Here is a 56,696-nt window from a genome sequence, read left to right on the forward strand (position 1 = left end):
GTGCGGGCGAGCGCGGCAACGTCGAGCGGCCGGGAGAGGACGATCGCACCCGGCCGCTCGACGTTGCCGCGCTCGCCCGCACTGCCGACGTTGGCCAGCACGACGGCGAAGTAGGGCAGGACCACGGCGCCGATGGCGAAGAACAGCAGCCACCAGCCGTGGGCGAAGAGCAGGCAGATGACGCAGAGCATCCTGATGCCCATGGCGATCGAGTACTTGATCGCGCGGGAGCGCCGCTCGGCGCTCGGCGACGGCGGTAGGGAGGTGAGTGTCTCGCGTGGTTTCACAGCCCTGCAAGCCTACGTCGCGGCGGGCGGGTGCAGGCCGGGAGGGCCTCATCCCGGAATCTGTTGCGCGACGCGCCTCTAGGATGTACGGGTCGCCCGGCGCCGCACGAGCGCCGGCAGGAGGGACACCATGACCACGCCGCGCACCGTCCTCGTCACCGGGGGCAACCGGGGGATCGGCTTCGCCATCGCCCAGGAGTTCGTGGCCGCCGGTCACCGGGTCGCCGTGACCGCGCGCTCGGGCTCCGGTCCGGAGGGCTCCCTCACCGTCGTCGCGGACGTGACCGACGCCGCCTCCATCGACGCCGCGTTCACGCAGGTCGAGGCCGAGCTGGGCCCGGTCGAGATCCTGGTGGCGAACGCGGGCATCACCCGCGACACCCTGCTGCTGCGCATGACGGAGGAGGACTTCACGTCCGTCGTCGACACGAACCTCACCGGGGCGTTCCGCGTCGTCAAGCGCGCATCGAAGGGGATGCTCAAGCAGCGCTTCGGCCGCGTCGTCCTCATCTCCAGCGTGGTCGGCCTCTACGGGTCGCCGGGCCAGATCAACTACTCCTCGTCGAAGGCCGCCCTCGTGGGCTTCGCCCGCTCGCTGACCCGCGAGCTCGGCGCCCGCAACATCACCGCCAATGTCGTCGCTCCCGGCTTCATCGAGACCGACATGACCGCGGAGCTCTCGCCGGAGCAGCAGGCGGAGTACCGGAAGAGCATCCCGCTCGCCCGCTACGGCACCGCTGCCGAGGTCGCGAAGGTCACGCGCTGGCTGGCCGGCGACGAGGCGGCGTACATCTCGGGTGCCGTGATCCCGGTCGACGGCGGCCTCGGGATGGGCCACTGACCGATAAGCCCTGGGCTTATATCCAACGGATATAAGCTCTAGGCTTATGCGATGACCTCCTCCGATGTCGTCGCCGTGCTCCTGGACCTGGTGACCTCCCGCTCCCTCGTCGACCGGGCGGGTGCTCAGCGCGAGATCGAGCGGGGCTTCGCCGAGGTGGAGGCCGCGGTCCCGGCGATCCAGCCCCTGCACCCGACGGTCGGCGACGAGTTCCAGGCGATCTACCCCTCCGTCCACGCCGCGCTCCGAGCGACGCTGCAGGCGCGCCTCTCGCTCCCGGCCGGCGTCGACTGCCGCGCCGGCATCGGCCTGGGCGAGGTGCGGGTGGTCGGGTCGGGGATCGCCGGGGACCTCGAGGACGGGTCCGGCTGGTGGCACGCCCGCGAGGCCATCGATCGCGCCCACGCGCTCGAGGACGGTGCCGTGCCCACGGCCCGCGGATGGTTCGTCGCCGGGGACGCCGACGGGGACTCCGGCGAGGCGGCGGTCAACGCCTACCTCCTCTCCCGCGACGCCCTGGTCGGAGCGCTCAGCGCGCGCGATCGCCGGCTCGTGCTGGGGAGCCTGCGCGGAGCGTCGCAGAAGGAGCTGGGCGAGCAGGAGTCGATCTCGCAGCCCGCCGTCTCGCAGGCGCTGCGGCGTGCGGGAGCGGGCGCCCTCCTCGTCGGCGCGCGCCTGCTGGAGGAGACGTGCTGACGGCGCTGCTGCTCGCCGTGATCGGCCTCGGCGACCTCGCGCGCACGCACCTCCGCCGCCGTGGGGCCCTCCTCGCGATCCCCGTGCTCGCCGCCGCAGCCGTGACCGCAGCGCTCCTCGTCGGAGCCCCGCCGCTCGGTGCGGCGATCGTCGTCGTCCTGGCCGGAGCCTGGCTGCTGACGACCACGACCGTCGAGAACGCGCGGCCGCCCGGGGGTCTGCGTCCGGCCGTCGCCCTCGTCGCGGCGGTCCTGGTGCTGACCGCTGTCGACCGCGCCGCCGGCGTCCCGACGGGGCCGCTCGCGCCGATCACCGTCGCGAGCACGCTCCCTCCGATCGAGCAGCTCGCTCTGGCGGTCGGAGCCGGGCTCTTCCTGCTGGAGAGCGGCAACGTGATCGTGCGGGCGGCGCTGTTCCGCGAGCTCCCGCAGGCCGAGCCCGCGCCGCGTCCACGCTGGAGCGAGCGCTTCGCGCGTCGGGAGCCGGCCGACGCCCGCCTGCCGGACCTCCAGGGCGGGCGCACGATCGGACCGCTGGAGCGGCTGCTGATCGCCGGCCTCACGCTCGCCGGAGCCATCGGCCTCGCCGGTGCCGTGCTCGCGGCCAAGGGGATCGTGCGCTTCCCCGAGATCTCCCGCGACGGCGGCAGCGGCGAGAAGGCGGAGTACTTCCTGGTGGGCTCGCTCGTCAGCTGGGCTCTGGCGCTCGGCTGCGCCGGACTCGTCGCGATCGCGGGCCGCTGACCTCCCTGAGGCCGGGGGAGGCGGGCCTCAGCCGCGGAGGCCGAGGACGGGCAGCAGCTGCGACAGGTCGAGGCCGCCGACGACGAGGTCGGCGCGCTCGCGCACCAGGGGCTTGGCGTTGAAGGCGACCGCGAGGGAGGCGACCGCCATCATCTCCAGGTCGTTCGCACCGTCGCCGACGGCGATCGTGCGCTGCGGCGGGACGCCCGAGACCGCCGACCACTCGCGGAGCGCTTCCGCTTTGGCCGCGGCGTCGATGACCGCCCCGTCGACCGCTCCGGTCAGCAGGCCGCCCCCGCAGCAGAGGCGGTTGGCCCGGACGAAGTCGAGGCCGAGCGCACCGGCGACCGGGTCGAGGACCTCGTGGAACCCTCCGGACACCACTCCGATGCGGCCGCCGGCGGCGTGGACGCCGGCCACGAGCTCGGCGGCGCCGGGCGTGACGCGGACGCCTGAGCTCACACCGGGGAGCACCGACTCCGGGACCCCGGCGAGAGTGGCGACCCGCTCGCGGAGGCTCTCGCCGAAGTCGAGCTCGCCGCGCATCGCCCGCTCCGTGACGGCGGCGACGCGCTCCTCGGAGCCGGCGTGCACCGCGAGGAGCTCGATCACCTCGTCCTGGAGGAGGGTGGAGTCCGCGTCGAGGACGACGAGGAAGCGGGCAGGCGTCGCAGGACGCTCACTCATGGGCCGGTCCGATCGGTCGGGTGGGCGCGCCGGGGCGCAGAGCTCGACCCGCGGGGGTGCTACGGGTGGACGACGACGCCCTTGCCGACGACGGTGATGCCCGACTCGGTGACGGTGAACCCGCGCTCGCGATCGCGGTCGTGGTCCACGCCGACTCGAGCACCGGGCTCGACGACGACGTCCTTGTCGAGGATAGCGCGGACGACCAGCGCGTCAGGGCCGATGCGGACCTTGTCGAAGACCACCGAGTCGGTGACCGTCGCGTTCGACTCGATGACCGTCCAGGGCCCGACGACGCTGCGCTCGATGTGCGCGCCCGAGATCACGGTGCCGAGCGAGACGACCGAGTCGACCGTCGATCCCATGTTGCCCTTGCCGTCGCGGACGATCTTGGCCGGAGGGGAGTTCAGCTGCGACGAGAAGATCGGCCACTGCTGGTTGTAGAGGTTGAAGACCGGCAGCGCCGAGATGAGGTCCTGGTGGGCCTCGAAGAAGGAGTCGATGGTGCCGACGTCCCGCCAGTAGTAGCGGTCGCGGTCGGTCGAGCCGGGGACGTCGTTGAGCTTGAGGTCGTAGACGCCGGCCTCGCCGCGCGCGACGAAGTCGGGGATGATGTCGCCGCCCATGTCGTGGTCCGACGTGGAGGACTCGCCGTCGCGGATGACCGCGTCGATCAGGGCGTCCGCGTCGAAGACGTAGTTGCCCATGGAGGCGAGGACCTCGTGCGGGGAGTCGGCCAGGCCGACGGCGTCCTTGGGCTTCTCGAGGAACTCGGAGATCATCGTCGGGACGATGCCGTCGCCCGCCTCGTCACCGGCGAGCTGGATGACGCCGAACTGGTCCGCGAGCTCGATCGGCTGGCGGATGGCCGCGACGGTCGCCTTCGCACCGGACGTGATGTGCGCGTCGATCATCTGCGAGAAGTCCATGCGGTAGACGTGGTCGGCGCCGACCACGACGACGATGTCGGGCTTCTCGTCGCGGATCAGGTTGAGGCTCTGCAGGATCGCGTCGGCCGAGCCGCTGAACCAGCGCTTGCCCAGGCGCTGCTGCGCGGGGACCGAGGCGACGTAGGAGTTCAGGAGCCCGGAGAGGCGCCAGGTCTGCGAGACGTGGCGGTCGAGCGAGTGCGACTTGTACTGCGTCAGCACGACGATCTGAGTGAGACCGGAGTTGATCAGGTTGGACAGCGCGAAGTCGATCAGCCGGTACTGCCCGCCGAACGGCACCGCGGGCTTGGCCCGGTCCGCCGTGAGGGGCATGAGGCGCTTTCCCTCGCCGCCGGCGAGGACGATGCCGAAGATCTTCTTTGACTGCATGGCACCACAGTAGGGGCTCGGGCTTCCCCGTGGACCCCGGCTGTCGCCGGGGGAGCGCCCTGTACTACGGTTCGGGGGTGCGAGTCGATCTGCTGACCAAGGAATACCCGCCCGAGGTGTACGGGGGAGCCGGTGTCCACGTGGCCGAGCTCACCAAGGCGCTGCGCAGCGACCTGGAGGTCGTGGTGCGCTGCTTCGGCGCGCCGCGCGAGGAGGAGGGCACGTTCGCGTACTCCGTCCCCGCGGAGCTCGCCGAGGCGAACGGCGCGCTGCAGACCCTCGGGGTCGACCTGCAGATCGCGCAGGACGCGGCGGGGGCCGACCTGGTCCACTCCCACACCTGGTACGCCAACGCCGCGGGGCGTCTCGCCCAGCTCCTGCACGGCATCCCGCACGTGGTCTCGGCGCACAGCCTCGAGCCGCTGCGTCCGTGGAAGGCCGAGCAGCTCGGCGGCGGCTACCGCGTCTCGAGCTGGATCGAGCGGGAGGCGTACGAGAACGCCGACGCCGTGATCGCGGTGTCCGGCGGCATGCGCGAGGACATCCTCCGCTCCTACCCGGCCCTGGACCCGGCGAAGGTCCACGTGGTCTACAACGGCATCGACCTCGACGCCTGGCACCCGGTCGAGGACGAGGCCGTCCTCGCCGAGCTGGGCATCGACCCCTCGCGCCCCTCCGTGGTCTTCGTCGGCCGCATCACCCGGCAGAAGGGCCTGCCCTACCTGCTCCGCGCTGCAGCGACCCTGCCTCCCGAGGTGCAGCTCGTGCTCTGCGCGGGCGCCCCCGACACCCCCGAGATCATGGCCGAGGTCACCTCCCTCGTCCGCAGCCTCCAGGAGGAGCGCACCGGCGTCGTCTGGATCGACCGGCATCTGCCGCGCCACCAGCTCTCCGCGGTCCTGACGAACGCGACCACGTTCGTCTGCCCCTCGATCTACGAGCCCCTCGGCATCGTCAACCTCGAGGCGATGGCCTGCGGTGCGGCGGTCGTCGGGACGGCGACCGGCGGCATCCCGGAGGTCGTCGACGACGGCGTGACCGGCCGTCTCGTCCCGATCGAGCAGGTCACCGACGGCACCGGCACCCCCGTGGACCCGGAGCGCTACGTCGCCGACCTGGCCGCCGTCCTCGCCGAGGTCGTCGCCGACCCGGAGACGGCGAAGCGGATGGGCGCCGCGGGCCGCGAGCGCGCGCAGAGCCACTTCAGCTGGACGCAGATCGCGCGGGACACCCGGGCGATCTACGACTCGCTCGTCTGAGCCTCCCGGCCGCCTCCTTTAGAATGGCTCCCATGCCCAGCGTTGTCTCGTTCGTCGATGTGTCCTTCGTCCGGAACGGCAAGCGGATCCTCGACCACGTGTCGTGGGACGTGGCCGAGGACGAGCGCTGGGTGATCCTCGGCCCCAACGGGGCGGGCAAGACCTCGATCCTGCAGATCGCCGCCGCGCAGAACTACCCCTCGACCGGTGCCGCGCACCTGCTCGAGGAGACCCTCGGCCGGGTCGACGTGTTCGAGCTGCGCCCGCGCATCGGCTACGCCTCGACCGCGATGGCGCGCCGCCTCCCGGTCGGCGAGAGCGTGCTCGACGTCGTGATGACCGCCGCCTACGCCGTCACCGGCCGCTGGAACGAGGGCTACGACGCGATCGACGAGCGCCGCGCCCGCCGCGTGCTGTCCGAGTGGAAGCTCGAGCACCTCGCCGAGCGCACCTTCGGGACGCTCTCGGACGGCGAGCAGAAGCGCGTCCAGATCGCCCGTGCGATCATGACCGACCCCGAGCTGCTCCTGCTTGACGAGCCGGCCGCGAGCCTCGACCTCGGCGCCCGCGAGGAGCTCGTCCAGCTGCTGGGCGGCTTCGCGAAGGACCCGGCGTCGCCCGCGATCGTGATGGTGACCCACCACGTCGAGGAGATCCCCGACGGCTTCACCCACGCCCTGCTCCTCCGCGACGGAGCGGTGGTGGCGGCGGGCCCGCTGGCCGAGTCCCTGGCCGAGGCGACGCTCGCCGAGACCTTCGGGCTCGACATCGCTCTCACCCGCGAGAACGGGCGCTTCTCGGCCCGCGCCCGCGGCTGACCCCGCTCCGGGATCCGGGCGCGGCGCGACTTCTGCGCGCGCTGCCGGTCTGGTATTCTCGGTAGCTGGTTCGGGCCCGTTCGCGGTGCGCCCGCCCTCATCCACCCGTTCCCGTCGACGACAGGTGCGGTTCAGGACCATCGACGACAGGACACGACCATGAAGACCGACATCCACCCCGAGTACTCCGCGATCGTCTTCCGCGACCTCGCGTCCGGTGAGACCTTCCTCACCCGCTCGACCGCGAAGAGCAGCAAGACGATCGAGCTCGACGGCGTGACCTACCCCGTCATCGACGTCGAGATCTCCTCCGCCTCGCACCCGTTCTACACGGGCAAGCAGCGCATCATGGACTCGGCCGGCCGCGTCGAGAAGTTCAACAGCCGCTACAAGAACTTCGGCAAGTAGCACTCCTCGAAGGGCCCTCGACCTCACGGTCGGGGGCCCTTCGTCGTTCCCGCGGGGCGGTCCTCAGTAGCGGTAGAAGCCCTCTCCGGTGGCCGTTCCGAGGCGGCCGCGATCGAGGTACGCCGTCTTCAGGTGGGCGGCGAAGGCCTGGGAGGCCTCGTCCGGGGCCGCGGCGGCGATGTTGTAGGCGGTCCGCAGACCGACGACGTCGAAGATCTGGAAGGGTCCGAGCGGGGCGCCGGTGCCGATCCTCCAGGTCTTGTCGATGGTCTCGTAGTCGGCGTAGCCGCCCATGAGCAGCCCCGACGCGGCGTTGAGGAGCGGCACCAGCAGCGAGTTCAGGACGTAGCCGGCCTTCTCCTTCTGCAGCCTGATGGGCTCGAGGCCGCTGGAGACGGCGAACTCCACGACGGCGTCGACCACGGCGGGGTCCGTGTCCGCCGTTCCCATGATCTCGGCCGTGTTCTGCGCCCAGACGTGGTTGGCGTAGTGCAGCGCGAGGAACCGGTCGGGCCGGCCCGTCGAGGCCTTCAGGTCGCTGGGGAGCAGCGTGGACGAGTTGGTCGCGAAGACCGTGCGCTCGGGAGCGAGCACACCCAGGCGGCCGTACAGCTCCTGCTTCAGGCCCAGGTCCTCGGGGACGGCCTCGATCACGAGGTCGGCGTCCGCGACGGCCTCCGCGAGGTCGGAGGTGAGGCGGAGCGAGTCGAGCGCCTCCTGCGGTCCGCCGGCGACGCCGCCGGGCACCGACTCGTAGACGCCCGCGAGACCGCGGAGCCGCTCGCGCGCCGACTCGAGGACGTCGTCGAAGAGGTCGTAGACGGTGACGTCGAAGCCGTGGAAGGCCGACTGGAAGGCGATCTGGGAGCCGAGCACTCCGCTGCCGAGGACGGTGACCGTGCGGATCGTGGGCATGACTTCTCCTTGCGAGAGGGGGGAGGGGGAACACGTGCTCACCCGATCCCACAGCGCCGCGGTCCGCGGAGCGAGGGCTTGCGCCGACGGGCGGGCCGTGGCCGTCGGGGAGCCGGCGCGGTAGCGTCCCGGCATGGTGTCCTTCGCCGACAAGCCGATCCTGCCGTTCACGACTCCTGAAGAGTGGGACGCCTACCTCCGCGGCGAGCCCGACCCGGACGGAGTCCGGCTGAAGCTGCGGAAGAAGGCCGCCGTCGATCCGGGGATCACCTACGCCGAGGCGCTCGACATCGCGCTCTGCCACGGCTGGATCGACGGTCAGGCGGGAGCCTTCGACGAGCAGTTCAAGCTCCAGGCCTTCACCCCGCGGCGTCGCGCTAGCCCGTGGTCCAAGGTCAATCGCGATCACGTCGCACGGCTGCTGGCGGAGGGCCGGATGCTGCCGGGCGGGCTGGCCGAGGTCGAGCGGGCACGCGCCGACGGGCGGTGGGACGCGGCCTACCGGCAGCGCGATGCGGAGGTGCCGGACGACTTCCAGCGGGCGCTCGACGCGGATCCGCAGGCCCTGGCCTTCTTCGCGACCGTCGGCGGGCAGAAGCGCTTCGCGTTCCTCTTCCGCCTCTCGCAGCTGAAGCGGGCGGCGACGCGGGAGCGGCGGATCGCGGAGTACGTGGCGCTCCTGCGCGAGGGGCGCACGCTGACCTGAGGGGTCAGTGGCGGACCGGCCAGCCCCCGTCGGCGACGAAGGACTCGTCGCGGACGCGGCGCATGTACTCCTGGAAGGACTCGGCCTGGGTGCGGCACCAGTCGACCTGGAGCGCGTGCAAGGCCTCCGCGCCGACTCCGAGCTCGTCGGCGAAGGCGCGGCCCAGCGCCTGGGCGACCCGACCCGCCGCGATCGCGTCCGCGCCCGCGTCGTGCGCCTCGGTGAGGGCGACGCCGTAGTGCTCGGCGGCGAGGGTCAGGGTGCGCTTGCCCTTGCGGTAGCGGTCCACCGCCTTGTCGATCACGAGCGGATCGACGACGGGGCTCGGGTCGAGCAGCACGGGCACGCCCCAGCGGCGCGCCTCGTGGGCGAGGAGCGAGAGGTCGTAGGGGGCGTTGTAGACGACGACCGGGATGCCGCGGGCGAGGAGCGAGCGCAGCGCCTCGGAGATCTCGGCCACGACCTCGCCGGCGGGGCGGCCGTGCGCGCGGGCGTGCTCGGTGCTGATCCCGTGGACGGCGGAGGCGCCGGCCGGGATCTCGACCCCCGGATCGGCGAGCCAGGTCGTGCCCTCGATCGGCTCGCCCGCCGCGTCGATCACGCCGACGTGCGCGGTGACGATGCGGCTCGTGCGGACGTCGATGCCGGTGGTCTCGAGGTCGAACACGGCCAGCAGGTCGAACCACCGCGCCCCTTCGGAGGGGACGAGCGCCTGCTCGGCGTCGTCGAACAGCATCGGCTCGGTCTGCGTCTCGGTCGTTCCGGTGGTGCTCACGCCGACAGCCTAAAGGGGGCCTCCGACATCGGCCGGAGGCCCCTCGGCGTGCTGCCGGGTCAGCGGGCCTCGTGCGCCTTGGCGACGTGGAGCCAGAAGAAGCCCTGCGTGCCGAGTGTCATCGTCAGCGTGCCGTCGTCCGAGAATCCGGGGAAGCGGCCGCCGCCGAACAGGTCGCTGAGCGTCGATCCGGGGTTCTCCGGGTCCGTGATCGTGACCGAGACCGGGTTGTGGTTGAAGCTGAAGACGCAGAGCACCTCCTCGGGCTGGTCGCCCATCTCGGAGCCCGAGCCGGCGTAGTCCCGCACGAAGGCGAGCACCGACTCGTGGTCCGTCTCGAGGACGCGCATCGACCCCAGGCCGAACGCCGGGTGGCCGCGGCGCACGTGCAGGACGTTCCGCATCCAGTGCAGCAGGGAGCGGGACTGCGCCAGCTGCGCCTCCACGTTGACCTGGTTGTAGTGGTAGACGAGCGACTGGACGATCGGCTGCACGAGCTTGCCGGGGTCGGCGGCCGAGAAGCCGGCGTTGCGGTCGGGCGTCCACTGCATCGGCGTGCGCGACGCATCGCGGTCGTTGAGCCAGATGTTGTCGCCCATGCCGATCTCGTCGCCGTAGTACAGGAACGGGCTGCCGGCGAGGGAGAAGAGCAGGGCGTTGATCAGCTCGAGCTCGGCGCGCGAGTTGTCCAGAAGCGGCGCGAGCCTGCGGCGGATGCCGATGTTGGAGCGCATCCGCGGGTCGTAGGCGTACCAGCCGTACATGGCCTGGCGGTACTCCTCGGACACCATCTCGAGCGTGAGCTCGTCGTGGTTGCGGAGGAACACGCCCCAGGCGGCGCCGCTGGGGATGTCGAACGTCTCGGAGAGCACCTTCTTCAGCTCGTTCGCCGTCTGCGCGCGGAGGGAGTAGAAGATGCGCGGCATGACCGGGAAGTCGAACGCCATGTGGCACTCGGGCTCCTCCTCCGTGCCGAAGAACGCGGCGACCTCTCGCGGCCACTGGTTCGCCTCGGCGATCAGGATGCGGCCGGGGTAGTCGCGGTCGACCATGGTGCGGAGGTTCTTGATGAACTCGTGGGTGGGCGGCTCGCCCTCTCCGTTGCCCTCGTCGGACTCGTAGAGGTAGGGGATCGCGTCGAGCCGGATGCCGTCGACGCCGAGGTCGAGCCAGAACTTGACCACGTCGTGGATCGCCTCGTGCACGGCGGGGTTCTCGAAGTTGAGGTCCGGCTGGTGCGAGAAGAAGCGGTGGAAGTAGAACTGGCGGCGCTCGGCGTCGAAGGCCCAGTTCGAGTCCTCGGTGTCGACGAAGATGATGCGGATGTCCGGCCACTTGTCGTCGGTGTCGTTCCAGACGTAGAAGTCGCCGTAGGGGCCCTCGGGGTCGGACCGGGACTGCTGGAACCATTCGTGCTGGTCGCTGGTGTGGTTGAGCGGGAAGTCCATCACGATGCGCATGTTGCGCTCGTGGGCCTTCCGGACGAGGTCGCGGAAGTCCTCCATCGTGCCGAACTCGGGGAGGATCGCCTTGAAGTCGGAGACGTCGTAGCCGCCGTCGCGCAGAGGCGACATGTAGAACGGCGGGAGCCAGAGGGCGTCGATCCCGAGCCACTGCAGGTAGTCGAGCTTGGAGGCGAGCCCGTTGATGTCGCCGGCGCCGTCGCCGTTGGAGTCGTAGTACGACCGGATCATCACCTCGTAGAACACCGCCCGGCGGTACCACTGGGGGTCGAGGGCGAGTCCGGGGAGTTGGATCGGCGACGTGAAGCTCACGGTGCTCCTTCTGCTGCTGCCTGAGCGGATGACCGTCTCGCGAGACGGGTGGGCGGTGCGCCGTGTTGCGAGCGCGTGATCATGCTCCCGGCTCGGATCGAGGCCACGCAAGGCGTTGCGGCCAGATCTTCGACGGGCTTTCCCTACGATAAGGAACGCGATGACCACTCCCTCCCCCTACGCCTCCGATCTCGGCCGTGTCCCCGTCCGCGAGGCCGCGGTGGACGTCGCCGGATCCCGCACCGCCTACTGGACCTACGGCGCTCCGGACGCCTCGACCGTCCTCGTGCTGGTGCACGGGTTCCGCGGCGAGCACCACGGCCTCGAGCCCGTCGTCGCCCGTCTGCTCGCCGGGGGAGCGGACGTGCGGGTCGTCGCTCCCGACCTGCCCGGCTTCGGCGCCTCGACCCCGATGACGCGCCTGCCGCACGACGTGGACGGCTACGCCTCCTGGCTCGGCTCCTTCCTCGACACGCTGGGGCTCCGCGGCGAGGCGGCCGTCCTCGGCCACTCCTTCGGCTCGATCGTCGCGGCCGCGGCCGTCGCCGACGGGCTGCCCGCTCCGCTCCTGGTGCTGGTCAACCCGATCGGCGCGCCCGCCCTGCAGGGTCCGCGCGGCGTCCTGACCAGGCTCGCCGTCCTCTACTACCGGCTCGGCGCGCTCCTGCCGGGGCCCCTCGGACGCCGCCTGCTCAGCGACCCGCTGATCGTGCGGGTGATGAGCCTGGCGATGGTGAAGACGAAGGAGCCGGCGCTGCGACGCTTCGTGCACGACCAGCACGACCGCTACTTCAGCGCCTTCGCCTCCCGCGACACGGTCCTCGAGGCGTTCCGCGCCTCCGTCTCGCACGACGTCGGCGAGTACGCCTCCCGGATCGGCGTGCCGACGCAGCTGATCGCCGCGGCGCAGGACGACATCACTCCGCTCCCGGCGCAGTACCGCCTGCTCGAGAGGCTGCCGCATGCCCGCCTGCACGTCATCGACGGGGTCGGCCACCTGATCCACTACGAGACGCCGGACGAGGCCGCCGCCGTGCTGCGGACGGCCCTCGAGGAGGGGATCGACCGATGAGGATCGTCGTCGACTGCCGGTACACCCGGCTCGAGCGGCACGACGGGATCAGCCGCTACACCGCGGAGCTCGTTCGCGAGCTCGCGAAGCTGCACGACGTGACCATGCTGATCAGCGACCGCCGCCAGCTCGCGATGCTCCCGTCGCTCCCGTGGGAGCGCGTGACCGGGCCGACCAGCCCGTTCGAGCCGTTCGTCGCGCTGCTGGTGAACCGGCTGCGGCCCGACGTGGTCTTCTCGCCGATGCAGACCATGGGCTCGCTCGGCCGCCGCTACCGGCTCGTCCTGACCGTGCACGACCTCATCTACTACCGCCACCGCACCCCGCCGCGCGACCTGGCCGCTCCCGTGCGCGCGCTCTGGCGGCTCTACCACCTCGCCTGGTGGCCGCAGCGGAGGCTCCTCCAGCGCGCCGACGCGGTCGTCACCGTCTCGGAGACGACCCGCGACCTGATCCGCTCCCACCGCCTCACCACCCGGCCGGTGGTCGTCGTCCCGAACGCGGCGACCGAGCCCGACGAGGCGAGCGCCGCTCTGGCGGGATCGCTGCCCGACCGGTCGGCCGCGCGCTCGCTCGTCTACATGGGCTCGTTCATGCCCTACAAGAACGTCGAGACGCTCGCGCGCGCGATGCGGCTGCTGCCCGACTACGAGCTGCACCTGATGAGCCGGGCGAGCGACGAGACCGTCGAGACGCTCCGGGCCCTGGCGCCGACCGCGAAGCTGGTGTTCCACCAGGGGGCGCCGGACGCGGAGTACCGTGCGGTGCTCGCGCGGGCGACCGCTCTCGTGACGGCGAGCAGGGACGAGGGCTTCGGGATCCCGCTGGTCGAGGCGATGGCGCTCGGGACGCCGGTCGTGGTGAGCGACATCCCGATCTTCCGCGAGATCGCCCAGGACGCCGCCGTGTACGTCGACCCGTCGAGCGCGAAGGGCATCGCGGACGGCGTGCGGTCGCTCGAGGACGGCGCCGTGTGGCGGACGCACTCGGCCCGGGCGAGGGAGCGGGCCGCGGCCTTCTCCTGGCGCGACTCCGCCCGGGTGCTCTTCGGGCTCCTGCAGGACCTCGGCCGGCGCTGACGCGGTCCGGCGATCGGACCGCCTCCGGGAGGCGGGCCGTCAGGCTCCCGGGGCCGGGCTGAGCACGTCGTCGAGGTCGACGTCCGCCACGACCACGTCGCCGGAGTCGTCGACGCCGACGATGCGCAGTGCCCCGTCGACGATCGCGAAGTCGTGCCGGGAGCCGTTGCCCACCGAGACGCCGTGCACGGGGAGGTCCTCGCTGCTGAGCGCGCGGATCAGGCTGCCGATGACCGCACCGTGCGTGGCGACGACGACGGACGCGTCGGGGAAGCGCTCGGCCACCTCGAGCAGCGCGGCGGTCGCCCGCTCGACGACCTCGGCGCGGGTCTCGCAGCCGGGGATCGGCGCGCGCTCGATGCCTCCGGGGAAGCGCTCGGCGAGCTCGGGACCGGTCATCCCCTCCGCCTCGCCGTAGGCGCGCTCGGCCAGGCCCGGCACCGCCAGCGGCTCGTCGAGGCCGAGACCGCGCGCGATGATCGCTCCGGTGTCGAAGGCGCGCTGCAGCGGACTGGCGACCACGGCGTCGAAGCGCCGGTCGGCGAGCAGCCGCGCCGCCGCCCGCGCCTGGGCGCGCCCGGTCGCGTTGAGCGGGATGTCGCTCCTGCCCTGGATGCGCCGGGCGGCGTTCCAGTCGGTCTGGCCGTGGCGGACGAGGGTGAGCTGGGTCACAGGGGCCTCTCGGGAGGTCGGGTGCGGAGCGGGCGGGAGCTCAGAGGGCGGCGGTGCGGCGCGCGGGCAGGCGCTCGGCGAGCTCGCGGAGCACCTCGCTGGTGCCTCCGTCGATCTTGATGCTTGCCCGCGAGTCGCCCTTGGTGGTGCCGCGGTTGACGATCACGATCGGCATCCGGGCGCGCCGGGCGATCTCGAGGAAGCGGATGCCGGAGTTGACCACGAGCGACGAGCCGGCGACGAGCAGGGCGTCGGCGCCCGCGACGATGGCGCGCGCCTCCTCGAACCGCTCGGTCGGGATGAACTCGCCGAAGAAGACGATGTCCGGCTTCAGGATCCCGCCGCAGACCGTGCACTCGGGGACGGTCATCGCCGAGACGTCGTGGACCTCGGCGTCGCCGTCGGGGTTGAGGGAGGAGACGTCGGGGTCGTCGAGCCAGGGGTTGAGCGCCTCGATCCGCTCGGCCACCGCGTCGCGGGCGAAGTACTGGCCGCAGGTCATGCAGCGCACACGGTCCGCCGAGCCGTGCAGATCCACCACGCGGCGCGAGCCGGCTCGGACGTGCAGGCCGTCGACGTTCTGCGTGACGACGCCCGTGAGCAGGCCGCGCTCCTCGAGCCGGGCCAGGGCCCGGTGGCCGTCGTTGGGGAGCGTGCTGGTGAAGCGGCGCCAGCCGAGCTGGCTGCCGGCCCAGTACCGGCGGCGGTAGTCGGGATCGGCGACGAACTGGGAGTAGGTCATCGGGCTGCGCACCGGTGCCCCGGCTCCGCGGTAGTCGGGGATGCCCGAGTCGGTGCTCATGCCCGCGCCGGTGACGGCGGCGATGCGGCGCCCGCTGAGGAGTTCGACGGCCTGCTCGACCGCGAGCGCCTCGGGGCCCTCGGCGACCGGTGTCGGACTCGACTCCATCCGCGCCTCCTTCGAGGGCCGTTCGAGCGGCCCCTGGACGAGTTTAGTCCGCGCCGTGCCCTAGATTGCCGGGATGCCGATCGTGCACATCACCGACCTCGACCACCCGCTCCTCGCCGACTACCACCGCCTCACCGACGTGGCGCTGCGGCGGGTGCTGGAGCCGGAGGGCGGTCTGTACATCGCCGAGTCCGCCAAGGTGATCGAGCGGGCGCTCGACGCCGGGCACCGTCCCCGCTCGGTCCTGGTGCAGGAGAAGCGGCTGCCGGACGCGGCCGGGGTGCTCGAGCGTCACCCCGAGGTGCCGGTCTTCGTGGCGCCGGATCCGCTGATCGAGGAGCTGACCGGATTCCACCTCCACCGCGGAGCGCTCGCCTCGATGCACCGTCCGCAGCTGCGGCCGATGGCCGAGCTGCTGGAGGGCGCGCGCCTCGTCGTGATCCTGGAGGACCTGGTCGACCATACGAACGTCGGCGCCGTCTTCCGCGCCGCGGCCGGCATGGGCGCGGACGCGGTGCTCGTGACGCCGCGGTGCGCGGACCCCCTGTACCGGCGCAGCGTCCGGGTGAGCATGGGAACGGTCCTGCAGGTGCCGTGGACGCGCACCCCCGAGTGGGCACCGGCTCGCCGCGCTCTGGAGGAGGCCGGGTTCTCGGTCGCCGCGCTGGCGCTCGCTCCGGACGCGGTGCCGCTCGACGAGTACGCGGCGGCTCGCCCCGAGCGCGTCGCGATCGTCCTGGGCGCCGAGGGGGACGGGCTCAGCCGCGCGGCGCTGGACGCCTCGGACACCGTCGTCACCATCCCGATGCTGCACGGCGTCGACTCGCTCAACGTGGCCTCGGCGAGCGCCGTCGCACTGTGGGCGCTGACCCGCGGGCGCTGACCGCCCGGCTCCGGCGCTCGGCGGCCCCGCGGTGACCTGCTGCTGACGCTCCCGACGCTGGATCGGGGTCGATGCCGCGCGTCACCCGCCGCGTCCGACGACGGGGCGGCGTCCGGGACGGGTGAGAGGCCCGCCCGTACGATGACGGGGTGACCTCCCCGACCCGATCCGACGACGCCCTCGACCTGTTCGGGGAGCCCGCCGCGCCGGAGCCGCGACCGCGTCGACGGCGCGGGGCGGTCGTCGCCGGTCTCGTCGCCGCGACCGTGCTGGTCGGCGGAGGCGGTGCCTACGCGACCAACGCGGCGACCGCGGAGCTGCCGACGGCGAGCGCCGTCGCGGTGGACCCCGTCTCGAGCACCGTCGACGCGCCCGCTCTGGCCTGGCCTGCCTACGGCTCCGGCGCCGTGGCGGCCGTGGGCATCGACGGGACGGAGGAGGACGGGCTGCTCGCCCGCTACGGCTCCACCGGAACCGTGCCGACGGGGAGCATCGCCAAGGTCGTCACCGCTCTCGTCGTCCTCGCGGCGAAGCCGATCGCGGCGGGGACGGACGGGGAGACCATCACCTTCACGAGCGCGGACGTGCAGTACTACAACGACACCCTGGCCGAGAACGGCTCGAACGCTCCGGTCACCGCGGGTCTGCAGCTGACCGAGCGGGAGGCGCTGACCGCCATGATGCTCCCGTCCGCGAACAACTACGCGAAGTCGCTCGCGATCTGGGCGTACGGCTCGGAGGACGCCTTCCTCGCCGCGGCGCGCGGCTGGCTCGACGGGCAGGGGCTCGAGCGGACCTCCCTCGCCGACACCAGCGGGCTTTCGCCGGCGACGGTCAGCACGACGGCCGAGATGGTGCGCCTGGGCGAGCTGCTGATCGCGGACCCGGTGCTCGCTCCGATCGTCGCGATGCCGACCGCGGTCATCCCGGGGGTCGGCGAGGTCGACAACACCAACTCGCTCCTCGGCCGCTCGGGAGTGGACGGGATCAAGACGGGGACGACCGACGAGGCGGGCTCGTGCCTGCTGTTCTCGCTCGACTCGACCGTCGAGGGCCGGCCGGTCACCCTGGTCGGCGTGGTGGTGGGCGCGCGCACGCACCCGCAGCTCGCCGCGGACGTGCTGACCCTCGTCCCGACCGTCGAGGCGGGCTTCCGGACCGTCCCGCTGACCGTCGAGGGGCAGGAGTACGGCACCCTCACGAGCGCCTGGGGGGAGACGGCGACGGCCGAGACCGCGGAGGCGCGGTCCGTGCTGGTGTGGGGCGCGGTCTCGACGACGACCACGGTCGCCCTCGATCCGCTCGAGACCGTCGCCGACGGCGAGCGCGTGGGGACCGCGACCGTCGACGTCAACGGCACCCCGTACGAGCTTCCCCTCGTCGCCGACGGGTCGATCGAGGACCCGGGCTTCGCCTGGCGCCTCGGCCACCCGGCCGAGCTGTTCGGCTGAGCGCGGGGCGAGCCGCCGCCTCCCGGGAGCGGATCAGGCCAGGGGGTCCGCGGCCCGGTCGCCGACGATCCGCACGCCGGCGGTCGCGATGTCCTCGGCGACCTCCTCCGGCGTCGCGTTGCCCGGCACGACCGAGCCCGGCTCCGAGGCCCCGGGATCGGTGCTCCAGCGCTCGGCGGAGGGCCGCTTGGCGGTGATGAAGTCGCCGGAGGACTGGTGGCGGACTCGGCGCAGCACCCACGGCACGAGGTACTCCCGCGCCCACTGGATGTCCTCCGTGCGGGCGGCACGCCACGTGCGGGCGTGCAGCGGCTCCGGGGCGAGGGGGCGCAGGTCGTTCTCGACGTTCAGCGACTCGAGGACCATGCGCGCGACCTCGTGGTGGCCGTGCGGGTTGAGGTGCAGGCGGTCCGGCGCCCACATCCGCACGTCCTGGATCTCCTGGAGGGACCACTGGTCGGCGACGATGCAGTCGTACCGCTTGGCCAGCGCCCGCAGGTTCTCGTTGTAGATCGCGACCTTCCCGCGGATCCGCCCGAACACGGGAGAGAAGCCCACATCCACTCCGGTGAAGAGGACGACGGTCGCCCCGTCGGAGCGGAGCCGGGCGAGGCCCGACTCGAAGCGGGACGCGATGTCGTCGGGGTCGGTCCCCGGGCGGATGACGTCGTTCCCGCCCGCGGAGATGGTGATGAGGTCGGGGCGCAGCTCCAGGGCGGGCTCGACCTGCTCGTCGACGATCTGCTGCAGGAGGCGGCCGCGCACCGCCAGGTTGGCGTAGGCGAAGTCCTCGTTCTGGCTGCCCAGGACCTCCGCCACGCGGTCCGCCCAGCCGCGGTGCCCGCCGGGGCTGCCGGGCTCGGGATCGCCGATCCCCTCGGTGAAGGAGTCGCCCAGGGCGACGTAGCGGGACCACGGATGACGCTGCTCGACCATCCCTCCATCATGCTCCGCACCCGGCCGCCGGTGGCACGGCGCGACACGCCGCGCGCCTCCCGGCGGGCCGCGGAGACCGAGCCGCTGTCGGAGGCGTCGGCTAGATTCGGTCCACGTGAACAGTCCCTCGAGCTTCGGTCATCAGGTCGGCACCTCCGCCGCTGAGCACCTGTCCCCGTCGTTCCCGGGCAGGGCGCCGTGGGGTACCGCGAACAAGCTCCGCGCCTGGCAGGCGGAGGCGCTCGAGGCCTACTTCCAGCACGAGCCGCGCGACTTCCTGGCCGCCGCGACCCCGGGCGCGGGCAAGACCACCTTCGCGCTGCGGCTGGCCGCCGAGCTGCTGCACAACCGCACGGTCGACCGGATCACCGTGGTCGCGCCGACGGAGCACCTCAAGCGCCAGTGGGCCGAGGCCGCGCACCGCGTCGGCATCCGCCTGGACCCGACCTTCACCAACCGCATGGGCCGCCACGCCCGCCACTACCACGGCGTCGCCGTCACCTACGCGCAGGTCGCCGTCCGCGCCGAGCTCCACCGCGAGCTCACCCTGTCCGGGCGCACCCTCGTCATCCTCGACGAGGTGCACCACGCCGGCGACGCCCTCAGCTGGGGCGACGCGGTGCGCGAGGCCTTCGAGCCCGCGGTCCGCCGGCTCTCGCTGACCGGGACGCCGTTCCGCTCGGACACGGCGGCGATCCCGTTCGTCAGCTACCTGCCGGACGAGGAGGGCATCCGCACCTCGCTCACCGACTACGCCTACGGCTACGGCCGCGCGCTCGCGGACGGCGTCGTCCGGCCGGTGCTGTTCATGGTCTACGCCGGGCAGATGCGCTGGAAGTCGAAGGCCGGCGACGAGATGGAGGCGCGGCTCGGCGAGGGCAACACCAAGGACATCACCTCGCAGGCCTGGCGGACCGCGCTGGACCCGAAGGGCGACTGGATCCCCTCGGTCCTCCGCGCCGCCAACACCCGCCTCACCGAGGTGCGGCGCGCCGTGCCCGACGCCGGCGGCCTGGTCATCGCGACCGACCACTACACCGCGCGCGCCTACGCCGCGATGCTCCGCGAGATCAGCGGCGAGACCGTCACCGTCGTGCTCTCCGACGAGAAGGAGGCGAGCGACCGGATCGAGGAGTTCGCGAAGGACACCAGTCGCTGGATGGTCGCGGTCCGCATGGTCTCCGAGGGCGTCGACGTGCCGAGGCTCGCCGTCGGCGTCTACGCGACATCGGCGTCGACTCCGCTGTTCTTCGCCCAGGCGATCGGCCGCTTCGTGCGCGCGCGGCGCCGCGGCGAGACCGCCTCGGTGTTCCTCCCGAACGTGCCCGGCCTGCTCGCGCTGGCGGGCTCGATGGAGCTGCAGCGCGATCACGCCCTCGACCGCAGGACCTCCGACGACGAGGAGTACCCCGAGGCCGACCTGATGGCCGACGCCGAGCGCAGCGACAAGGCGTCCTCCGATCTCCTGGAGGAGGGCCGCTTCGAGTCGATCGGCTCGGCCGCCACCTTCGACCGCGTCGTCTACGAGGGCGCCGAGTTCGGGATGGAGGTCGAGGTCGAGAGCGAGGAGGAGCTCGACTTCATCGGCCTGCCGGGGCTCCTCGAGCCCGACCAGGTGCGGGAGCTGCTCCAGCACCGGCAGCAGCGGCAGGCCAAGCGCGCCGGCAGCCGCGCGGGGGCGGCGGCCCCGGCCGAGCCGGCGAGCGAGATCCCGGCGCCGCTCTACCGCACGCTCAAGGAGCAGCGCAGCCTGCTCAACTCCCTGGTCGGTCTGTGGGCGCGGGGGACGGGCGAGTCGCACGGCCAGGTGCACACCGAGCTGCGCCGGCTCTGCGGCGGACCCGCGGTGGCGCAGGCGAGCGTGACCCAGCTGCAGGCGCGGATCGATCTCCTGCGGCGCAGGCTCGGCTCGCACTGATCGCGGTGCGGCGCCCCGGTCCATGGCGACGTGGCCCTGACGACGGGGCCGATCGCTGCTCCCGCCCAGCCCGGCCGGCCCCTCCGCGTGGGCCGGACAGCCCCTCCGGCGCGTTCTAGCCGATGCACCCGGCGCGGCGCCAGCCCTCCCCGGCGGACCGGGCGCGACCGTACTGTTCGAGCGTGACCCACCGGGACGACCTGCCCGCTCGCGCGCCCGCAGGACGAACCGGACGGCGGTTCCGGCCGCCGGTCGTGACCACCGGAGGAGGACCGCGCGATGAGCGCTGACCGTCAGGGGAATGCTCGAGACACGCTCGCTAAGCTGAGCAGTCGGTCCGTCGCGGAAGTGACGGACCATCACCCCCGACGTCGGGCATCCGCAGACCGCACATCGGCGTCTCCCGGACTGCCCGAGAACAATCCCCTGAGGAGTCTCGTGGAGACCTGGCCCGGAACCGCCTACCCGTTGGGCGCGACGTTCGACGGAAGCGGCACGAACTTCGCCCTGTTCAGCGAGATCGCCGAGCGCGTCGAGCTGTGCCTCTTCGAGGAGGACGGCACCGAGACGCGCGTCGAGATCCAGGAGTCGGACGCCTACGTCTGGCACTGCTACCTCCCGCAGGTCCAGCCGGGCCAGCGCTACGGCTTCCGCATCCACGGACCGTACGACCCCGATGCCGGCCACCGCTGCAACCCGAACAAGCTGCTGCTGGACCCCTACGCGAAGGCGATCTCGGGGGAGATCGACTGGGACCAGTCCCTCTTCTCGTACACCTTCGGCGACCCGGGCTCGACGAACGACGAGGACTCGGCGCCGCACATGATGATGGGCGTCGTCATCAACCCCTTCTTCGACTGGGCCGGTGACCGCCGCCCGCGCACCTCCTACGACAGCACCGTGATCTACGAGGCGCACGTGAAGGGGCTCACCAAGACGCACCCCGACGTGCCGGAGGAGCTCCGCGGCACCTACGCCGGAGTCGCCCACCCCGCGGTGATCGACCACCTCAAGCACCTGGGCGTCTCGGCGATCGAGCTCATGCCCGTGCACCAGTTCGTGAACGACTCGACGCTGATGGACAAGGGCCTCTCGAACTACTGGGGCTACAACACGATCGGCTTCTTCGCTCCGCAGAACACCTACTCCTCCACGGGCGACCAGGGCCAGCAGGTCCAGGAGTTCAAGAGCATGGTGAAGGCGCTCCACGCTGCCGGCATCGAGGTCATCCTCGACGTGGTCTACAACCACACGGCGGAGGGCAACCACCTCGGCCCCACCCTGTCGTTCCGCGGCATCGACAACGAGGCCTACTACCGCCTCGTCGACGACGACAAGCGCTACTACATGGACTACACCGGCACCGGGAACACCCTGAACGTGCGCCACCCGCACTCGCTCCAGCTCATCATGGACTCGCTGCGCTACTGGGTGACGGAGATGCGCGTCGACGGCTTCCGCTTCGATCTCGCCTCGGCGCTGGCACGCGAGTTCTACGACGTCGACCGGCTCTCCACCTTCTTCGAGCTCGTCCAGCAGGACCCGGTGGTCTCGCAGGTGAAGCTGATCGCCGAGCCGTGGGACGTCGGGCCCGGCGGCTACCAGGTGGGCAACTTCCCGCCCCAGTGGACCGAGTGGAACGGCAAGTACCGCGACACGGTCCGCGACTTCTGGCGCGGCGAGCCGTCGACGCTGGGGGAGTTCGCCTCGCGCCTCACCGGCTCGGCCGACCTCTACGCGCACTCGGGCCGCTACCCGGTCGCCTCGATCAACTTCGTCACGGCGCACGACGGCTTCACCCTCCGGGACCTGGTCTCGTACAACGAGAAGCACAACGACGCCAACGGCGAGGACGGCAACGACGGCGAGTCGCACAACCGCTCCTGGAACCACGGCGTGGAGGGGCCCACGGACGACCCGCGGGTGCTCGCGCTCCGGGCGCGCCAGCAGCGGAACTTCCTCGCGACGATGCTGATCTCCCAGGGCGTTCCGATGATCCTCCACGGCGACGAGCTGGGCCGGACCCAGAACGGCAACAACAACACCTACGCCCAGGACAGCGAGCTGACCTGGATCGACTGGGCGCACGCCGACCGGCCGCTGCTCGAGTTCACCGCGGCGCTCATCCGCCTGCGCGCCGAGCACCCGACCTTCCGCCGCATGCGCTTCTTCGACGGCCGCCCCGTCCTGCGCGGCGACGGCGAGCCCCTGCCCGACATCGTCTGGTTCACCGCCGCCGGCACCGAGATGTCCCCGTCCGACTGGGACTCCGGTCTCGGCCGATCGGTGGGCATCTACCTCAACGGCAACGGGATCCGCGAGCGCGACCAGCGCGGGCGCCCCGTCACCGACGACAGCTTCCTCCTGTACTTCAACGCCGACGACGTCGACGTCGAGTTCGCGATCCCGAGCGACGAGTACGCGCTCGAGTGGAGCGTCCTCGTCGACACCGCCGGCGCCGAGGCGGACTCGATCCCGCGTCCGGCGGGGGCGATGCTCACCGTCCAGGCGAAGTCGCTCGTCATCCTCCAGGAGCACAGCACCCCCGAGCCCGAGGTCGACCACTCGGTCGCCGCCTCGCTCGCGTCCCTGGCGGCCACCTCGGCCATCCCGATCGTCTCCTCGACGGGACCCACCAGCCCCCACGCCGAGTCGACCGACTCCGCGACCGCACCCTCGACAGGAGCCTGACGTGCGTCTGCCCGCCTCCACCTACCGCCTCCAGATCCGGTCGGCGTTCGACCTCGACGACGCCGCCCGCGTCGCCGACTACGTGCGCGCGCTCGGAGCGGACTGGCTGTACTTCTCGCCGCTGCTGAAGGCCGAGCCCGGCTCGGACCACGGCTACGACGTGGTGGACCACACCGAGGTCGATCCCGACCGCGGTGGCGCGGCCGGCCTGGCGAACGCCTCGGCCGCGGCGCGGGCGGAGGGCCTCGGCGTCCTCATCGACATCGTCCCCAACCACATGGGCGTCGCGACCCCGAGCGAGAACTCCTGGTGGTGGGACCTGCTGAGGAACGGGAAGTCCTCCCGCTACGCCACCGCCTTCGACATCGACTGGGAGGCGGGGGGCGGGAAGCTGCGCGTGCCGATCCTCGGCGACGGTGCGAGCGGGGGAGACAGCGACAGCGAGCTCGACGCGCTCGAGGTCGTCGGCGACGAGCTGCACTACTACGAGAACCGCCTGCCGATCGCGCCCGGCACCGCCGAGCCCGGCGACTCCGGCCGCACGGTGCACGCGCGCCAGAGCTACGAGCTCGTGAACTGGCGCCGCGCCGACGCCGAGCTGAACTACCGCCGCTTCTTCGCGGTGAACACCCTCGCCGCCATCACGGTCGAGCGGCCCGAGGTGTTCGACGCCTCGCACGCCGAGATCGTCCGCTGGTTCACCGAGGGGCTCGCAGACGGCCTGCGCGTCGACCACCCGGACGGCCTGGCCGACCCGGGCGGATACCTCGACGACCTGGCCCGCGCGATCGGCGGCGCCCCGGTCTGGGTCGAGAAGATCCTCGAGGGCGACGAGGAGCTCCCGCCGCACTGGGCGACCGTCGGCACCACGGGCTACGACGCCCTGGCCGACGTCGACCGCATCCTGGTCGACCCCGACGCCCGCCCCGTGCTGGAGGGCCTCGACGCCGAGCTCACGGGGAAGGGCGCCCCGCTGCAGTGGGCCGACCTCATCCACGACACCAAGCGCGGCATCGCCGACGGCATCCTCCGCTCCGAGGTCCTGCGGCTGGCCCGCCTGATCCCCGGCATCGAGGGAGCGGACGACGCGCTGGCGGAGCTCCTGGCGACCTACCCGGTCTACCGCAGCTACCTCCCCTACGGAGCGGAGCACCTCGAGCACGCCCGCGTCGACGCCGTGCGCCGCCGTCCCGAGATCCGCGCGACCATCGACGAGGTCGCCGCGGCGCTCGGCGAGACCGACACGCCGGTGTCCGTGCGCTTCCAGCAGACCTCCGGCATGGTGATGGCGAAGGGCGTCGAGGACACGGCGTTCTACCGCTTCAGCCGCCTCACCTCGCTGAACGAGGTCGGAGCGGACCCGGACGAGTTCGCGATCGACCTGGTCGAGTTCCACCGCCGCCAGGCCGTGCGCCAGGCCTCGTTCCCCGCCTCGCTCACCACGCTCTCGACCCACGACACGAAGCGCGGCGAGGACACCCGTGCCCGCATCACCGCACTGGCCGAGGACCCGGAGGCGTGGGCGGCGACGCTCCGCGAGCTCCACGCCCTCGTCGGCTTCGGCGACGGCCCGATCGAGCACCTGCTCTGGGAGGCCGTCGTGGGGACCTGGCCCGCGAGCCGCGAGCGCCTGCACGCCTACGCCGAGAAGGCGTCGCGCGAGGCCGACGACTCGACGCACTGGACCGCTCCTGACGAGCAGTTCGAGAAGCGGATGCACACGGCGATCGACGCGGCGTTCGAGGAGCCCGCCGTCCGCCGGCTGGTCGAGCAGACCGTCGAGCGGGTGTCGGCCGCCGGCTGGTCGAACGGCCTCGCCGCGAAGCTCGTGCAGATCACCGCCCCGGGCATCCCGGACGTCTACCAGGGCAGCGAGCTCTGGGAGACCTCCCTCGTCGACCCGGACAACCGCCGCGAGGTCGACTTCGGGCAGCGTCGAGCGCTGCTGGAGCGGATCGACGGCGGCTGGAAGCCCGCGATCGACGCCGAGGGAGCCGCGAAGCTCCTCGTCACCTCACGCGCCCTCCGGCTCCGCCGCGACCGCCCCGAGCTGTTCACCCGCTACGCCGCCGTCCCCGCGATCGGGCCCGCCGCCGAGCACGCGATCGCTTTCGACCGCGGCGGCGCGCTGACCGTCGCGACCAGGCTCCCCGAGGGCCTCGCCGCTTCGGGCGGGTGGAACGGCACGGTCGTGGTCCTGCCCGGGCACCCGATGGAGGACGTCCTCACCGGCCGCACCTTCGCGGGAGGAGTGACTCCGGTCGCCGAGATCCTCGCCGACTACCCCGTGGCACTGCTCGCCCCGGTCTCCTGACCGGTTCCGCCACCGCACCGCAGACCGATACGACCCCTCCTGGAGACAGCAGTGATCAGCACGACTCCCTACCGCTACGCACTCCCGACGACCGGTCCCGAGCGGTTCGACGTCTGGGCCCCCGAGGCCTCGACGGTCGAGCTCCTTCTCGGTGACGACTCGTCGCTAACGATGACCCGCCACGGAGACGACGGATGGTGGCGGGCGCCCGCGTCGGCCCCGGCCACCGGCGAGGTCGACTACGGGTACCGGGTGGACGGCAGCGGTCCGCTGCCGGACCCCCGCTCGCTTCGCCAGCCGAAGGGCGTGCACGAGCTCTCGCGCACGTTCGACCCCTCGGCGCACGAGTGGGGCGACTCCGCCTGGACCGGGCGCGAGCTCGCCGGCGCCGTCATCTACGAGCTGCACCTCGGCACGTTCACACCCGAGGGCACCCTGGACGCGGCGGCGGAGCGCTTCGAGCACCTGCGCTCGATCGGCGTGGACTTCATCGAGCTGCTGCCGGTCAACGCGGTGAACGGAACGCACAACTGGGGCTACGACGGCGTCCTCTGGTACGCCGTGCACGAGCCGTACGGCGGACCCGAGGCGTACCAGCGCTTCGTGGACGCCGCCCACCGTGCCGGCCTCGGCGTGGTCCAGGACGTCGTCTACAACCACCTCGGCCCGAGCGGCAACTACCTGCCGGAGTTCGGCCCGTACCTCAAGAACGAGAAGGCCAACACCTGGGGCAGCTCGATCAACCTGGACGGCGAGGGTTCGGACACCGTCCGCGGGTACATCATCGACAACGCTCTGATGTGGCTGCGCGACTACCACGTCGACGCCCTGCGCCTGGACGCGGTGCACGCCCTCTCGGACGAGCGGGCCGTGCACGTGCTCGAGGAGATGGCGAGCGAGGTGGCCGTGCTGTCGGCCCACGTCGGGCGCCCTCTGACGCTGATCGCCGAGTCCGACCTCAACGACCCGGCGCTGATCACTCCGCGGGAGGCGCACGGCTACGGGCTCGACGCGCAGTGGAGCGACGACTTCCACCACGCGGTCCACGTCGCGCTGACCGGGGAGACCACGGGCTACTACGAGGACTTCGCGCCGCTCGGCGCCCTCGCGAAGGTGCTGACGCGGGGCTTCTTCCACGACGGCACCCTCTCGACCTTCCGCGGCCGCCACCACGGCCGTCCGGTGGACACCGAGCACATGCCGACCTGGCGCCTGGTGGTCTGCAGCCAGAACCACGACCAGATCGGCAACCGGGCGGTCGGCGACCGTCTGACGGCGACCCTCGACGAGGGGCGCCTCGCGATCGCCGCGGCTCTGACGCTGCTGGGCCCTTTCACTCCCATGCTGTTCATGGGCGAGGAGTGGGCGGCGTCGACACCGTGGCAGTTCTTCACCTCGCACCCGGAGAAGGATCTGGGCGAGGCGACGGCGAAGGGCCGCATCGAGGAGTTCGCGAAGATGGGCTGGGATCCGGAGGTCGTGCCCGACCCGCAGGACCCGGAGACGTTCCTGCGCTCGCGGCTCGACTGGTCCGAGGTCGGGGAGGGGCGTCACGCCCGCACCCTCGAGGTGTACCGCGAGCTGGCGGCGATCCGCCGCCGCTACCCCGAGCTGACGGACCCGCGCTTCGGGTCGCTCCGCGTGGAGTTCGACGAGGAGGCCCGCTGGCTGACTCTCGGCCGCGGTCGGGTGACCGTCGCGATCAACGTCGGCGAGTCCGCCGCCCGCATCGCCCTGCCGGAGGTGGCGGAGACGCTGCTCGGCGTCGGGGAGTACGCGGTGCAGCCCGGGGACACCGAGGTGGATCTCGGCGGTTCCTCGCTGCTGGTGACGCTGAGCGCCTGAGCTCCGTGGCGGCCGGCTGTTCAGGTGGCCGGCCGCCGCTGTCCTGAACGGCCGCCTCGGGCCCGAGCGCTCAGAGCGTGACCGCGGCGTACTCCGTCGCGGTCACGACCCGCACTCCCTCGTCGTGGACGAGCAGGAGCGCGCGGAGGGGGATGGCCCGCTTGTGGCACGCCGCCGCCAGGTGACGGGCGAGGACCCGGTCGGTCTCGCCGAGGAAGGCGCGCCCGGGACGTTCCAGGGCGAAGGCGAGCGAGCCCACGTCCTGGTGCGCGACGGCCTTGGCGAGGGTGGCGACGATCCGCTCGGTCTTCTCCTCGTCGGGGTGCACGGGGAGCCCGTCCACCGGGTAGAGGATCGGCAGCTGCACGCCGTCGCGGTCGAGGAAGATCGGCCACAGGGCCCGGCGGTAGGCCGGTCCGATCAGCGAGGAGACGCGCTCGCGCAGCTCGCGGTCGTTCAGGAGCGGCGCATCGAGGTGCGGAGCGGGAGCGGCGTGGTCGAGAGTGGTCATGGTGTCGCTTTCTCGTGGGCGAGCGGGCGGTGCCGCTGAGGGGTCATCGGAAGTTGCGGGAGGTGGTGCGAGCGCCGACCGTGAGGGTCTCGAACCTGTCGGCGAGGAGGTTCGTCACCCCCTCGTCGGAGCGCTCGAGGATCCCCCTGACCAGCAGGGCGGGTGCCTCGCGGGCCACGCGGCGGTAGCGGTTCCATACTCCGACGGAGCAGATCACGTTGAGGATCCCGTGCTCGTCCTCGAGGTTGAGGAAGGTCACTCCACCGGCTGTGGAGGGACGTTGGCGGTGGATCACGACCCCACCGACCTCGATCCGGGTCCCCGAGGGGATGCCGGGAAGATCGGCCGAGGAGCGGGCGCCGCGGCGAGCGAGCCCCTCGCGGAGGTGGCGCAGCGGATGGTCGTCGGGCGAGATGCCGGTGGCCCAGAAGTCGAAGACCACGCGCTCCTGAGGGGAGAGCATCGGCAGGAGCGGGGGCTGCACGACGACCGTGGAGCCGGCGAGGAACTCCTCGCGGTCGCCTGCGGCGGTGCCGGCCTCCCAGAGCGCCTGCCGACGCTGCAGACCGAGCGAGTCGAAGGCGCCCGCGGCGCCGAGGGCCTCCAGCTGAGCCGCGGTCGTGCCGACCCGACGCGAGAGGTCGGCCATGCTCGCGTAGGGTCCGCCGCGTTCGCGCTCGGCGACGATGTGCTCGGCGAGCGCGGTGCCGATGCCCTTCACCCCTGCCAGCCCGAGCCGGATCACGAAGCCGCTGTCGCGCCTGTGGTCGTCCGTGTGGAAGTGCTCGGTGCGGTCGAACAGTCCCGTGGGCGGCTGATCGGCGCGGAGGCAGTCGTCGCTCCCGTAGGCGGCGCCGCTCCTCCGGCGTGCGGGGGCGTCCTCCTTCGCCTCGAGCCCGGGAGGCGCCAGGGAGCGGTTGACGTCGGGCGAGACGACCTCCACTCCGTGACGCCGGGCATCGGCGACCAGGGTGTGCGGGGCGTAGAAGCCCATGGGCTGCGCCCGCAGCAGCGCGGCGGTGAACGCGGCGGGGTAGTGCAGGCGGAGCCAGGCGCTCGCGTAGACCAGCAGGGCGAAGCTGATCGCATGGCTCTCGGCGAAGCCGAAGTTCGCGAAGGCCTGGATCCGGAGGTAGATGTCGTCCGCGACCTCGTCCGTGATGCCGTTGCGGGCCATCCCCTGGTAGAGCCGCTCGCGGAGGGTCTCGATCTTCTCGGTCCCGCGCCTGGACCCCATCGCCCGGCGCAGCAGGTCGGCGTCCTCCGCGTTGCAGTCGCCGACGGCCACGGCCACCTGCATGAGCTGCTCCTGGAAGAGCGGCACGCCGAGGGTGCGCTTGAGCGGCGTCACGAGGAGGGGGTGCTGGTACGTCACCGGCTCCTCGCCGAGCTTGCGGCGGATGTAGGGATGGACCGCACCGCCCTGGATGGGGCCGGGGCGGATGAGCGCTACCTCGATCACCAGATCGTAGAAGCGGCGCGGCTGCAGCCGGGGGAGGGTGCCCATCTGCGCCCGGCTCTCGACCTGGAACACCCCGATCGAATCGGCGCGGCAGAGCTGGTCGTAGACGCCCTTCTCCTCCCGGGGGAGGGTGGAGAGGTCCCACTTCTCGCCGACGTGCTCGGCGACGAGGTCGAACGTGTACTGCAGGGCGGCGAGCATCCCGAGCCCGAGGAGGTCGAACTTGACCAGGCCCATCCAGGCGCAGTCGTCCTTATCCCACTGCAGGACGGTGCGGTCCTCCATCCGGGCGGGCTCGATCGGGCAGACCTCGCCCACGGGCCGGTCGGTCAGCACCATGCCGCCGGAGTGGATGCCCAGGTGCCGGGGCGTGCCCAGCACCCGGGTGGTCAGGGCGACCACGTCCTCGGGGATGTCGTGGTCGGTGCTCTCGGTGACGGACCCCCACCGCTCGACCTGCTTCGACCAGCCGTCCTGCTGCCCGGCGCTGTATCCGAGGGCCTTGGCCATGTCGCGCACGGCGAACTTGGGCCGGTAGGTGATGACGTTGGCGACCTGGGCCGCGTTCAGACGTCCGTACTTCCGGTAGACGTACTGGATCACCTCCTCGCGCCGCTCCGAGTCGAAGTCGACGTCGATGTCGGGCTCCTCGTCGCGGATGCTGGAGAGGAACCGCTCGAACGGCAGGTCGTAGAAGATCGAGTCGACCGCCGTGATGCCCAGGACGTAGCAGACCGCCGAGTTGGCGGCCGAGCCGCGTCCCTGGCAGAGGATGCCGTTCCGCTTGGCGTAGTGGACGATGTCGTGGACGATCAGGAAGTAGCCCGGGAAGTCCTTCTGCTCGATCACCGCGAGCTCCTTCTCGAGGCGCGCGAGGACGTCGGCGTCGGCGCGGGGGTACTTGGCCGGCACGGCCTCGCGCACGAGCTCGCGCAGCCAGCTCATCGAGGTGTGCCCCTCGGGGACCTCCTGGCGCGGCAGCCGGGGCCGGACTCGGCCGAGCTCGAAGGCGATCTCGTCGGCGACGCGCACCGTGTTCTCCACGGAGCCGGGGTAGCGGCCGAAGCGCTCGGCCATCTCGGCGCCGGAGCGCAGGTGGGCGCCGCCCGCTGCGGGGAGCCAGCCGTCCATCTCGTCGAGGCTCCGGCGTGCTCTGACCGCGGCGAGGGCCGTCTGGAGGGGGCGCTCCTCCGGCCGGGCGTAGTGCACGTTCCCGGTGGCGACCGTCCGCAGCCGGAGCTTCTCGGCGATCGCCGCCAGCTGGTCGTTGGCGCGCGAGGCGAGGGGATCCCCGTGGTCGTACAGCTCCACGAGGACGTTGGCGGGACCGAAGAGCCGGACGAGCTCGCGGACCTCCTGCTCGGCCGCGGCCACTCCTGCGGCGGCGAGCGCTTGACGGACCGCTCCCTTGCGGCAGCCCGTCAGCACGATCCAGTGGCCGTCGGCGGCGCGCGCGAGCTCCTCGAGGTCGTAGCTCGGCTTGCCCTTCTCGGCTCCGGCGAGCTGGGCGGTGGTGATCGCACGGGCGAGGCGGTGGTAGCCCTCCTCGCGGCGCGCGAGGACGAGCAGGTGGGTCCCCTCCGGATCGGCGACCCCGTTCTGAGGCGAGGTGAGCCCGATGGAGAGCTCGGCTCCGAAGGCCGTGCGGACGGCGTGCCCCTGCGCGGCCTCGGCCATCCTCACGATGCCGTAGAGGCCGTCGTGGTCGGTGAGCGCGAGGGTGTCGATGCCGAGCCGGACCGCCTCCTCGACCAGCTGCTCCGGCTTGCTCGCCCCGTCGAGGAAGCTGAAGTGGGAGTGGGCGTGCAGCTCGGCGTAGGGCACCGGATGAGCCGGCGGCCGGACGTCGTCCCCTGCCACGTAGGCGGGGCGCTTGTGCGACCAGGCCGGACTGTCGCCGCCGTCGCCCTGGACGACCGTGCCGTCGGCGCGCTTGCCGCTGGAGAGGCGGCGCTCGAACTCCGACCAGGGGATCGGCGGGTTGTTCCAGCCCATCGGGGCTCCTTCGGTGCTCGTTCGCGGTGGTGGAGGGATGCTCCGGTTCAGTCGTAGCGGGCCTCTGCGGCCCAGACCCCGTCGAGGCAGAGCAGCAGCCAGGCGACACCGGCGGCGTCGACCACCTGGAAGCGGTCGTAGCGGACGGCGGTGCTCGGATCCCACCAGCGCTCGTCGATCGGCCAGGGACCCGCCCATCCGGCGAGGGGCTCCAGGCGTGCCTGAGAGGTCCCGGGGGTGAAGTAGGCGGGCACGGAGCTGAGGGCGCCGCGCTCGTCGACGGCGACGGGTTCGCCCCTCGGTCCGCGGACCAGCACGGCCGCGGGCTCCGCGAAGACCGTCGGCGGGAGGGGCGGCGGCAGGGAGCCGGGCCAGGGCAGGGTCCTCGGCCGTGCGTCGCCCGGCTCCCGGTCGCCCCAGGGGATCAGGTGCTGGCGGTCGCGGAGGGATCGACCCCCTCCGATCGACGCGGTCATCACGGCCTCGTGCCCGAGCATGCTCTGCACGCGGCTCAGCCCGTGGTGGACGCGCTCCTCCGGAGCGGTGCCCCAGAGACCCTGCTCGTGGTTGCCGATCGCGTCGACCGCCTCGGGCTCGACGCACAGCCGCGAGATCGGCGCTCCGAGACCGGTGTCGATCTCCCCGCTGCCCTGCAGCTGCCAGCGGACCCGGTCGAGCACGTCGCCCGGGGTGAACCATCTCGGGTGCAGCCAGCTCCGGGAGGAGATCTCACCGCGCTCGCTGACGACCTCGATGCGGATGGCGGTCGCGACCAGCTGTGCGCGGGTGAGCCCGGCGACGAACTCCTCCGCGGGGACGCGGAAGGCGAAGGCGGCCTGGTCGATGCGGTCCAGAGGGGGCTCGAACTCCATCGCCCGGTCGAGACGCTCCGGCGGGAGCCGGGGCACCACCGTCTCCGACTCCGCACCGGCGGCGAGGAGGTGCGCGTGGGCGCCCTCCGGTCCGAACCGGGCGGCGACGTCCTCGCGAGGGAGGGCGGCGAAGGCGCCGAGGGTGCGGACGCCGAGTCTGCGCAGGAGCGCCACCAGGTCGTCCCCCCGGCGGGGAGCACGGGCAGGGGCTGCGACGGACTCGGTCTCGAGGGCGTCGAGCGGGAGAGGAGCGAGGAAGCCTGCCGCTGCTCCTGGGGGCACGACGGCGACCGGGCGGCCGGAGTGCTTCGCGGCGAGCTCGGAGGCGAAGAGCCCGTCGGCGATCCCGATGCGGGCGTCGGGGAGACCCAGCTCGGCCAGCCGCTGCAGGATCGCCTCGGCCGCGCTCTGCTCGCTCCCGTAGTAGCGGCGCGGACCGCGGGCGCGGATCGCGCACAGACCGGGCCGGATCAGCTGGACGCCCGGGGTGATCTCCTCGAGCGCCTGGATGAGCGGCTCGAACGCCCGGTGGTCGAGCACCGGGTCGTACGGGAGGACGGCGAGACCCGTGCAACGGGACTGCGCCTCGCGCACGCGCATGCCCCGCCGGACCCCCTCCGCCCGAGCAGCGGGGGAGGAGGCGAAGACCAGGCTCTTCTCCGTGAGGGCCAGGGGGTGCCCGGCGCCGAGGCCGGCGTCGGCGGCGGCCGCGAGGAGGGGCCAGTCGGGGCACCAGACGAGGATCGTCCGCCGCAGCTCGGGTGCGCTCGCCATCTCAGACCGCCCGCTCGTGCAGGCGGCCGTGCTCGACCCGGGAGCCGAAGGCGCTCTCGACGCCGGGCATGCTCATCCGCACCGTGCGCACCCGGGTGCCGGCCCGGCCGACCACATCGACCATCGCCTCCCGGGAGCGCAGGTAGCCGTGGCCGTCGCCGAGCCCCTCCCAGCGGCTGCTGCGGATGCTGAGCCGCGCCTCGGCCTGGGGCCACTCGCCGAGGACCACGAGCGTGGCACCCCGCTGGCGCAGTCGTGCTCCCAGACGTGAGACGTCGGTCGAGGAGACGGAGGCGGGCGGACGGGTGAGCACGACGGTCAGCACATCGACCAGAGCGGCGGTGACGGTGAGCCAGTGCTCGGCCGGTGCGGGCACGAGCACCAGGCGCTCGAGGTCGATCCCCATGCCGGCCGCGGCCTCGGCCCCGAACTCCGGGACGCCCACCACGCCGCACCACGAGCCCTCGGCGGACGGGCCGGCCAGCAGCCCCATCGCCAGACTCATCGAGCCCTCCACCGAGTAGGCGGCACCCTGCTTGAGCGAGCCGCCCGGGAGCACGGAGGAGAAGGCCGGCAGGGTGGCGAGGCTCCTGGTCTCGAGGGTGGTCGCCTGCATGTCCCGGATGCGGGACTGCAGCTCCTTCACCGACGCGAGCTGCCGCAGAAGGGGCTCTGCGGCCTCGGCCGTCTCCGCGGAGACGAGGGGTGAAGGGGGGCTCATCTGCCCATGTTCGAACATGTGTTCGAGTATGTCAATCGCCACCGACATCCACCGGCGAGCCGCTCGGACCCCTCCGTGACCGCCCGGCAAGGGGCACCGTGAAGGAGGTTCCAGACGTCCCGGGCAGTCTCGCATCCGCCCCCGACATTCCCGTCCGGGGGCGTTCTCCGCCGGGTCTCGGCGAGGGAGGGCCTCCTACCGCGCCTCTAGCATGGAGCCATGTCCGACGCCCTGCCCGACCCCGCCGACTCCGACGCCACCGCCCCGGCCGCGCCGCGCAGAAGGACCCTCGTGGTCAAGATGGGGTCCAGCTCGGTCACCAAGCAGTCGGGTCCGGATCCCGTTCTCCTGGCCAGCGCGCTCGAGAGCGCCTTCGCCGCCCGCGCGCTGGGCTGGGACGTCGTGCTGGTCTCCTCCGGCGCCGTCTCCTCGGGTCGGGCGCTCTTCGCCCGCTCGCAGGAGGAGCCGATCAGCGCCCGCCTGGCGGCAGCGGTGGGCCAGACCGTCCTGATGGGCTTCTACCGCTCGGTGGCCGAGCTCTCGGGCGCCCTGATCGCGCAGATCCTCATCGGCGAGTCCGACCTCGCCTCTCCCCGGCAGATGGCACACGTCGCCGAGGCGATCCGCCACGCCCTCGACGCCGGAGTCGTGCCCGTGGTCAACGGCAACGACACGATCGACTCCGCCGGCTCGGACAACGACGGCGTCGCCGGCGGATTGGCGATGCTCCTCGGCGCGGACCTGCTGCTGCTGCTCACCGACGTCCCCGGCGTCTTCGCCGGCAGCATCGCCGAGGGCGTGCACCTCGAGGAGCTGGGCATCTCGGAGCTGCGCCGCATCGGCGTGCAGAAGGGCGGTACCGGCCGAGGGGGCATCCGCTCCAAGCTGCGGGCCGCCGAGCTCGCCGCGCACAACGGCGTCTCGACCAGGATCGCCGGGGCGCGCACCCCCGAGGTCATCCTGGGCGCCCTGGGAGGGCCGGGCCCGGGCACCCTCGTCCGCGCCGTGCACGCGCATCCGTCCGTGGAGCAGCGCTGGATCTCCGGAGTGGCCACCGGCCGCGGCCGCGTCGAGATCAACCTCGAGGCCGAGCGGAGCATCGGAGCCGGCTCGAGCCTGTTCGCCTCGGGCATCAAGCGCGTCTCCGGCGAGTTCGGCGGCGGCGACGTGATCGAGGTGCGCGCCCTCAGCGGAGAGCTCCTCGCGCGCGGCGTCTCCCGCGTCTCCTCGCGTCTGCTGACCCTGGTCCGCGCACTCCGGGTCGACGAGATCGCCCGCGTCTTCGTGGCGGTCCTCGGCCATGCCGCCACGACGGCGCCGTCGGCGAGTCCGGAGGGGGAGGAGAGGCCGCAGCTGACCCGCGCTCTGGAGTACGCGCGCACTCTCTCCTCCGAGCACGCTCGGGCCGTCGCGATGGAGATCGTCTCCCTCTTCCCCGCCGAGAGCATCTCGGCCCTGCTGGGGCAGGGCGCGGGGGAGGGCGAGCTCGTCGAGCGCTACACCCGCCTCGTCCGCACCCTCGCCATCGTGGAGAACGAGAACCTGGCCGTCTTCCGCTCCTGACCGCCGGTGGCGCGCCACGTCTCAGTGCATTTCGCGCCTTCGCGTCATGATCGCCGTTCTCCGGTGTCTTCCTGGTGATGGCGCCGCTCCTGGGCGCCCCCGACGGAACGGATCATCGATGAGCGTCCCCACTTCCACAGCCGGCCACTTCCGCGAGTCCGACATCACGCCCGAGAGCTTCGAGATCGAGCGGCTCGAGCGGCGGCTCGCCCTGCTCGAGGCCTCGATCGCCCAGGGGGAGCGGGCACTGCTGGGCCGGGTCGACCCGAGCAGCGGAGCTCCCCTCCCGGGCGCCTGCGGGGGGCACCGAGCCCAGCTGGTCAGCAACCTGACGACGGAGCGGGCCCTCGCCGACCGCATCCGGGAGATGCTCGCCGCTCGGAGCTGACGGGGTGCGTACGGCACCATGGGGCCATGGTCACCATCACCGTCGCCGGTCTCGCCCAGCACTTCCACCCCGCCGAGCGGGGCACCGTCCGCCTCGAGATCCGGCGCGAGTCGCGATCCCGACCCCAGGCGCTCGCCGAGGTCACCGCCCTGCACGCGCGGGTCCGTGAGGAGGCGGCCGCCGAGCAGGCGTCCGGCGCCGCCACCTGGTGGTCCTCCGATCAGATCTCGGTCTCCTCGATCCGCCGGTACATCAAGGACTCGGACGTCACGCAGCTGTTCCATGTCGCGGCCGCCGGGGTCCGGGTGAAGTACCGGGACTTCGCGGCTCTCGGGCGCTGGGTCGGCTCGATCTCGGAGGTGCCGGGGATCCAGATCTCGGGGATCGACTGGGACGTGACGGCGGCGCGACGGGCGGGCATCGAGCGCGAGGTCCGCACCGCTGCCGTGCGCGACGCGCGCGAGCGGGCCGAGGCCTATGCGGCGGCCCTCGGCCTGACCGAGGTGCGGGTGCTGACCCTCTTCGAGCCGGGACTGCGGCCGCACACGCGCATCGAGGGCGGCTCGGCGATGATGAGCCGCGCCAAGGCGTTCTCCTCTCCTGAGGAGCCGCTGGCCCTCAAGCCGGAGGACATCGAGGTCACCGCCTCGGTCTCCGCCGACTTCGAGGCGCACTGACGCGGAGACGCGACCGGGCGACCGGTTCCGCTGCGGACGGAGAGCGCATGCCTGCACCTGCGACCCGCTGATCGTCTGCATGGCGACCCCGAGAGTCGCCCCGAGGCGACCGACCATCGGCTCCACGACGACCCCTCTCCGCCCCGATCAGCGGGCACGCGACCACCATACGTGTATTGAGGACTCCTCGGGAGCGCTGTCGCGGTTCGGCGTCCGCCGTGCACACCCTTCGGGAATAGCGGGGGACCCCCGAGCGCTGAGGCAGGCATGGTCTCGCGCATCGGCCTCCTCTCCTTCGGCCACTACCAGTCCGTCCCCGGGTCTCAGACCCGCTCGGCTCGCGACGTCCTCCTCCAGACGATCGAGCTCGCGGAGGCGGCGGAGGAGATCGGCATCGACGGCGCCTACGTCCGCGTGCACCACTTCGCGCCGCAGCTCGCCTCGCCGTTCCCGCTGCTGGCGGCGATCGCCGCGCGCACCCGCCGCATCGAGATCGGCACCGGGGTCATCGACATGCGCTACGAGAACCCGCTCTACATGGCGGAGGAGGCGGCCGCCACCGACCTGATCTCCGACGGCCGGCTCGAGCTCGGGGTCAGCCGGGGATCGCCCGAGACCGCCCTGCGCGGGTCCGAGGCGTTCGGCTTCGTCCCCCCGGAGGGGATGACCGACGCCGACCTCGCCCGGCAGAAGGTGCGCATCCTCCGGGAGGCGCTCGCCGGAGCGCCGGTCGCGCAGTCGGATCCGGCGATGACGCGCCAGTCGCTCCCGCTCTCGATCGAGCCGCGCTCGCCCGGCCTCGAGGACCGGATCTGGTGGGGTGCCGGCAGCTTCGCGACCGCGCGCTGGGCAGCCGAGCAGGGCATGAACCTGCAGTCGTCGACCCTGCTCCTGGAGGAGGAGGGCGTGCCCTTCGACGAGCTGCAGGCCCGCCAGATCCGCGAGTACCGCGACGCGTGGAGCGAGGCGGGCTGGGAGCGCACCCCGCGCGTCTCCGTGTCGCGCAGCGTCCTTCCGATCACGACCGATCTCGACCGGCTGTACTTCGGCGGCCGCGGCGAGCAGGACCAGGTCGCCACCCTCGAGGGCGTCCGCGCCCGATTCGGCCGCAGCTACACGGGCGAGCCGGACGCCGTCTCCGCCGAGCTCGCTGCGGACGCCGCCGTGCAGGAGGCGGACACGCTGCTGCTCACCGTTCCCAACCAGCTCGGGGTCGAGTACAACGCGCGGCTCCTGCGCACTGTCGTGGAATCGATCGCTCCGGCTCTCGGCTGGTCGCCGGCGACAGCAGGCGTCTGACGCCGAGGCACGGTCTGTGCAGGAGGGCCCTGCGGTGCAGGAGCGCCCGTTTACTGCAGGAGACGCCCCGCCTCTTCGGGAAAGAGCGGGGCGTCTGCTCTCTCCGCCCGCCGCATCCCTCCCACCGGCACGAGGAGGGAGGTGCCGGGAACGACGGAACCCCCCGCCTCTCCGAGGAGAGACGAGGGGTTCCGATCAGTGTGTCCGAGGGGGGACTTGAACCCCCACGCCCTATACGGGCACTAGCACCTCAAGCTAGCGCGTCTGCCATTTCCGCCACCCGGACGAGTGTTTCCTTCGACCTGCGTTTCCGCGGCCGAAGAAGACATTAGCACGGTTCCGGGGCCTCTCACGCCACCTCCCGGCCCACCGTCCTCCGCGCGCCGTCGAGCCCGCGCCGGTACCGTTGCCCGCATGTCCGACAGCATCGACAGCGCGCCCGTGACCGACAGCACCCTCGACGAGACGGCGCTCATCGCGCGCGATCTCATCCGCTTCGACACCAGCAACTACGGCGACGGGAAGGCGGAGCCGGAGCGCCCGGCCGCGGAGTACGTCGCGGCGAAGCTGCGCGACCTCGGCCTCGAGCCCGAGCTGATCGACTCCGACCCGGGACGCACGAGCGTCGTGGCGCGGGTCGCCGGGGAGGACCGCGAGCGCGGCGCCCTCGTCGTCCACGGGCACCTCGACGTGGTGCCCGCCATCGCCGACAACTGGAGCGTCGACCCGTTCGGCGGCGAGATCAAGGACGGCATGCTCTGGGGCCGCGGCGCGGTCGACATGAAGAACATGGACGCGATGATCCTCGCCTCGCTCGGCGACATCCTCCGTGAGGGGAGGCGCCCCTCCCGCGACCTCGTCATCGCCTTCTTCGCCGACGAGGAGGCGGGCGGTGTGCGGGGATCGGGATTCCTGGCCCGTGAGCGGCCCGAGCTGTTCGCCGGAGCGACCGAGGCGATCAGCGAGGTCGGCGGCTACTCGATCGAGCTGGCCGGCAAGCGGGCCTATCTCGTGCAGACGGGCGAGAAGGCGCTGATGTGGCTGACCCTCCGCGCGCACGGCACGGCGGGGCACGGCTCGCAGATCAACTCCGAGAACGCCGTCACCCGGCTGGCGCAGGCGATCGCCCGCATCGGAAGCGAGGAGTGGCCCACCCGCCTCACCGACACCACGCGCGAGCTGCTCGACGAGGTCGCCCGCCTGCTCGGCCACGACCCTCAGCGCAGCACTCCGGAGGAGCTGGCACTCGCCACCGGCACCGCCTCGCGCTTCATCGCCGCGACGCTGCGCACCACCGCCAATCCGTCGATGCTGTCGGCCGGCTACAAGGCCAACGTCATCCCGGACACCGCGGACGCCACCATCGACGTGCGCGTCCTCCCCGGCGAGGAGGACGCGGTGCTCGAGCGCCTGAAGGTCCTCGCGGGCGAGCACGTCGAGATCCTCGTCCAGCACCGCGACATCGGACTCGAGGTGCCCTTCGCCGGCCCCCTCGTCGAGAGCATGGCCGCCTCGATCCGCCGGTTCGATCCGGGCGCCGAGGTCCTCCCGTACCTGCTCTCCGGAGGCACCGACAACAAGGCGCTCTCGACGCTCGGCATCACCGGATACGGGTTCGCGCCGCTCCAGCTGCCGTCGTCCCTGGACTTCCCGGCGCTGTTCCACGGGGTCGACGAGCGCGTTCCACTGGACGCACTAGTGTTTGGCAGGAAGGTCCTGACCGATCTCCTGCTGAGCTCCTGACGGCGCCGCGGACCGGGTCAGCACCGACCGATCCCGACCGACTGCTGGCCGACGACGCCCCAGCCCTCCTCGAAAGTGACGCATGGGCCTGCTCGACGCGCTGATCCTGGGACTCGTCCAGGGTCTGACCGAATTCCTCCCCATCTCCTCCAGCGCCCACCTCCGGATCGTCAGCGAGCTGCTGCCCGGTCTCGGCGGCCGCGACACCGGAGCCGCGTTCACCGCGATCACGCAGCTGGGCACCGAGACCGCCGTCATCATCTACTTCTGGCGCGACATCGTGCGGATCGTGTCGCACTGGGCGCGCTCCCTCGTCGGCCGGATCCCGCGCTCGGACCCGGACGCCCGCATGGGCTGGCTCATCATCGTGGGCAGCCTTCCGATCATCGTCCTCGGCCTCGTCTTCCAGGACGCGATCGAGACGACCCTCCGCTCCCTGTGGGTGGTGGCCACCACCCTCATCCTCTTCGGCATCCTGCTCGGCATCGCCGACGCGGTCGGCGCGAAGAAGCGCCGCCTGCGCGACCTGGGCGTCCGCGACGGCCTGATCTTCGGAGGCGCGCAGGCGCTCGCCCTGATCCCCGGCGTCTCGCGCTCGGGAGGCACCATCACCGCCGGCCTCTTCCTCGGCTACGAGCGCAAGGCGGCGGCGCGCTACTCCTTCCTCCTCGCGATCCCCGCGGTGTTCGGCAGCGGTCTCTACCAGCTGTACAAGAGCATCAGCGACCCGGTCGTGCTCCCGAACCAGGTCCAGGTCGGCGGGCTCGAGACCCTCGTGGCGACCATCGTCGCGTTCGTGGTCGGCTTCGTCGTGATCGCGTTCTTCATGAGCTACATCTCCCGCCGCAGCTTCCTCCCGTTCGTCGTGTACCGCATCGTCCTCGGCGTCGTCCTCATGGTCGCGCTCGCCACCGGCCTGATCGCCGCCTAGATGCGCGCCTGGACCGCCGCCGACGTCCCCGCCCTGCCCGGCCGGGGGAGCGCACCGCGCCTGCACGACACGGCGACCGCCGGCCCCGTCGAGCTCGACGCGCCCAGCGGAGTCGCGAGCCTCTACGTCTGCGGCATCACGCCCTACGACGCCACCCACCTCGGGCACGCGTCGACCTACCTCGCCTTCGACACGGTCCAGCGCGTCTGGCTCGACGCGGGCTACACGGTCGAGTACGCCCAGAACGTGACCGACGTCGACGACCCGCTGCTCGAGCGTGCGACGGCCACCGGTGTCGACTGGCGCGACCTCGCCGAGGAGCAGGTCGAGCTGTTCCGCGGCGACATGGCCGCCCTGCGCGTCCTGCCTCCGCAGCACTACGTCGGAGTCACCGAGACCGTGGATCCCATCGCGGAGGCGGTCGCCCGCCTGGAGCGCGACGGCGTCGCCTACCGCGTCGCTGCTCCGGACGCGGCGGAGGAGGGCGCGAGCGACCTCTACTACGACATCGCCGCGGCCGAGAGCGCCGTCTGGCACCTGGGCAGCGAGAGCCGGCTCGACGCGGAGTCGATGGCCCGCTTCTCGGCGCTGCGCGGGGGCGACCCGGAGCGCGCCGGCAAGCGCGACCCCCTCGATCCGCTGCTCTGGCGGGCCGAGCGCGCCGGCGAGCCCGCCTGGGACGCCGAGGTCGGCCGCGGCCGTCCGGGCTGGCACATCGAGTGCTCGGTGATCGCCCTCGACCGGCTCGGACCCGAGTTCACCCTGCAGGGCGGCGGGAGCGACCTGGTCTTCCCGCACCACGAGTTCAGCGCCGGCCACGCCGCGTCGCTGTCCGGCCGTCCTCTGGCCCGCGCCTACGCGCACGCCGGGATGGTCGCCTACCAGGGCGAGAAGATGAGCAAGTCGCTCGGGAACCTGGTGCTGGTCTCACGTCTGCGGAGCGAGGGCGCGGACCCGCGGGCGATCCGCCTCGCGCTCCTCGCGCACCACTACCGCTCCGACTGGGAGTGGCTGCCCGAGGACCTGCCGTCGGCCGAGGCGCGCCTGGCGCGCTGGGAGGCGGCCCTCGCCGCCGTCGGACCGCGCTCGGCGCTCGAGGTGCTGGCGCAGCTGCGCGAGGCGCTGGCCGACGACCTCGGCACTCCGGCCGCCCTCGCCGTCGTCGACGCCGCACTGACCGAGGGCGTGGACGACCTGTCGCTCCTGCGCGACGCGGTCGACGCCCTGCTCGGGGTGCGCCCGGCCTGAACCCCGTCAGGCTCGAGTCCCGTAAGGCTCGAGTCCCGTCGTGGGCGAGTCCCGTCAGGGCGGCCGGGAGCGGTCCCGTGATCGACGACCGTCTCGGACGAGCGGGCGCCGGCGGAGGCTACGGGCGCCAGGGCTCCTCGCCGGAGCGGCCGTCGCCGCGGCGGCGCAGGTAGCGCTCGAACTCCTGGGCGATCGCCTCGCCGCTCGCCTCGGGCGAGTCGACGGTGTCGCGCGCCTGCTCGAGCTGGGCGATGTACGACGCCATCTCCTCGTCCTCGGCGGCGAGGGCGTCGATGCCGCGCTCCCACTCCTCCGCCTCCTCGACGAGGTCGCCGCGGGGGATCGCCAGGCCGACGACCTCCTCGAGCTTCTCGAGCAGCGCCAGCATCGCCTTGGGCGAGGGCGCGTTGTGCACGTAGTGCGGGACGGAGGCCCAGATCGAGACGGCGGGGATGCCGACCTTCTGTGCGGCCTCGCCGATCACGCTGAGGATGCCGACCGGCCCCTCGTAGCTGGAGCGCTCGAGCTCGAACGAGCTCCGCAGCTCCGCGTTCTCGCTCGAGGCGAAGATGGAGATCGGCCGGGTGTGCGGGACGTCGGCGAGCATCGCGCCGAGGAAGACGACGGCGGAGATGTCTATCGCGAGCATGGCGTCGACGACCTCGGCCGCGAAGCTCTTCCAGCTGCGCGAGGGCTCGGTGCCGATCATGAGGTACAGCGCGCTCTCGGCGTCGACCGAGGTGTCGGCCGGGCCGAAGATCTGGGTGCCGGGCCAGGCGAGGTTGCGGCGGCCGTCCTCGCCGATCGAGAGCATGGGGCGGGTGTACTGGAAATCGTAGTACTGCTCGGCGTCGACGGCGAAGAGGGGCACGTACTCCCCGGCGTCCTTGACCAGCCGCAGCGCGCCGCTGGCGGCGTCCCCGGCGTCGTTCCAGCCCTCGAAGGCCACGACCAGGACGTTCCCCGTGATCACGTTCATAGGCAGGATCTCCGCGTTCGGCTCGATGTGCGGGGAGCGCACACCGCGCCTGTCCCTCCGTCCAGGATAGGACCGCCCCCGGCCCCGCCCGTCCCGTCCGGCGGGATCGGCCGCGCTGTTCGCTCTCGGCCCGCGGCCGGGGAGGGGCGCGGCCCTGCCGGTACCATGGTCGCTCGTGACTCCCGAGACCTCCGCCCGGCCGCTGTCCTCCGAGCCGCTCGGAGGAGCGTCCGCCCCCGCCGCCGTCCTCTGGGACATGGACGGGACGCTCGTCGACACCGAGCCGTACTGGATGGCGTCGGAGCACGCGCTCGTCTCCTCCTTCGGCGGAGTGTGGACCCACGAGGACGCGATGGGACTCGTCGGCTCGGGCCTGCCCGCCGCCGCCCGCATCCTGCAGGGCAAGGGCGTCGACCTCTCCGTCGACGCGATCATCGACCGGATGACCGACGAGGTCGTCGACCAGCTGGCCGTGAGCATCCCGTGGCGACCGGGCGCGCTCGAGCTGCTGCGCGCGGTGTCCGAGGCGGGAGTGCCGCAGGCGCTGGTCACGATGTCGATCTCGCGGATGGCCGCGGCCGTCGTGGACCGGATCCCGTTCCCCGCCTTCGCCGCCGTCGTCAGCGGCGACATGGTCGAGCGCAGCAAGCCTCACCCCGAGGCGTACCTCCTCGCCGCGAGCACCCTCGGTGTCGACATCGCCGCCTGCGTCGCGATCGAGGACTCCCTCACGGGCCTCGGCGCGGCCGTCGCCTCCGGAGCCGCGTCGATCGGCGTCCCGCACCAGCTGGAGCTCGACCCCGCCGGCCCCTACGCCCTCTGGCCCACTCTCGCGGGCCGCACCGTCGCGGACCTCGCGACGGTGTCCTCCGAGCACCGCGGCTCCGGCCCGGCCACGACCGAGACGGAGGCCCGCCGATGACCGGTGAGGCATTGCAGCATTCCGGACCCTTCCGCGCGGGAGACCGCGTCCAGCTGACGGGACCCAAGGGGCGGATGAACACCATCACGCTCGTTCCCGGCAAGGTGTTCCACACGCACCGGGGCGGCATCGAGCACGACACGGTGATCGGGCTGCCCGACGGCTCGGTGGTGACCAACACCGTCGGCGTCGAGCACCTCGCGCTGCGCCCTCTCCTCGCCGACTTCGTGATGTCGATGCCCCGCGGCGCGGCGATCGTGTACCCGAAGGACGCGGCCCAGATCCTCGCCCTCGCCGACGTCTTCCCCGGCGCCCGCGTGGTCGAGGCCGGTGTCGGCTCCGGCGCGCTCTCGCTCTGGCTGCTGCGGGCGGTGGGTCCGACCGGCCGGCTGTCGTCGTTCGAGCGGCGCGAGGAGTTCGCGGATGTCGCACGGGCGAACATCGAGACCTTCCTCGGCTACACGCCCGACAACTGGAGCGTCACCGTCGGCGACCTCGTCGAGGCGCTGCCCGGCACGGTCCCGTCCGGCGAGGCCGACCGCGTCGTGCTCGACATGCTCGCGCCCTGGGAGTGCCTCGACGTCGCCGCCGAGGCTCTCACGCCCGGGGGAGTGCTCCTCTGCTACGTGGCCACCGTCACGCAGCTCTCGCGGACGGCGGAGGCGATCCGCGCCTCGGGCCTGTTCACGAACCCGTCGTCGAACGAGACCATGGTCCGCGGCTGGCACGTCGAGGGCCTCGCGGTCCGGCCGGACCACCGGATGATCGGCCACACCGGCTTCCTCATCACCGCTCGCCGGCTCGCTCCGGACACCGTGCTCCCCGAGCTCAAGCGTCGCCCGTCGAAGACGGACTTCAGCGACGAGGACGTGGAGGCCTGGACCCCCGGCGCGCTCGGCGAGCGCGCCGTGAGCCCCAAGAGCCTCCGCAAGCGGGTCCGCGAGTCCGCCACCAGCGCCGAGCTCTCCCGGGCCCGCGGGTTCGGCGAGGAGACCGCGGAGCCCGACGACGAGGGCATCCTCTAAGCTGTTCCCGGCCTCCGGGCCGTCTCCACCTCGGGCGTCACCGCTCCCCTTCTCTCGAATCGAGGACCCGTGCGCAGGACCACCGCGCTCATCGCCGGCATCGGCATCGTCGCCGCTCTCACCGGATGCACCGCGTCCTCCTCGCAGGCGGACTGCGACGCTCCGTTCTCCTCCGGCGACTCCTCGGCGGCGGTCAGCGCCACGGGCGACTTCGGAGCGAAGCCGGACGTCAGCGTCCCGACGCCGCTGAAGGCGGATGGCACGCAGGTCAGCACCCTCATCGAGGGCTCGGGCGCACCGCTCGAGAAGGGCCAGCTCGTCACCATCGACTACACCCTGGTCAACGGCGCGGACGGCACGGTCCTCGAGACCTCGCCTTACGACGGGTCGAGCACCGCCCGCTTCGGCGTCGGCGGAGCCGGGCTCGTCGGCCTGAACGAGGGCCTCCTCTGCACGCAGGTCGGCTCGCGCGTCGCCATCGCGATCGCCCCCGAGGACGGCTTCGGCCAGTCCTCGTCGCAGCTCGGCATCTCGGAGGACGACACGCTCGTGCTCGTCGCGGACGTCCGCGAGGCCTCGCTGGCCCGCGCGAACGGCGCCGCCCAGCCCGCGCCCGACGGCTTCCCGACGGTGACGCTCGGCGACGACGGACGCCCGGGGCTCGCGAAGCCCTCGGGCGACGCACCGTCCGACCTCCGCATCGCCCAGCTCAAGAAGGGCGACGGCGACGTCGTCGCCGAGGGCGACCAGGTCGTCGTGGCCTACACCGGCTGGCAGTGGAGCGACGGGAAGGTGTTCGACTCCAGCTGGGAGAAGGGCGCTCCCGCCGTGTTCACTGCCGCCGACGGCTCGACCACCCAGGGCGGAGTCATCGCCGGATTCGCCGACGCCCTCATCGGCCAGCCCGTCGGATCCCAGGTCATCGCGGTCATCCCGCCGGACCAGGGCTACGGCGACCAGGGCTCCCCTCAGGGCGGGATCCCCGGCGGCGCGACGCTGATCTTCGTCGCCGACATCCTCGGAAAGGTCTGACCGGGCCCGGCCCTAGACTGGAGGGCGTGCCTTCCGACGCCCCGTCCTCGAGCCGCGTCCCGGCCGAGGAGCGTCTGTTCAACCTCGTGCTCGCGCTCGTCGCGGCCGAGAACGGACTGACGAAGGCCGACGTCCTCTCCACGGTGCAGGGCTACCGGCAGCGGGTGGGCCGGGGCGACCGGACCTCGCTCGAGCGCCAGTTCGAGCGCGACAAGGACGACCTGCGCGAGCTGGGCATCCCGATCGAGACGGTCGACGCCCCGGGCGACCCGGGCAACACCCAGACCGTCCGGTACCGCATCGCGAAGCGCAGCTACGACCTCCCGGCCGACCTGACCTTCGACCCGGAGGAGCTCGCGCTGCTCCGCCTGGCCGGGGCGGTCTGGCGCGAGGGGACGCTCTCGGCGGAGTCGCGGCGCGCGCTGATCAAGCTGCGCTCGATCGGGGTCGAGTCCGTCGACCCCGTCATCGGCATCAGCCCCTCGATCCGGGTCCGCGAGGCCTCGTTCGAGCCGCTCAACGCTGCGCTCGACCGCGGCCAGGTCGTCCGCTTCCCCTATCTGAAGCCCGGCGGCGAGGAGCCGCGCGTGCGCACCGTGCAGCCCCGCGCCCTGGTGAACCACCAGGGGCGCTGGCACCTCCACGGCTGGGACGAGGGCGCCGAGGGCACGCGGACCTTCCTCCTGTCGCGGATCGTCGGGCCGGTCGCGTCCACCGGCCGCACCGCGCCTCTCGTGGAGGGGGACCACGCGGCGACCGCTCTCGCCCAGCTCGACGAGATCCTGCAGCGCAACAGCGCGCTCCTGCGCGTCGCCCCCGACTCCGACGCCGCCCTCCGTCTCGGCGGGCGTGCCGAGGCCGAGGGCGAGGGCCAGGGCCTGCTGCGCCTGCACTACACCGACCCGGACGTGCTCGCGGACGAGCTCGCCGGTCACGGTCCCGAGGTGCGGGTGCTCGAGCCGGAGGAGCTCCGCCGCCGCGTCCTCGACCGCCTCCGCCGCACCCTGGACGACCATGGAGGGGATCCCCGTGGCTAGACCCCGCTCCCTGCAGGCGCGCGACCGCCTGGCCGTCCTCCTCTCCCTCGTTCCCTACCTGCTCGACCGGGGCCGCGTCTCCGTCGCCGAGGTCGCCGCGCACTTCGAGATCCCGGAGGAGGAGGTGCGCCGCGCGGTGCGCCTCATCGCCGTCTCGGGCATCCCCGGCGAGACCGCGCAGTACCAGGCGAACGACCTCTTCGACATCGGCTGGGACGACTTCGAGGAGAACGACCACGTCGTCCTCACCCACCAGGTCGCGATCGACGACTCGCCGAGGTTCTCGGCGCGGGAGGCCGCCGCCCTCATCGCCGGCATGCAGTACCTCGCAGCGCTGCCCGAGAACCAGGGCAACGACCGGATCGCCTCGCTGATGGGGAAGCTCGCACGCGGCGCCTCCTCGGCCCCGAGCGCGGTCGCGGTCTCGCGCGGCACGGGCGCGGACAGCGCTGTGGCGCTCCTGCGGACAGCGATGGGCTCGGCGACGCAGGTCGCTTTCGACTACCGCAGCGCCCGCGGCGAGACCGAGTCCCGGCTCGTCGACCCCTTCGTGCTCGAATCGGTCGATCGGGACTGGTACCTGCGCGGATGGGACCACCTCCGCGAGGGCGTCAGGACGTTCCGGGTCGACAGGATGCGCTCCCTCCGCGACACGGGGACGCCGATCGTCCGGCGCCGCAACGAGGTGACCCTCTCGGAACGGCTCTTCGAGGCCTCCGCCTCCGATCTCGTCGTGGACCTGCGCGTCGCCCCCAGCGCCGTCGTGCTGCTGGGCGACTACGCGGCCGACGCCGAGTTCCCCGATCCCGTGCCGGGGGAGGAGGACCACGGTGTCCTCGTCCGTCTCCGCGTCGCCCATCTGGAGGGATTGACGCGCCTGGTGGCGTCGTTGGCGGGTCTCGTCACCGTGGTGGCACCCCCCGAGGCGCGCACCGCGGTCGCGCTCTGGGCGGCCTCCGCGCTCGCCGCGAACGAGGGGGAGCCGTCGTGACCTGGTGGTCGTGGATCCTGATCTGGCTCGGCCTCGCGCTGGGCGCTCTGGCGATGCTGGTCCTCTTCGCCCTCTCCTACTGGCGCAAGGGGAAGGTGCTCCTCGGACAGCTGTCCGAGGTCACCGCGAAACTCGAGACACTGAGTCCTGGAATGACGGACGACCTGCCGCCCCGGCCGTCCTCGTCGCTGTTCGCCGATCGCGACGACGTGAGGCGTGCGCACGAGGGCCGGCGTGACGCACGTCGCGACAGGATCGATCTCCGCCGGTCAGAACGGGTCGAACAGGGTAAGCTCCTCGTACACCGCAACCGACAAGTGAAGTGAGTCTGCAATGTTCGCTGGCCTCCAGGGGTGGCACCTCCTCATCATCCTCGCCGTGATCCTCCTCCTGTTCGGTGCGCCCAAGCTCCCGCAGCTGGCCCGCAGTGTCGGGCAGTCGATGCGGATCTTCAAGAGCGAGGTCAAGACCATGAAGGACGAGGACGGCACCGAGCGCCGTGAGTCGACCGAGGGGACCACCGGCACCGTCGCCGGATCCACCGGCACGACCACCGGCACCGGCACCACCACGCCGCCCGAGTCCCCGCTCAAGTAATGACGTCCGTGGCACCGAAGAAGCCACGGACGAAGCGGACGAAGAACCCCGACGGGCGCATGTCGCTCGGGGCGCACCTCGTCGAGCTTCGCAACAGGCTCTTCAAGTCGGCGATCGCGATCGTCATCGCGTGCATCGCGGGGTGGTTCGTCTCGGAGTGGGTCTTCGAGGCCCTCAAGGCTCCGATCTCCGAGGTGGCCTCCACCCAGGGCAAGGAGGCGATCCTCAACTTCCCGACGATCGCCGGTGCCTTCGACCTGCGGCTGCAGATCGCCATCACGGTGGGCATCGTCCTGGCAAGCCCGGTCTGGCTGTATCAGATCTGGGCGTTCCTCGTCCCGGGCCTGACCCGCAAGGAGATGCGGTACGGCCTCGGCTTCATCCTCACCGCCATCCCGCTGTTCTTCGCGGGCTGCGCGGCCGGCTGGTTCGTGTTCCCGCACATCGTGGAGCTCCTGACGAGCTTCACCGGCAGCAACGCGGCGAGCTTCCTCGACGCCAAGATCTACTACGAGTTCGTTCTCAAGCTCGTGCTGGTCGTCGGCATCGCCTTCGTGCTGCCCGTCTTCCTGGTGCTCCTCAACTTCCTCGGCATCCTCCCCGGCATGCTGATCCTTAAGTCGTGGCGCATCGCGATCATGGCGATCGTGCTCTTCACGGCGATCGCGACCCCCGCGGCCGACCCGATCTCGATGTTCCTCCTGGCCATCCCGATCATCTTCCTGTTCTTCCTCGCCTGCGGGATCGCGATCCTGCACGACCGGCGCGCCGCCAAGCGCCAGCTGGTGTTCGACGGCAGCCCCTCCGACCTGCCCGCGTGACCGGACCGTCTCCCGCCGAGCGGTTCGCCGCGTTCCGGACGCGCCAGGGCCACGCGAGGGTCGAGGCGTTCCGCTCGACCCTCGCGTTCGACCTCGACCCCTTCCAGTACGAGGCCTGCAGCGCGCTCGACGACGGCCACAGCGTCCTCGTCGCCGCGCCCACCGGCGCCGGCAAGACCGCGGTGGCCGAGTTCGCGATCCACCTGGCCATGCAGGACCCGACGGCCAAGGTCTTCTACACGACGCCGATGAAGGCGCTGAGCAACCAGAAGTTCCAGGAGTTCGTCGAGGACTACGGAGCCTCCGAGGTCGGCCTGCTGACCGGCGACTCGAACGTCAACGCGCGCGCCCGCATCGTCGTGATGACGACCGAGGTGCTGCGCAACATGCTGTACGCCGACTCGGACCTCCTGCGCGACCTCGCCTACGTCGTGATGGACGAGGTGCACTACCTCGCCGACCGCTTCCGCGGCGCCGTCTGGGAGGAGGTCATCATCCACCTCCCGCAGCGCGTGCGGCTGGTCTCGCTCAGCGCGACCGTGTCGAACGCCGAGGAGTTCGGCGACTGGCTCCAGACCGTCCGGGGCGAGACCGAGGTCATCGTCTCCGAGGAGCGGCCCGTCCCGCTCGACCAGCACGTCCTGGTGGGCGGCAAGCTGGTCGATCTCTTCGACTCCTCCGGTCGGGCGGCGACGAACCGGGTGAACCCCGAGCTCGCCCGCATGGCCCAGGGCGGCTCCCAGGTCGAGCGCGGCGGCAGGGGCGGCCGCAACGGCCGAGGCGGTCGCGGCCGCTACCCGGAGCAGCGCACCGAGGAGCTCGTGCTGCGCTCGGAGGTCGTCGAGATCCTCCACGGCAAGAACCTCCTCCCCGCGATCTTCTTCGTCTTCAGCCGTGCGGGCTGCGACCAGGCCGTGCGCCAGGTGCTGCGGTCGGGCGTGCGCCTCACCGAGCGCCACGAGCGCGACGAGATCCGCGCGATCGTCGAGGAGCGGTGCCGGACGATCCGCGACGAGGACCTCGCGGTGCTCGGCTACTGGGAGTGGCTCGACGGACTCCAGCGGGGCGTCGCCGCGCACCACGCCGGGATGCTCCCCGCCTTCAAGGAGGTCGTCGAGGAGCTGTTCCTGCGCCGGCTCGTGCGCGTGGTCTTCGCGACCGAGACGCTCGCGCTCGGCATCAACATGCCGGCCCGCACGGTCGTCCTCGAGAAGCTCGAGAAGTTCAACGGCGAGGCGCGCGTCCCGATCACACCGGGGGAGTACACCCAGCTCACCGGCCGGGCGGGCCGACGCGGCATCGACGTCGAGGGCCACTCGGTGATCCAGTGGCGCGGCGGGATGGACCCTCAGTCGGTCGCGTCCCTCGCCTCCCGGCGGACCTACCCGCTCAACTCCAGCTTCCGCCCCAGCTACAACATGGCCGCGAACCTGATCGAGCAGTTCGGGCGGGTGCGCACGCGCGAGATCCTCGAGTCGTCGTTCGCGCAGTTCCAGGCCGACCGGTCCGTCGTCGATCTCGCCCGCCGGGTCCGCCAGCAGGAGGAGTCGATGGCGGGCTACGTCACGGCGATGCAGTGCCACCTGGGCGACTTCGAGCAGTACGCGGCGATCCGCCGTGAGATCGGCGACCTCGAGCGCCGGGGCGCGGTGCGCGGCGAGTCGGCCTCCCACGCCGAGCGCGAGAAGCGCCAGGGACAGCTCACGAGCCTGCGGCGTCGGATGAAGGCGCACCCGTGCCACGCCTGCTCCGACCGCGAGCAGCACGCGCGCTGGGCCGAGCGCTGGTGGAAGCTGCGCCGCGAGACCGACGAGATCGAGCGCCAGATCCGCTCGCGCACCGGCGCCGTCGCCCGCATCTTCGACCACATCACGGACGTGCTGCTCGAGCTCGGCTACTTCCGCCGGGACGAGGTCGGCGAGCTCTCGCTGACGCCCAACGGTCGCACGCTCCGCCGGATCTACGGGGAGCGGGACCTGCTCGTCGCCGAGTGCCTCCGGAAGCAGGCGTGGACGGAGCTCGATCCGGCCGGCCTCGCGGCGATGGCGTGCTGCCTGGTCGTCGAGCCGCGACGCGAGGAGGGGACGCTCGGCGAGCAGTTCCTGCCCCGCGGCGCGTTCCCCGAGGCGCTGGAGAGGACCCAGCTTCTGTGGGCCCGGCTCGACGACGTCGAGCGGGAGCACCGCCTGCCGGGCAGCAACCCGATCTCGACGAGCCTGGCGCTGTCGATGAACATGTGGGCCAAGGGCATGCCGCTCGACATGGTGCTCCGCGAGTCCGACATGGCCGCCGGCGACTTCGTGCGCTGGGCGAAGCAGACCATCGACCTCCTCGACCAGCTCTCCGTCGTCGCCGAGGGCAAGGTCGGCCGCGCGGCCCGGACCGCCCTCGACCTGGTCCGCCGCGGCATCGTCGCGTACTCGACGGTCGCATGACGCCGATCGCTCCTCCGCCCGACGGGCGGACCGTTCCGCTGTGGGTGGCGCTGCCCCTCGCCGCCCTCGGCGGCGCCGTGCTCGACCGCGGCTTCCCCGACTCCGACGTCTGGCCGCTGGCGATCGTGGGCGCCGCGGCGATCCTGTTCGCGCTGGGGGGGCGCGGCTTCTGGAGCGGAAGCCTCGTCGGCCTCGTCGGCGGAGCGGTCTTCTGGGGCGTCCACATCGAGTGGCTGACCCTCTACCTCGGCCCGGTCCCGTGGGCGGCCCTCGCCGGCCTGCAGGCGATCTTCTTCGCGCTCTCCGCGGGGCTGATGGCGGTCGTCTCCACGCGCGGCCACCGCGTCTGGACGGGACCGCTCGGCCGGATGGTCGGCCTCCCCGCCCTCCTGGCGGCGCTCTGGATCGGGCGCGAGTCGATCACCAGCGTCTGGCCCTACGGCGGCTTCGCCTGGGGCCGCCTCGCGATCTCGCAGTCCCTCGGCCCGCTCGCCGGTCTCGCGGCGTGGATCGGCTTCGCCGGCCTCGGCTTCGTGGTGGCGTTCCTCGCGGCCGTGCTCGCGCAGGCCGTCCGCGAGATGTCCGTCCCGGCCTTCTCTCGCGTCAGCGCTCTCGCGGGCTTCGCGATCGTGGCGCTGGTGTTCCCCGCCTGGCCGGCACCGACGGAGGGCACGACCCGGATCGCCGCCGTCCAGGGCGACTCCGATGCGGGCCTGTTCTCGCAGAGCTACCGCGGGCAGATCCTCGAGGACCACACCTCGGCGACGCTGCCGATCCTCGATCAGGACGTCGACATGGTGGTTTGGCCCGAGAACGGCGTCGACATCGATCCGACCCGGAACGCCCAGTCGGCCGCCGTCCTCGACTACCTCAGCCGGACGATGGACGCGCCGTTCGTCGTGGGCACGATCACGAACCCCTCGGACGACGTCTTCTACAACAGCTCGCTGCTCTGGAAGGCGGGGGAGGGGGCGACGCAGGTCTACGACAAGGTGCATCCCGTCCCGTTCGCCGAGTACATGCCGGACCGGGCGTTCTGGCGGATGTTCGCTCCGGACCTGGTCGACCTGGTGAGCCGCGACTACTCGATCGGCACCCGTCCCAACGTCTTCGACGTGAACGGCGTCCTCGCAGGCATCGCGATCTGCTTCGACATCTCGGACGACGCGCTGACGAACGCGATGGTCGACGGGGGAGCCCAGGTCATCCTCGGGCAGACCAACAACGCCGACTTCGGCCGGACCGACGAGAGCGTCCAGCAGCTCGCGATCGCTCGCCTGCGGGCCATCGAGACCGGGCGCAGCGTGGTCAACATCTCGACCGTCGGGACGAGTGCGATCATCGGGCCGGACGGCGCGACGATCGACTCCCTGACATGGTTCGAGCCGGGTGCCATGGTGGACGAGGTCCCCCTCAGCTCCACCACGACCCCGGCTCTGGTGTGGGCGCGAGACCTCGGCTGGTACTTCCTGGCCGCCGGTCTCATCGGCATGGTCTCGTTCGTCCTCAGGACGCGCGAGCCGCGACGCCGTTACCGCTGACCGGCGCTACGCGCCGATCTTGTGCTCGCCGCGCCTGGCGCGCAGATAGGCGAGCCGCTCCTCGAGCAGCTCCTCCAGCTCCGCGCGGGTCCGACGCTCGAGCAGCATGTCCCAGTGGGTGCGCGGAGCCTTCTGCTCGCCCTTGTCCACGACGACCGGCTTCGAGTCCACCATCAGAGTGGCCTCGTGACCGCAGGAGCGGCACTCCCAGGTCTCCGGTGCTTCCGCGTCGGCCGAGAACACCATGTCGGTGTCGTGGCCGCAGTTCGCGCAGTGGTACTCGTACGTCGATCGCGGGGAGAAGACGACGCCTTCTTCGCTCTGCAGGCTCTGGGATCCGAGCCGCATTCCTCGCAAGCTTCGATCTGCCATTGTGTGGTCTCCTCTCGCTGTGCTTCCCCAGTGTCAACGTCGTACCTGGAGGTGGTCTTCCCGTCCCTGCCATTGCCAGAGAATCCTCAGGTCGGAGGCGTATTCCGCGGCTCCTGAGGGCGTGGCCGACGGGCGCTGAGGAAGGCGTCGACGGCCGCTCGGGCGAGGTCGGTGCGGTCGGTCACGAGCCCGTCGATCCTGAGCGCGAGGAGCTGCTCCATCCGCTCCGGATCGTCGATGGTCCAGAGGTGGATCTCGCAGCCTGTCACCCGCAGCCGGGCGAGGATCCGCGGCTCCGCGACGCGGAGGCCGAGCGCGCTCTCGGGCACCTGGAGCGCGTCGATGCCGCGGAGAGCGAGACGCACGGGGAGGGCGGCGCCGAGGTGGGCGGCGACCAGGGCGACGACGAAGCGGACCGCCGACGCCGAGGTCGCGGCGCCGGGAAGACGGCGGAGGGCCGCTGCTCGACGGATCTCGGAGAACGAGGTGATCAGGACGCGCTCCGCGGCGGCGGCGCCGGACACCGCCGCGACGACCGGGTCGATCGCGTCCCGCGACTTCACGTCGATGTTGAAGCGCGCGCGGGGGAGTGCGGCGAGGGCCTGCTCGAGAGAGGCGAGCCGGGCGCCGCCGGCCAGTCGGAGGTCGGCGAGCTCCTCCCACCGGGTGGCGGCGACGACGTGGCGGCGGCCGGAGCGGTCGATCACCTCGGCGTCGTGGACGAGCACGGCGACCCCGTCGAGGGAGGCGCGCGCGTCCGTCTCGAGGAGGTCCGCACCCGCGGCGAGGGCGCGCTCGAAGGCGGCGAGCGCGTTGCCCTCGGCCTGCGGGCCGAACCCGCGATGCGCGATCACCCGAGGGGTCGGCCCGCTCAGGGCGAGGGGTCGCTCAGGGATGCGCATCGCGGACCGGGTCCGTGGCTAGACGGCCGGCGGCGGGGGAGTGGGCGCCGAGCCGAGGGCTCCGTCGGTCATCGCGGGCGCCACGGGGGCGGACGTGTCGGATCCGGGCTCGACAGGAGTGGAGCCGACGGACCCGGATGCGGCAGGCGCGGACGCCGCAGGCGCCGACGGGGGTGCCGCATCCTGCGGGCGGACCGCCGGGGCGGACTGGCCGCGCTGGCCGAGCGCGCCTCCAATGCCCTTCAGCGCCTCGGTGAGCTCGCTCGGGATGACCCAGAGCTTGTTCGCGCTGCCCTCGGCGATCTTGGGGAGTGTCTGGAGGTACTGGTACGCGAGGAGCTCGCTGTCGGGGCGGCCCTCGTGGATGGCGTGGAAGACGGTGGTGATCGCCTTGGCCTCACCCTCGGCCCGCAGGACCGCCGCCTTCGCCTGGCCCTCCGCAGCGAGGATCGCGGCCTGGCGCTGACCCTCGGCGTTCAGGATCTGGGACTGCTTGGTGCCCTCGGCGGTGAGGATCACGGCTCGACGGTCGCGCTCGGCGCGCATCTGCTTCTCCATCGAGTCCTGGATGGAGAGGGGCGGGTCGATGGCCTTGAGCTCCACGCGTCCGACGCGGATGCCCCACTTGCCGGTGGCCTCGTCGAGGACGATGCGCAGCTGCCCGTTGATGTTGTCGCGGGAGGTCAGCGCCTCCTCGAGGTTCAGGCCGCCGACGACGTTGCGCAGCGTGGTGGTGGTCAGCTGCTCGACCGCACCGAGGTAGTTGGCGATCTCGTAGGTCGCCGCCCGGGCGTCCGTCACCTGGAAGTAGACGACCGTGTCGATCGAGACGACGAGGTTGTCCTCCGTGATCACGGGCTGGGGCGGGAACGAGACGACCTGCTCGCGCAGATCGATCAGCGGGCGGACCCGGTCGATGAACGGCACGACGAGATTGAGGCCCGGCAGCAGGGTCTTGTGGTACTTGCCGAGGCGCTCCACGACCCCGGCGGTGGCCTGGGGGATGATGCGGACCGCTCGGAAGAGGACGACCAGGGCGAAGAGGACGACGGCGGCGACGACGACGATCGTCGCGACGGAGGACGGTGTCACGGTGTGCTCCTTTCGGCGGGGACGACGACCGCGGTCGCGCCCTCGATGGCGGTGACGACGACTCTCTCGCCGACTCCGAGTGTGCGGTCCTCGACGAGCGGGGACAGGCGGACGGTCCAGGTCTCGCCGTTGGCGAGCTTGACCTGGCCGGCTCCGGGGCCGGCGAGGACGACGCTGCCGGAGAGCCCGACGAGAGCGTCCGCTCCGCTGGGGGTGGGATCGCCGCCCCGTTTCAGCAGCCGCAGCAGCGGCGGCCGGACGGTGAACAGCAGGAGGGCGGCGAGGACGGCCGCGACGGGGACCTGGACCCAGAAGGGAGCCCCGACCAGCCCGGTCAGCAGTCCGCCTATGCTGCCGACGGCGAGCATCAGGAACGTGAACTCGAGAGTGATCATCTCGACGATCACGAAGATGAGGATCAGCGCGAGCCAGAGGATCCACGCGTACTGGGTGACAGCGTCCATGCTGTGTGCTCCTTCCCCTCGACGAGCATTCCCAGGCTATCAACGCCCCCCGGACGAGGGCTGGGAGAGGGGGTGCGACGACGATCTCGAGGCCCTTGGTAGACTCCTCCGTCGGGCTGTGGCCCGTCATCGTGCCCGATCCGGTCTCCGAGCCGGCGTTCTGGAGGAATACCCGTGTCCAATCCCCTCGCCCCCGGCTCCTTCGACGGCAAGCGCGCTCTCGTCACCGGGTCGTCCCGCGGCATCGGCGCCGACACGGTCCGCTACCTGGCCGAGGCCGGAGCCCGCGTCGTCGTCAACTACCGCTCGAAGGCGCCGCGCGCCGACAAGCTCGTCGCGCAGATCGTCGAGGCCGGCGGCACCGCCATCGCCGTCGGCGCCGATCTCACCGACGCCGACTCGCGCGCCGAGCTCTTCTCCCGCATCGAGAAGGAGTACGGAGGACTGGACGTGCTCGTCCTGAACGCCTCCGGCGGCATGGAGAGCAACATGGGGGAGGACTACGCGATGGTCCTGAACCGCGACTCGCAGGTCGCCGTGCTCGACGCGGCGCTGCCGCTGCTCTCCGAGGGCTCCCGTGTCGTGTTCGTCACGAGCCACCAGGCGCACTTCATCCGGACCACGCCCACGATGCCCGAGTACGAGCCCGTCGCGCTCTCCAAGCGCGCCGGCGAGGACGCCCTGCGCGAGCGGATCGGTGAGCTCGCCGAGCGCGGGATCGAGTTCGTCGTCGTCTCGGGCGACATGATCGAGGGCACCATCACCGCGACCCTGCTGGAGCGCGCGAACCCGGGCGCGATCAGCTCGCGTCGCGAGTCGGCCGGCAAGCTCTACAACGTGCAGGAGTTCGCGGCCGAGGTCGCTCTGGCGGCCGTCGAGCCGATCCCCGCGGACAACACCCGCCTCGTCGGCGACATCTCCGACTTCGCCTGATCCTCTCCAGGGGCTGACGCCGGCGCACGGGTCTGGGCTCCTCGACGGATGGCCCCGGTGGACGGCAATGGACCGGCATCGGGGGAGTCCGACGCCGTCGTGGGCGCAGTCCGTTTGTCGCCGGATGCCGGGCGGCGTGAGCATCCTTCTCGTGCCGTCGCGGTGATGGTGAACCGGCGGGAGCGCTCGCAGGAAAGCTGACGCGCGTTGCGGCGGGCGCCCGGGAGGATCGAGGCGACGGCCGCGTCCGCGGCACGATGACCGTCGATCCGCAGCTGCGGCTGGTCACGCGCTTCGACACTCCGACCGAGACGTGCTGGTACGAGGACGTCGAGGCGTGGGTGGAGCCTTCGCCGATCCGCTGATGAC

General features: G+C 72.1%; 51 protein-coding genes and 1 tRNA gene. 33 read left to right on the forward strand and 19 right to left on the reverse strand.

Going from position 1 to position 56,696, the window contains the following annotated elements:
• On the reverse strand, window positions 1-287 hold a 287-nt coding region (locus tag C5C30_RS10255), incomplete at its 3' end, for a DUF3099 domain-containing protein (RefSeq protein ID WP_104333694.1).
• 130 nt (window positions 288-417) lie between these two features.
• Between C5C30_RS10255 and C5C30_RS10260 the strand changes: the two genes are divergently transcribed.
• From C5C30_RS10260 to C5C30_RS10270, 3 genes are read left to right on the forward strand one after another with little or no spacing between them, the layout of a single operon-like run.
• Window positions 418-1,128 carry a beta-ketoacyl-ACP reductase gene (locus C5C30_RS10260; protein ID WP_104225284.1) on the forward strand — a complete coding sequence of 237 codons (711 nt, stop codon included), beginning with the start codon at window positions 418-420 and terminating at the stop codon, window positions 1,126-1,128.
• Window positions 1,129-1,179: 51 nt separating this feature from the next.
• On the forward strand, window positions 1,180-1,824 hold the full coding sequence (locus C5C30_RS10265) for a SatD family protein (protein ID WP_104268641.1): 645 nt from the start codon (window positions 1,180-1,182) through the stop codon (window positions 1,822-1,824).
• Window positions 1,818-2,567 carry a hypothetical protein gene (locus tag C5C30_RS10270; RefSeq protein WP_104333665.1) on the forward strand — a complete coding sequence of 250 codons (750 nt, stop codon included), beginning with the start codon at window positions 1,818-1,820 and terminating at the stop codon, window positions 2,565-2,567. The genes C5C30_RS10265 and C5C30_RS10270 overlap by 7 nt, the downstream gene beginning before the upstream one ends.
• Before the next feature lie 27 nt (window positions 2,568-2,594).
• Here the strand turns inward: C5C30_RS10270 and serB are convergent, their stop codons facing one another.
• Entirely contained in the window at window positions 2,595-3,254 is a 660-nt protein-coding gene (gene serB / locus C5C30_RS10275) for a phosphoserine phosphatase SerB (RefSeq protein WP_104333666.1), read from the reverse strand.
• Window positions 3,255-3,313: 59 nt separating this feature from the next.
• Window positions 3,314-4,573 carry a glucose-1-phosphate adenylyltransferase gene (locus tag C5C30_RS10280; RefSeq protein ID WP_104221960.1) on the reverse strand — a complete coding sequence of 420 codons (1,260 nt, stop codon included), beginning with the start codon at window positions 4,571-4,573 and terminating at the stop codon, window positions 3,314-3,316.
• A gap of 77 nt (window positions 4,574-4,650) precedes the next feature.
• On the opposite strand from C5C30_RS10280, the gene glgA reads away from it, so the two are divergent.
• The 3 genes from glgA (at window position 4,651) to C5C30_RS10295 (ending at window position 7,058) form a co-directional block, all read left to right on the forward strand.
• Window positions 4,651-5,832: a glycogen synthase gene (glgA, locus tag C5C30_RS10285; protein WP_104221962.1), complete on the forward strand. Its 1,182-nt coding sequence runs from the start codon at window positions 4,651-4,653 to the stop codon at window positions 5,830-5,832.
• A 32-nt stretch (window positions 5,833-5,864) separates the two neighbouring features.
• Window positions 5,865-6,650, forward strand: coding sequence for an ABC transporter ATP-binding protein (locus tag C5C30_RS10290; RefSeq protein ID WP_104333667.1), 786 nt, complete (start codon window positions 5,865-5,867; stop codon window positions 6,648-6,650).
• A 159-nt stretch (window positions 6,651-6,809) separates the two neighbouring features.
• Window positions 6,810-7,058, forward strand: coding sequence for a type B 50S ribosomal protein L31 (locus C5C30_RS10295; protein ID WP_068253003.1), 249 nt, complete (start codon window positions 6,810-6,812; stop codon window positions 7,056-7,058).
• 63 nt (window positions 7,059-7,121) lie between these two features.
• Here the strand turns inward: C5C30_RS10295 and C5C30_RS10300 are convergent, their stop codons facing one another.
• Window positions 7,122-7,973 (reverse strand): 3-hydroxyacyl-CoA dehydrogenase, encoded by an 852-nt coding sequence (locus C5C30_RS10300; protein ID WP_104333668.1) that lies wholly within the window; start codon window positions 7,971-7,973, stop codon window positions 7,122-7,124.
• A gap of 133 nt (window positions 7,974-8,106) precedes the next feature.
• On the opposite strand from C5C30_RS10300, the gene C5C30_RS10305 reads away from it, so the two are divergent.
• A complete protein-coding gene (locus C5C30_RS10305) occupies window positions 8,107-8,679 on the forward strand; it encodes a YdeI family protein (RefSeq protein WP_104232624.1) in 573 nt (190 codons plus the stop codon).
• Between the two features lie 4 nt (window positions 8,680-8,683).
• Here the strand turns inward: C5C30_RS10305 and C5C30_RS10310 are convergent, their stop codons facing one another.
• Both C5C30_RS10310 and treS read right to left on the reverse strand, forming a co-directional pair.
• A complete protein-coding gene (locus C5C30_RS10310) occupies window positions 8,684-9,415 on the reverse strand; it encodes a 3'-5' exonuclease (RefSeq protein ID WP_104333695.1) in 732 nt (243 codons plus the stop codon).
• 98 nt (window positions 9,416-9,513) lie between these two features.
• On the reverse strand, window positions 9,514-11,229 hold the full coding sequence (treS, locus tag C5C30_RS10315; protein ID WP_104221970.1) for a maltose alpha-D-glucosyltransferase: 1,716 nt from the start codon (window positions 11,227-11,229) through the stop codon (window positions 9,514-9,516).
• A 160-nt stretch (window positions 11,230-11,389) separates the two neighbouring features.
• Here treS and C5C30_RS10320 point away from each other — a divergent pair, with 160 nt between their 5' ends.
• A complete protein-coding gene (locus tag C5C30_RS10320) occupies window positions 11,390-12,301 on the forward strand; it encodes an alpha/beta fold hydrolase (protein WP_104267330.1) in 912 nt (303 codons plus the stop codon).
• Window positions 12,298-13,380: a glycosyltransferase family 1 protein gene (locus C5C30_RS10325; protein ID WP_104225279.1), complete on the forward strand. Its 1,083-nt coding sequence runs from the start codon at window positions 12,298-12,300 to the stop codon at window positions 13,378-13,380. The genes C5C30_RS10320 and C5C30_RS10325 overlap by 4 nt, the downstream gene beginning before the upstream one ends.
• A 39-nt stretch (window positions 13,381-13,419) precedes the next feature.
• Here the strand turns inward: C5C30_RS10325 and C5C30_RS10330 are convergent, their stop codons facing one another.
• Window positions 13,420-14,052: a histidine phosphatase family protein gene (locus tag C5C30_RS10330; RefSeq protein WP_104232621.1), complete on the reverse strand. Its 633-nt coding sequence runs from the start codon at window positions 14,050-14,052 to the stop codon at window positions 13,420-13,422.
• 40 nt (window positions 14,053-14,092) lie between these two features.
• On the reverse strand, window positions 14,093-14,962 hold the full coding sequence (locus C5C30_RS10335) for a Sir2 family NAD-dependent protein deacetylase (protein WP_104250355.1): 870 nt from the start codon (window positions 14,960-14,962) through the stop codon (window positions 14,093-14,095).
• 73 nt (window positions 14,963-15,035) lie between these two features.
• Between C5C30_RS10335 and C5C30_RS10340 the strand changes: the two genes are divergently transcribed.
• Complete coding sequence (locus tag C5C30_RS10340; protein ID WP_104333669.1) at window positions 15,036-15,845, forward strand: RNA methyltransferase; 810 nt, start codon at window positions 15,036-15,038, stop codon at window positions 15,843-15,845.
• Between the two features lie 149 nt (window positions 15,846-15,994).
• The gene (locus tag C5C30_RS10345) at window positions 15,995-17,296 is read left to right on the forward strand and encodes a D-alanyl-D-alanine carboxypeptidase family protein (RefSeq protein ID WP_104260688.1); all 1,302 of its coding nucleotides are present in this window, start codon (window positions 15,995-15,997) and stop codon (window positions 17,294-17,296) included.
• Window positions 17,297-17,329: 33 nt separating this feature from the next.
• Here the strand turns inward: C5C30_RS10345 and C5C30_RS10350 are convergent, their stop codons facing one another.
• Window positions 17,330-18,232 (reverse strand): SGNH/GDSL hydrolase family protein, encoded by a 903-nt coding sequence (locus C5C30_RS10350; RefSeq protein WP_104267332.1) that lies wholly within the window; start codon window positions 18,230-18,232, stop codon window positions 17,330-17,332.
• A 115-nt stretch (window positions 18,233-18,347) separates the two neighbouring features.
• Between C5C30_RS10350 and C5C30_RS10355 the strand changes: the two genes are divergently transcribed.
• From C5C30_RS10355 to treZ, 4 genes are all read left to right on the forward strand, one after another.
• Complete coding sequence (locus C5C30_RS10355; protein ID WP_104237466.1) at window positions 18,348-20,150, forward strand: DEAD/DEAH box helicase; 1,803 nt, start codon at window positions 18,348-18,350, stop codon at window positions 20,148-20,150.
• 438 nt (window positions 20,151-20,588) lie between these two features.
• Window positions 20,589-22,841: a glycogen debranching protein GlgX gene (gene glgX, locus C5C30_RS10360; protein ID WP_104225274.1), complete on the forward strand. Its 2,253-nt coding sequence runs from the start codon at window positions 20,589-20,591 to the stop codon at window positions 22,839-22,841.
• A gap of 1 nt (window position 22,842) precedes the next feature.
• Window positions 22,843-25,155, forward strand: coding sequence for a malto-oligosyltrehalose synthase (gene treY / locus C5C30_RS10365; RefSeq protein ID WP_104333670.1), 2,313 nt, complete (start codon window positions 22,843-22,845; stop codon window positions 25,153-25,155).
• Window positions 25,156-25,206: 51 nt separating this feature from the next.
• Entirely contained in the window at window positions 25,207-27,000 is a 1,794-nt protein-coding gene (gene treZ, locus C5C30_RS10370; protein ID WP_258065895.1) for a malto-oligosyltrehalose trehalohydrolase, read from the forward strand.
• A 70-nt stretch (window positions 27,001-27,070) separates the two neighbouring features.
• On the opposite strand, the gene C5C30_RS10375 is transcribed toward treZ, so the two are convergent.
• Genes C5C30_RS10375 through C5C30_RS10390 form a run of 4 tightly spaced genes read right to left on the reverse strand, consistent with a single transcriptional unit; the run spans window position 27,071 to window position 33,335 of the window.
• Entirely contained in the window at window positions 27,071-27,511 is a 441-nt protein-coding gene (locus C5C30_RS10375; RefSeq protein WP_104221992.1) for a hypothetical protein, read from the reverse strand.
• Window positions 27,512-27,554: 43 nt separating this feature from the next.
• Entirely contained in the window at window positions 27,555-30,968 is a 3,414-nt protein-coding gene (locus tag C5C30_RS10380) for an error-prone DNA polymerase (protein WP_104333671.1), read from the reverse strand.
• 47 nt (window positions 30,969-31,015) lie between these two features.
• The gene (locus C5C30_RS10385) at window positions 31,016-32,614 is read right to left on the reverse strand and encodes a DNA polymerase Y family protein (RefSeq protein WP_104333672.1); all 1,599 of its coding nucleotides are present in this window, start codon (window positions 32,612-32,614) and stop codon (window positions 31,016-31,018) included.
• A gap of 1 nt (window position 32,615) precedes the next feature.
• Window positions 32,616-33,335 carry a hypothetical protein gene (locus tag C5C30_RS10390; protein ID WP_104333673.1) on the reverse strand — a complete coding sequence of 240 codons (720 nt, stop codon included), beginning with the start codon at window positions 33,333-33,335 and terminating at the stop codon, window positions 32,616-32,618.
• Between the two features lie 219 nt (window positions 33,336-33,554).
• Between C5C30_RS10390 and proB the strand changes: the two genes are divergently transcribed.
• The 4 genes from proB (at window position 33,555) to C5C30_RS10410 (ending at window position 37,262) form a co-directional block, all read left to right on the forward strand.
• Window positions 33,555-34,898 (forward strand): glutamate 5-kinase, encoded by a 1,344-nt coding sequence (gene proB, locus C5C30_RS10395; protein WP_104333674.1) that lies wholly within the window; start codon window positions 33,555-33,557, stop codon window positions 34,896-34,898.
• Between the two features lie 118 nt (window positions 34,899-35,016).
• Window positions 35,017-35,286: a hypothetical protein gene (locus tag C5C30_RS10400; RefSeq protein ID WP_104333675.1), complete on the forward strand. Its 270-nt coding sequence runs from the start codon at window positions 35,017-35,019 to the stop codon at window positions 35,284-35,286.
• 26 nt (window positions 35,287-35,312) lie between these two features.
• The gene (locus C5C30_RS10405; RefSeq protein WP_104222004.1) at window positions 35,313-35,963 is read left to right on the forward strand and encodes an SIMPL domain-containing protein; all 651 of its coding nucleotides are present in this window, start codon (window positions 35,313-35,315) and stop codon (window positions 35,961-35,963) included.
• A gap of 267 nt (window positions 35,964-36,230) precedes the next feature.
• Window positions 36,231-37,262: an LLM class flavin-dependent oxidoreductase gene (locus tag C5C30_RS10410; protein WP_104333676.1), complete on the forward strand. Its 1,032-nt coding sequence runs from the start codon at window positions 36,231-36,233 to the stop codon at window positions 37,260-37,262.
• A 201-nt stretch (window positions 37,263-37,463) separates the two neighbouring features.
• On the opposite strand, the gene C5C30_RS10415 is transcribed toward C5C30_RS10410, so the two are convergent.
• Window positions 37,464-37,548 (reverse strand) — tRNA-Leu (locus tag C5C30_RS10415).
• A gap of 128 nt (window positions 37,549-37,676) precedes the next feature.
• Here C5C30_RS10415 and C5C30_RS10420 point away from each other — a divergent pair.
• The 3 genes from C5C30_RS10420 (at window position 37,677) to mshC (ending at window position 41,184) form a co-directional block, all read left to right on the forward strand.
• The gene (locus C5C30_RS10420) at window positions 37,677-39,005 is read left to right on the forward strand and encodes a M20/M25/M40 family metallo-hydrolase (RefSeq protein WP_181068004.1); all 1,329 of its coding nucleotides are present in this window, start codon (window positions 37,677-37,679) and stop codon (window positions 39,003-39,005) included.
• A gap of 82 nt (window positions 39,006-39,087) precedes the next feature.
• On the forward strand, window positions 39,088-39,936 hold the full coding sequence (locus C5C30_RS10425) for an undecaprenyl-diphosphate phosphatase (RefSeq protein WP_104333677.1): 849 nt from the start codon (window positions 39,088-39,090) through the stop codon (window positions 39,934-39,936).
• Complete coding sequence (gene mshC, locus C5C30_RS10430) at window positions 39,937-41,184, forward strand: cysteine--1-D-myo-inosityl 2-amino-2-deoxy-alpha-D-glucopyranoside ligase (protein ID WP_104333678.1); 1,248 nt, start codon at window positions 39,937-39,939, stop codon at window positions 41,182-41,184.
• Between the two features lie 118 nt (window positions 41,185-41,302).
• Here mshC and C5C30_RS10435 read toward each other — a convergent pair whose 3' ends face one another.
• Complete coding sequence (locus C5C30_RS10435) at window positions 41,303-42,163, reverse strand: proteasome assembly chaperone family protein (protein ID WP_104246850.1); 861 nt, start codon at window positions 42,161-42,163, stop codon at window positions 41,303-41,305.
• A 175-nt stretch (window positions 42,164-42,338) separates the two neighbouring features.
• On the opposite strand from C5C30_RS10435, the gene C5C30_RS10440 reads away from it, so the two are divergent.
• The 10 genes from C5C30_RS10440 to lnt all read left to right on the forward strand — a co-directional run bounded on the left by C5C30_RS10440 (window position 42,339) and on the right by lnt (window position 52,564).
• A complete protein-coding gene (locus C5C30_RS10440) occupies window positions 42,339-43,085 on the forward strand; it encodes an HAD family phosphatase (RefSeq protein WP_258059236.1) in 747 nt (248 codons plus the stop codon).
• Window positions 43,082-44,110: a tRNA (adenine-N1)-methyltransferase gene (locus C5C30_RS10445; protein ID WP_104222012.1), complete on the forward strand. Its 1,029-nt coding sequence runs from the start codon at window positions 43,082-43,084 to the stop codon at window positions 44,108-44,110. Before C5C30_RS10440 ends, C5C30_RS10445 begins: the two co-directional genes overlap by 4 nt.
• A 69-nt stretch (window positions 44,111-44,179) precedes the next feature.
• A complete protein-coding gene (locus C5C30_RS10450; RefSeq protein WP_104237455.1) occupies window positions 44,180-45,142 on the forward strand; it encodes an FKBP-type peptidyl-prolyl cis-trans isomerase in 963 nt (320 codons plus the stop codon).
• A 26-nt stretch (window positions 45,143-45,168) separates the two neighbouring features.
• Window positions 45,169-46,179 carry a YafY family protein gene (locus C5C30_RS10455; RefSeq protein ID WP_104222016.1) on the forward strand — a complete coding sequence of 337 codons (1,011 nt, stop codon included), beginning with the start codon at window positions 45,169-45,171 and terminating at the stop codon, window positions 46,177-46,179.
• Complete coding sequence (locus tag C5C30_RS10460; protein ID WP_258059235.1) at window positions 46,172-47,170, forward strand: YafY family protein; 999 nt, start codon at window positions 46,172-46,174, stop codon at window positions 47,168-47,170. Before C5C30_RS10455 ends, C5C30_RS10460 begins: the two co-directional genes overlap by 8 nt.
• A complete protein-coding gene (locus C5C30_RS10465) occupies window positions 47,167-47,496 on the forward strand; it encodes a hypothetical protein (protein ID WP_104222020.1) in 330 nt (109 codons plus the stop codon). Before C5C30_RS10460 ends, C5C30_RS10465 begins: the two co-directional genes overlap by 4 nt.
• A 7-nt stretch (window positions 47,497-47,503) precedes the next feature.
• Window positions 47,504-47,767, forward strand: coding sequence for a Sec-independent protein translocase subunit TatA (gene tatA / locus C5C30_RS10470; protein ID WP_104222022.1), 264 nt, complete (start codon window positions 47,504-47,506; stop codon window positions 47,765-47,767).
• Window positions 47,767-48,588 carry a twin-arginine translocase subunit TatC gene (gene tatC, locus C5C30_RS10475; protein WP_374955302.1) on the forward strand — a complete coding sequence of 274 codons (822 nt, stop codon included), beginning with the start codon at window positions 47,767-47,769 and terminating at the stop codon, window positions 48,586-48,588. The genes tatA and tatC overlap by 1 nt, the downstream gene beginning before the upstream one ends.
• A complete protein-coding gene (locus tag C5C30_RS10480) occupies window positions 48,585-51,023 on the forward strand; it encodes an RNA helicase (protein ID WP_104333680.1) in 2,439 nt (812 codons plus the stop codon). Before tatC ends, C5C30_RS10480 begins: the two co-directional genes overlap by 4 nt.
• Window positions 51,020-52,564, forward strand: a complete 1,545-nt coding sequence (gene lnt / locus C5C30_RS10485; RefSeq protein ID WP_104268654.1) for an apolipoprotein N-acyltransferase — start codon at window positions 51,020-51,022, stop codon at window positions 52,562-52,564. Before C5C30_RS10480 ends, lnt begins: the two co-directional genes overlap by 4 nt.
• Before the next feature lie 6 nt (window positions 52,565-52,570).
• Here lnt and C5C30_RS10490 read toward each other — a convergent pair whose 3' ends face one another.
• From C5C30_RS10490 to C5C30_RS10505, 4 genes are all read right to left on the reverse strand, one after another.
• A complete protein-coding gene (locus C5C30_RS10490; RefSeq protein WP_068207052.1) occupies window positions 52,571-52,936 on the reverse strand; it encodes an RNA polymerase-binding protein RbpA in 366 nt (121 codons plus the stop codon).
• Between the two features lie 86 nt (window positions 52,937-53,022).
• Window positions 53,023-53,790 (reverse strand): glycerophosphodiester phosphodiesterase family protein, encoded by a 768-nt coding sequence (locus tag C5C30_RS10495; RefSeq protein ID WP_258065897.1) that lies wholly within the window; start codon window positions 53,788-53,790, stop codon window positions 53,023-53,025.
• A 66-nt stretch (window positions 53,791-53,856) separates the two neighbouring features.
• Complete coding sequence (locus C5C30_RS10500) at window positions 53,857-54,906, reverse strand: SPFH domain-containing protein (RefSeq protein ID WP_374955303.1); 1,050 nt, start codon at window positions 54,904-54,906, stop codon at window positions 53,857-53,859.
• 20 nt (window positions 54,907-54,926) lie between these two features.
• Entirely contained in the window at window positions 54,927-55,394 is a 468-nt protein-coding gene (locus C5C30_RS10505) for an NfeD family protein (protein WP_104333683.1), read from the reverse strand.
• A gap of 174 nt (window positions 55,395-55,568) precedes the next feature.
• Between C5C30_RS10505 and C5C30_RS10510 the strand changes: the two genes are divergently transcribed.
• On the forward strand, window positions 55,569-56,327 hold the full coding sequence (locus C5C30_RS10510) for an SDR family oxidoreductase (RefSeq protein ID WP_104222036.1): 759 nt from the start codon (window positions 55,569-55,571) through the stop codon (window positions 56,325-56,327).
• The last annotated feature ends 369 nt before the right edge of the window (window positions 56,328-56,696 follow it).

Source organism: Rathayibacter sp. AY2B5 (assembly GCF_002931645.1).
GTDB lineage: Bacteria > Actinomycetota > Actinomycetes > Actinomycetales > Microbacteriaceae > Rathayibacter.

Coding starts and splice junctions, on each gene's coding strand:
- C5C30_RS10350 (WP_104267332.1), bottom strand. CDS start 18,232: ATGGTCGAGCAGCGTCATCCGTGGTCCCGCTACGTCGCCCTGGGCGAC.
- C5C30_RS10380 (WP_104333671.1), bottom strand. CDS start 30,968: ATGGGCTGGAACAACCCGCCGATCCCCTGGTCGGAGTTCGAGCGCCGC.
- C5C30_RS10420 (WP_181068004.1), top strand. CDS start 37,677: ATGTCCGACAGCATCGACAGCGCGCCCGTGACCGACAGCACCCTCGAC.
- C5C30_RS10340 (WP_104333669.1), top strand. CDS start 15,036: ATGCCGATCGTGCACATCACCGACCTCGACCACCCGCTCCTCGCCGAC.
- C5C30_RS10425 (WP_104333677.1), top strand. CDS start 39,088: ATGGGCCTGCTCGACGCGCTGATCCTGGGACTCGTCCAGGGTCTGACC.
- C5C30_RS10405 (WP_104222004.1), top strand. CDS start 35,313: ATGGTCACCATCACCGTCGCCGGTCTCGCCCAGCACTTCCACCCCGCC.
- C5C30_RS10280 (WP_104221960.1), bottom strand. CDS start 4,573: ATGCAGTCAAAGAAGATCTTCGGCATCGTCCTCGCCGGCGGCGAGGGA.
- C5C30_RS10325 (WP_104225279.1), top strand. CDS start 12,298: ATGAGGATCGTCGTCGACTGCCGGTACACCCGGCTCGAGCGGCACGAC.
- C5C30_RS10310 (WP_104333695.1), bottom strand. CDS start 9,415: ATGCTGTTCGACGACGCCGAGCAGGCGCTCGTCCCCTCCGAAGGGGCG.
- tatC (WP_374955302.1), top strand. CDS start 47,767: ATGACGTCCGTGGCACCGAAGAAGCCACGGACGAAGCGGACGAAGAAC.
- C5C30_RS10505 (WP_104333683.1), bottom strand. CDS start 55,394: ATGGACGCTGTCACCCAGTACGCGTGGATCCTCTGGCTCGCGCTGATC.
- C5C30_RS10290 (WP_104333667.1), top strand. CDS start 5,865: ATGCCCAGCGTTGTCTCGTTCGTCGATGTGTCCTTCGTCCGGAACGGC.
- proB (WP_104333674.1), top strand. CDS start 33,555: ATGTCCGACGCCCTGCCCGACCCCGCCGACTCCGACGCCACCGCCCCG.
- C5C30_RS10410 (WP_104333676.1), top strand. CDS start 36,231: ATGGTCTCGCGCATCGGCCTCCTCTCCTTCGGCCACTACCAGTCCGTC.
- C5C30_RS10385 (WP_104333672.1), bottom strand. CDS start 32,614: ATGGCGAGCGCACCCGAGCTGCGGCGGACGATCCTCGTCTGGTGCCCC.
- C5C30_RS10305 (WP_104232624.1), top strand. CDS start 8,107: ATGGTGTCCTTCGCCGACAAGCCGATCCTGCCGTTCACGACTCCTGAA.
- C5C30_RS10295 (WP_068253003.1), top strand. CDS start 6,810: ATGAAGACCGACATCCACCCCGAGTACTCCGCGATCGTCTTCCGCGAC.
- C5C30_RS10435 (WP_104246850.1), bottom strand. CDS start 42,163: ATGAACGTGATCACGGGGAACGTCCTGGTCGTGGCCTTCGAGGGCTGG.
- lnt (WP_104268654.1), top strand. CDS start 51,020: ATGACGCCGATCGCTCCTCCGCCCGACGGGCGGACCGTTCCGCTGTGG.
- mshC (WP_104333678.1), top strand. CDS start 39,937: ATGCGCGCCTGGACCGCCGCCGACGTCCCCGCCCTGCCCGGCCGGGGG.
- C5C30_RS10300 (WP_104333668.1), bottom strand. CDS start 7,973: ATGCCCACGATCCGCACGGTCACCGTCCTCGGCAGCGGAGTGCTCGGC.
- C5C30_RS10320 (WP_104267330.1), top strand. CDS start 11,390: ATGACCACTCCCTCCCCCTACGCCTCCGATCTCGGCCGTGTCCCCGTC.
- C5C30_RS10490 (WP_068207052.1), bottom strand. CDS start 52,936: ATGGCAGATCGAAGCTTGCGAGGAATGCGGCTCGGATCCCAGAGCCTG.
- C5C30_RS10375 (WP_104221992.1), bottom strand. CDS start 27,511: ATGACCACTCTCGACCACGCCGCTCCCGCTCCGCACCTCGATGCGCCG.
- C5C30_RS10265 (WP_104268641.1), top strand. CDS start 1,180: ATGACCTCCTCCGATGTCGTCGCCGTGCTCCTGGACCTGGTGACCTCC.
- C5C30_RS10335 (WP_104250355.1), bottom strand. CDS start 14,962: ATGGAGTCGAGTCCGACACCGGTCGCCGAGGGCCCCGAGGCGCTCGCG.
- tatA (WP_104222022.1), top strand. CDS start 47,504: ATGTTCGCTGGCCTCCAGGGGTGGCACCTCCTCATCATCCTCGCCGTG.
- C5C30_RS10445 (WP_104222012.1), top strand. CDS start 43,082: ATGACCGGTGAGGCATTGCAGCATTCCGGACCCTTCCGCGCGGGAGAC.
- C5C30_RS10400 (WP_104333675.1), top strand. CDS start 35,017: ATGAGCGTCCCCACTTCCACAGCCGGCCACTTCCGCGAGTCCGACATC.
- C5C30_RS10390 (WP_104333673.1), bottom strand. CDS start 33,335: ATGAGCCCCCCTTCACCCCTCGTCTCCGCGGAGACGGCCGAGGCCGCA.
- serB (WP_104333666.1), bottom strand. CDS start 3,254: ATGAGTGAGCGTCCTGCGACGCCTGCCCGCTTCCTCGTCGTCCTCGAC.
- C5C30_RS10260 (WP_104225284.1), top strand. CDS start 418: ATGACCACGCCGCGCACCGTCCTCGTCACCGGGGGCAACCGGGGGATC.